The 56,287-nt window shown below is 65.6% G+C and carries 52 protein-coding genes (1 of these 52 only partly in view); 27 read left to right on the top strand and 25 right to left on the bottom strand.

Annotated elements, in window-relative coordinates; translation table 11 throughout:
- The 9 genes from AB7531_RS40865 to AB7531_RS40825 all read left to right on the top strand — a co-directional run.
- Positions 1–433, top strand: partial view of a GNAT family N-acetyltransferase gene (locus AB7531_RS40865; RefSeq protein WP_063979864.1) — the 3' portion only. 32 nt of this gene lie to the left of the window's left edge; 433 of the gene's 465 nt are visible here — the last part of the coding sequence; its start codon lies beyond the left edge, outside the window; its stop codon occupies positions 431–433.
- An 88-nt stretch (positions 434–521) separates the two neighbouring features.
- Positions 522–1,565, top strand: coding sequence for a LacI family DNA-binding transcriptional regulator (locus tag AB7531_RS40860; RefSeq protein ID WP_231143697.1), 1,044 nt, complete (start codon positions 522–524; stop codon positions 1,563–1,565).
- An 82-nt stretch (positions 1,566–1,647) separates the two neighbouring features.
- Positions 1,648–3,105: a xylulokinase gene (xylB, locus tag AB7531_RS40855; RefSeq protein WP_063979863.1), complete on the top strand. Its 1,458-nt coding sequence runs from the start codon at positions 1,648–1,650 to the stop codon at positions 3,103–3,105.
- Positions 3,102–4,424: a xylose isomerase gene (gene xylA / locus AB7531_RS40850; RefSeq protein ID WP_063979862.1), complete on the top strand. Its 1,323-nt coding sequence runs from the start codon at positions 3,102–3,104 to the stop codon at positions 4,422–4,424. The genes xylB and xylA overlap by 4 nt, the downstream gene beginning before the upstream one ends.
- 12 nt (positions 4,425–4,436) lie before the next feature.
- Positions 4,437–5,195, top strand: coding sequence for an ATP-binding cassette domain-containing protein (locus AB7531_RS40845; RefSeq protein WP_014491326.1), 759 nt, complete (start codon positions 4,437–4,439; stop codon positions 5,193–5,195).
- Positions 5,195–6,277 carry an ABC transporter permease gene (locus AB7531_RS40840; protein WP_085399632.1) on the top strand — a complete coding sequence of 361 codons (1,083 nt, stop codon included), beginning with the start codon at positions 5,195–5,197 and terminating at the stop codon, positions 6,275–6,277. Before AB7531_RS40845 ends, AB7531_RS40840 begins: the two co-directional genes overlap by 1 nt.
- Before the next feature lie 94 nt (positions 6,278–6,371).
- Entirely contained in the window at positions 6,372–7,304 is a 933-nt protein-coding gene (locus AB7531_RS40835; RefSeq protein WP_063985925.1) for a sugar-binding protein, read from the top strand.
- Positions 7,305–7,410: 106 nt separating this feature from the next.
- Positions 7,411–8,388, top strand: a complete 978-nt coding sequence (locus AB7531_RS40830) for an aldo/keto reductase (protein WP_063985924.1) — start codon at positions 7,411–7,413, stop codon at positions 8,386–8,388.
- 3 nt (positions 8,389–8,391) lie between these two features.
- The gene (locus tag AB7531_RS40825; RefSeq protein ID WP_063979861.1) at positions 8,392–9,243 is read left to right on the top strand and encodes an amidohydrolase family protein; all 852 of its coding nucleotides are present in this window, start codon (positions 8,392–8,394) and stop codon (positions 9,241–9,243) included.
- A 183-nt stretch (positions 9,244–9,426) separates the two neighbouring features.
- On the opposite strand, the gene AB7531_RS40820 is transcribed toward AB7531_RS40825, so the two are convergent.
- The 4 genes from AB7531_RS40820 to AB7531_RS40805 form a co-directional block, all read right to left on the bottom strand.
- The gene (locus AB7531_RS40820) at positions 9,427–9,792 is read right to left on the bottom strand and encodes a nuclear transport factor 2 family protein (protein ID WP_063979860.1); all 366 of its coding nucleotides are present in this window, start codon (positions 9,790–9,792) and stop codon (positions 9,427–9,429) included.
- Between the two features lie 154 nt (positions 9,793–9,946).
- Positions 9,947–10,297, bottom strand: coding sequence for a RidA family protein (locus AB7531_RS40815; protein ID WP_014491332.1), 351 nt, complete (start codon positions 10,295–10,297; stop codon positions 9,947–9,949).
- Positions 10,298–10,414: 117 nt separating this feature from the next.
- A complete protein-coding gene (locus AB7531_RS40810; RefSeq protein ID WP_094183948.1) occupies positions 10,415–11,332 on the bottom strand; it encodes an alpha/beta hydrolase family esterase in 918 nt (305 codons plus the stop codon).
- Positions 11,333–11,335: 3 nt separating this feature from the next.
- Positions 11,336–12,994: an FAD-binding dehydrogenase gene (locus AB7531_RS40805; protein ID WP_063979858.1), complete on the bottom strand. Its 1,659-nt coding sequence runs from the start codon at positions 12,992–12,994 to the stop codon at positions 11,336–11,338.
- Positions 12,995–13,243: 249 nt separating this feature from the next.
- Between AB7531_RS40805 and AB7531_RS40800 the strand changes: the two genes are divergently transcribed.
- The 5 genes from AB7531_RS40800 to AB7531_RS40780 all read left to right on the top strand — a co-directional run bounded on the left by AB7531_RS40800 (position 13,244) and on the right by AB7531_RS40780 (position 17,652).
- Positions 13,244–13,765 (top strand): hypothetical protein, encoded by a 522-nt coding sequence (locus tag AB7531_RS40800; protein WP_063979857.1) that lies wholly within the window; start codon positions 13,244–13,246, stop codon positions 13,763–13,765.
- Between the two features lie 46 nt (positions 13,766–13,811).
- The gene (locus AB7531_RS40795; protein ID WP_231143696.1) at positions 13,812–14,081 is read left to right on the top strand and encodes a hypothetical protein; all 270 of its coding nucleotides are present in this window, start codon (positions 13,812–13,814) and stop codon (positions 14,079–14,081) included.
- 24 nt (positions 14,082–14,105) lie between these two features.
- The gene (locus tag AB7531_RS40790; protein WP_014491337.1) at positions 14,106–14,696 is read left to right on the top strand and encodes an SCO family protein; all 591 of its coding nucleotides are present in this window, start codon (positions 14,106–14,108) and stop codon (positions 14,694–14,696) included.
- Positions 14,697–14,913: 217 nt separating this feature from the next.
- Positions 14,914–15,849, top strand: a complete 936-nt coding sequence (locus tag AB7531_RS40785) for a transporter substrate-binding domain-containing protein (protein ID WP_063979856.1) — start codon at positions 14,914–14,916, stop codon at positions 15,847–15,849.
- Positions 15,850–16,008: 159 nt separating this feature from the next.
- Positions 16,009–17,652 carry a lysine--tRNA ligase gene (locus AB7531_RS40780; RefSeq protein ID WP_063979855.1) on the top strand — a complete coding sequence of 548 codons (1,644 nt, stop codon included), beginning with the start codon at positions 16,009–16,011 and terminating at the stop codon, positions 17,650–17,652.
- A gap of 62 nt (positions 17,653–17,714) precedes the next feature.
- Here the strand turns inward: AB7531_RS40780 and AB7531_RS40775 are convergent, their stop codons facing one another.
- The gene (locus AB7531_RS40775) at positions 17,715–18,467 is read right to left on the bottom strand and encodes a carbonic anhydrase (RefSeq protein WP_063985922.1); all 753 of its coding nucleotides are present in this window, start codon (positions 18,465–18,467) and stop codon (positions 17,715–17,717) included.
- 125 nt (positions 18,468–18,592) lie between these two features.
- Entirely contained in the window at positions 18,593–19,246 is a 654-nt protein-coding gene (locus AB7531_RS40770; RefSeq protein WP_063979854.1) for a S24 family peptidase, read from the bottom strand.
- A 293-nt stretch (positions 19,247–19,539) separates the two neighbouring features.
- On the opposite strand from AB7531_RS40770, the gene AB7531_RS40765 reads away from it, so the two are divergent.
- Together AB7531_RS40765 and AB7531_RS40760 are read left to right on the top strand one after the other, a co-directional pair.
- Positions 19,540–19,884 (top strand): DUF952 domain-containing protein, encoded by a 345-nt coding sequence (locus AB7531_RS40765; RefSeq protein WP_063979853.1) that lies wholly within the window; start codon positions 19,540–19,542, stop codon positions 19,882–19,884.
- Positions 19,881–20,978, top strand: a complete 1,098-nt coding sequence (locus AB7531_RS40760; protein ID WP_063979852.1) for a quinone-dependent dihydroorotate dehydrogenase — start codon at positions 19,881–19,883, stop codon at positions 20,976–20,978. Before AB7531_RS40765 ends, AB7531_RS40760 begins: the two co-directional genes overlap by 4 nt.
- Positions 20,979–21,077: 99 nt before the next feature.
- On the opposite strand, the gene AB7531_RS40755 is transcribed toward AB7531_RS40760, so the two are convergent.
- The 5 genes from AB7531_RS40755 to AB7531_RS40735 form a co-directional block, all read right to left on the bottom strand.
- Positions 21,078–22,403, bottom strand: a complete 1,326-nt coding sequence (locus AB7531_RS40755; RefSeq protein WP_441280275.1) for an MATE family efflux transporter — start codon at positions 22,401–22,403, stop codon at positions 21,078–21,080.
- 1 nt (position 22,404) lies between these two features.
- On the bottom strand, positions 22,405–23,139 hold the full coding sequence (locus AB7531_RS40750) for an MBL fold metallo-hydrolase (protein WP_063979850.1): 735 nt from the start codon (positions 23,137–23,139) through the stop codon (positions 22,405–22,407).
- 21 nt (positions 23,140–23,160) lie between these two features.
- Complete coding sequence (locus AB7531_RS40745) at positions 23,161–23,466, bottom strand: DUF6460 domain-containing protein (RefSeq protein ID WP_063979849.1); 306 nt, start codon at positions 23,464–23,466, stop codon at positions 23,161–23,163.
- A 73-nt stretch (positions 23,467–23,539) separates the two neighbouring features.
- Positions 23,540–25,444, bottom strand: coding sequence for a cisplatin damage response ATP-dependent DNA ligase (locus AB7531_RS40740; RefSeq protein ID WP_063979848.1), 1,905 nt, complete (start codon positions 25,442–25,444; stop codon positions 23,540–23,542).
- Positions 25,441–26,478 (bottom strand): ligase-associated DNA damage response exonuclease, encoded by a 1,038-nt coding sequence (locus tag AB7531_RS40735; protein ID WP_063979847.1) that lies wholly within the window; start codon positions 26,476–26,478, stop codon positions 25,441–25,443. Before AB7531_RS40735 ends, AB7531_RS40740 begins: the two co-directional genes overlap by 4 nt.
- 200 nt (positions 26,479–26,678) lie before the next feature.
- On the opposite strand from AB7531_RS40735, the gene AB7531_RS40730 reads away from it, so the two are divergent.
- The 5 genes from AB7531_RS40730 to AB7531_RS40710 all read left to right on the top strand — a co-directional run bounded on the left by AB7531_RS40730 (position 26,679) and on the right by AB7531_RS40710 (position 33,324).
- Positions 26,679–27,605, top strand: coding sequence for a class I SAM-dependent DNA methyltransferase (locus AB7531_RS40730; protein WP_063979846.1), 927 nt, complete (start codon positions 26,679–26,681; stop codon positions 27,603–27,605).
- 116 nt (positions 27,606–27,721) lie between these two features.
- Complete coding sequence (locus AB7531_RS40725) at positions 27,722–28,951, top strand: ABC transporter substrate-binding protein (RefSeq protein ID WP_063979845.1); 1,230 nt, start codon at positions 27,722–27,724, stop codon at positions 28,949–28,951.
- A 230-nt stretch (positions 28,952–29,181) separates the two neighbouring features.
- A complete protein-coding gene (locus tag AB7531_RS40720) occupies positions 29,182–31,758 on the top strand; it encodes a ligase-associated DNA damage response DEXH box helicase (RefSeq protein ID WP_063979844.1) in 2,577 nt (858 codons plus the stop codon).
- Positions 31,759–31,874: 116 nt separating this feature from the next.
- Entirely contained in the window at positions 31,875–32,573 is a 699-nt protein-coding gene (gene pdeM, locus AB7531_RS40715; RefSeq protein ID WP_063985921.1) for a ligase-associated DNA damage response endonuclease PdeM, read from the top strand.
- 319 nt (positions 32,574–32,892) lie between these two features.
- A complete protein-coding gene (locus AB7531_RS40710) occupies positions 32,893–33,324 on the top strand; it encodes a hypothetical protein (RefSeq protein WP_014491352.1) in 432 nt (143 codons plus the stop codon).
- Positions 33,325–33,436: 112 nt separating this feature from the next.
- Here AB7531_RS40710 and AB7531_RS40705 read toward each other — a convergent pair whose 3' ends face one another.
- On the bottom strand, positions 33,437–34,219 hold the full coding sequence (locus tag AB7531_RS40705) for a DUF2865 domain-containing protein (protein WP_038959907.1): 783 nt from the start codon (positions 34,217–34,219) through the stop codon (positions 33,437–33,439).
- 232 nt (positions 34,220–34,451) lie between these two features.
- Positions 34,452–35,015 (bottom strand): orotate phosphoribosyltransferase, encoded by a 564-nt coding sequence (gene pyrE / locus AB7531_RS40700; protein WP_014491354.1) that lies wholly within the window; start codon positions 35,013–35,015, stop codon positions 34,452–34,454.
- 171 nt (positions 35,016–35,186) lie between these two features.
- Here pyrE and AB7531_RS40695 point away from each other — a divergent pair, with 171 nt between their 5' ends.
- Positions 35,187–35,813 (top strand): glutathione S-transferase family protein, encoded by a 627-nt coding sequence (locus AB7531_RS40695; protein ID WP_038959906.1) that lies wholly within the window; start codon positions 35,187–35,189, stop codon positions 35,811–35,813.
- A gap of 170 nt (positions 35,814–35,983) precedes the next feature.
- Here AB7531_RS40695 and AB7531_RS40690 read toward each other — a convergent pair whose 3' ends face one another.
- From AB7531_RS40690 to AB7531_RS40680, 3 genes are all read right to left on the bottom strand, one after another.
- Complete coding sequence (locus tag AB7531_RS40690; protein ID WP_063979843.1) at positions 35,984–36,619, bottom strand: LysE family translocator; 636 nt, start codon at positions 36,617–36,619, stop codon at positions 35,984–35,986.
- 257 nt (positions 36,620–36,876) lie between these two features.
- A complete protein-coding gene (gene polA / locus AB7531_RS40685) occupies positions 36,877–39,930 on the bottom strand; it encodes a DNA polymerase I (protein ID WP_231143694.1) in 3,054 nt (1,017 codons plus the stop codon).
- Positions 39,931–40,032: 102 nt separating this feature from the next.
- Positions 40,033–40,878, bottom strand: coding sequence for a LysR family transcriptional regulator (locus AB7531_RS40680; protein ID WP_063979841.1), 846 nt, complete (start codon positions 40,876–40,878; stop codon positions 40,033–40,035).
- Between the two features lie 97 nt (positions 40,879–40,975).
- Here AB7531_RS40680 and AB7531_RS40675 point away from each other — a divergent pair, with 97 nt between their 5' ends.
- Positions 40,976–41,947, top strand: coding sequence for a quinone oxidoreductase family protein (locus AB7531_RS40675; RefSeq protein WP_063979840.1), 972 nt, complete (start codon positions 40,976–40,978; stop codon positions 41,945–41,947).
- A gap of 5 nt (positions 41,948–41,952) precedes the next feature.
- Here AB7531_RS40675 and AB7531_RS40670 read toward each other — a convergent pair whose 3' ends face one another.
- A complete protein-coding gene (locus tag AB7531_RS40670) occupies positions 41,953–43,020 on the bottom strand; it encodes an acyltransferase family protein (RefSeq protein WP_063979839.1) in 1,068 nt (355 codons plus the stop codon).
- A gap of 192 nt (positions 43,021–43,212) precedes the next feature.
- Between AB7531_RS40670 and AB7531_RS40665 the strand changes: the two genes are divergently transcribed.
- The 4 genes from AB7531_RS40665 to AB7531_RS40650 all read left to right on the top strand — a co-directional run bounded on the left by AB7531_RS40665 (position 43,213) and on the right by AB7531_RS40650 (position 49,476).
- Positions 43,213–44,529 (top strand): UDP-glucose dehydrogenase family protein, encoded by a 1,317-nt coding sequence (locus tag AB7531_RS40665; protein ID WP_231143693.1) that lies wholly within the window; start codon positions 43,213–43,215, stop codon positions 44,527–44,529.
- 116 nt (positions 44,530–44,645) lie between these two features.
- On the top strand, positions 44,646–47,123 hold the full coding sequence (gene hrpB, locus AB7531_RS40660; protein ID WP_063979837.1) for an ATP-dependent helicase HrpB: 2,478 nt from the start codon (positions 44,646–44,648) through the stop codon (positions 47,121–47,123).
- A 129-nt stretch (positions 47,124–47,252) separates the two neighbouring features.
- Complete coding sequence (locus AB7531_RS40655; protein ID WP_071909170.1) at positions 47,253–47,765, top strand: TIGR02281 family clan AA aspartic protease; 513 nt, start codon at positions 47,253–47,255, stop codon at positions 47,763–47,765.
- A 211-nt stretch (positions 47,766–47,976) separates the two neighbouring features.
- Positions 47,977–49,476, top strand: coding sequence for a phosphomannomutase/phosphoglucomutase (locus AB7531_RS40650; RefSeq protein ID WP_063979835.1), 1,500 nt, complete (start codon positions 47,977–47,979; stop codon positions 49,474–49,476).
- Positions 49,477–49,653: 177 nt separating this feature from the next.
- Here the strand turns inward: AB7531_RS40650 and AB7531_RS40645 are convergent, their stop codons facing one another.
- From AB7531_RS40645 to AB7531_RS40610, 8 genes are all read right to left on the bottom strand, one after another.
- A complete protein-coding gene (locus tag AB7531_RS40645; RefSeq protein WP_014491365.1) occupies positions 49,654–50,163 on the bottom strand; it encodes an Lrp/AsnC family transcriptional regulator in 510 nt (169 codons plus the stop codon).
- 97 nt (positions 50,164–50,260) lie between these two features.
- Complete coding sequence (locus AB7531_RS40640; RefSeq protein WP_063979834.1) at positions 50,261–51,184, bottom strand: sugar kinase; 924 nt, start codon at positions 51,182–51,184, stop codon at positions 50,261–50,263.
- A gap of 13 nt (positions 51,185–51,197) precedes the next feature.
- A complete protein-coding gene (nudC, locus tag AB7531_RS40635; protein ID WP_063979833.1) occupies positions 51,198–52,142 on the bottom strand; it encodes an NAD(+) diphosphatase in 945 nt (314 codons plus the stop codon).
- A 9-nt stretch (positions 52,143–52,151) separates the two neighbouring features.
- Positions 52,152–52,571 (bottom strand): HIT domain-containing protein, encoded by a 420-nt coding sequence (locus tag AB7531_RS40630; RefSeq protein WP_063979832.1) that lies wholly within the window; start codon positions 52,569–52,571, stop codon positions 52,152–52,154.
- A 253-nt stretch (positions 52,572–52,824) separates the two neighbouring features.
- Positions 52,825–53,952, bottom strand: a complete 1,128-nt coding sequence (locus AB7531_RS40625; RefSeq protein WP_063979831.1) for a muconate cycloisomerase family protein — start codon at positions 53,950–53,952, stop codon at positions 52,825–52,827.
- Positions 53,949–54,704: an SDR family NAD(P)-dependent oxidoreductase gene (locus AB7531_RS40620; RefSeq protein WP_063979830.1), complete on the bottom strand. Its 756-nt coding sequence runs from the start codon at positions 54,702–54,704 to the stop codon at positions 53,949–53,951. Before AB7531_RS40620 ends, AB7531_RS40625 begins: the two co-directional genes overlap by 4 nt.
- Entirely contained in the window at positions 54,704–55,510 is an 807-nt protein-coding gene (locus AB7531_RS40615; protein ID WP_063979829.1) for an amino acid ABC transporter ATP-binding protein, read from the bottom strand. Before AB7531_RS40615 ends, AB7531_RS40620 begins: the two co-directional genes overlap by 1 nt.
- The gene (locus AB7531_RS40610; RefSeq protein ID WP_063979828.1) at positions 55,507–56,169 is read right to left on the bottom strand and encodes an amino acid ABC transporter permease; all 663 of its coding nucleotides are present in this window, start codon (positions 56,167–56,169) and stop codon (positions 55,507–55,509) included. The genes AB7531_RS40615 and AB7531_RS40610 overlap by 4 nt, the downstream gene beginning before the upstream one ends.
- Positions 56,170–56,287: the final 118 nt, after the last annotated feature.

The raw sequence follows: 56,287 nt of genomic DNA, 5'->3' as shown, positions 1-56,287 counted from the left end.
GCGCGTCATTGAGCTGCTCGACCATCATGTCACGGCTGCGCGGGCGCAGACCGCGCCGGGCAGCGCCCATGCGCTCGATCTCGCTGGGCTGCGCGCGAGCGACGTCGCGTTCTGGACCGGCTGGGACGGCGAGACGCTGGTCGCCACCGGCGCGCTGAAGATGCTCTCGGCCGACCATGGCGAGGTGAAGTCGATGCACACGCTGCAAACCACGCGGAGGCGCGGCTTCGGCGGCCGGATGCTCCGCCACATCATCGCTGAGGCCCGCGCGCGTGGCTTGAAGCGGCTCAGCCTCGAGACCGGCTCCTGGGATTATTTCAAGCCCGCGCATGCGCTCTACCAGGCGCACGGTTTTGTGCTCTGCGGCCCGTTCGAGGGCTATGTCGAGGATCCCAACAGCCTGTTCCTGACGCGCGACCTTATGGGCGGCTGAGGCCGCGCGGTGTGACCCGGACCCGAAAACATCGTCGTGCGCCTCAAAATGAGTTGCGTACCTCAAAACACCTCGATAACCTTCAGCCATGGCCGATACTCTCACCGCGACCGCGCTGACGCTGAAGGACATCGCCCGCGAGGCGGGTGTCAGCCTTGCGACGGTCGACCGCGTCCTGCACAACCGCCCGGGCGTGCGGCCCGATACGGTCCGGCGGGTCAAGGCGACGATCGAGCGCAACGCCTTCCAGCCGCACGTCGCCGCCGCCGAGCTCGCCCGCAGCCGTGCCCGCCGCTTTGCCTTCGTGATGCCGGCGGGGCCGAACCCCTTCATGCAGCAGATCGAGGCCTATCTCGGCGAGATGTCGGCCTGGCTCTCGGCCCGCCGTCTCGGCGTCGAGGTGGTCGCCACGGATGTGTTCGACCCGTCCGTGCTCGCGGCCTCGCTGGAGGCGCTGTCCGGCGATTACGACGGCGTCGCCGTGGTGGCGCTGGACCATCCCGGGGTCCGCGCCGCGATCAACGATCTCGTCGACGCCGGGACCAGGGTCGTGACGCTGGTCTCGGACGTCCCGTCCTCGCGTCGCCACCATTATGTAGGCATCGACAACATTGCGGCGGGACGCACCGCCGGCGCGCTGGTCGGTCGGCTGGTCGGCCAACGGTCCGGCAAGGTCGCGATCGTCGCGGGCTCGCAGGGCCTGCGCGACCATTCCGAACGCATCTTCGGCTTCAGCCAGGTGATGGCGTCGGAATTCCCCGATCTCAGCGTGCTGCCGGTGCTGGAAGGGCGCGACGAAGACGGCCGTTCGGAACAGGTTCTGGCGCAGCTGCTCGGCAGGCATGCTGACATTGTCGGCCTTTATAACGTCGGCGCAGGCACGCAAGGCGTCGCCACAGCGTTGAGCGATGCCGGCCGCGGCAAGCAGGTGGTATTCGTCGGACACGACGTCACCGTACTGACGCGCCGGCTTCTGTTGCAGGGCGTGATGGATGCCGCGATCTCGCAGAACCCCGGGCATGAAGCGCGCGCCGCCGTGCGCGTGCTGCTCGCGCTTGCGCGCGGCGAGCCGATCTTGCGCGAACAGGAGAAGATCAGGATCGACATCGTGATGCGGGACAATTTGCCCTAGGGGCGGGTGGATTTCGAAACGGTCCGTTGCGGAAAGGGCGACTCTGAGATCGCGCACCGCATCAGGCGAAAGGGAGGACGGCGTGTATCTCGGTATCGACATCGGCACATCCGGTGTGAAAGCGGTGCTCGTGAGCGAAACCGGCGCGATTGTCGCGACGGCCGCGCGCGAGCTTGCGCTGTCGCATCCCGCGCCGCTGTGGTCCGAGCAGAATCCCGACGCCTGGGTCGATGCGGCGGTTGGCGCCGTCGACGATCTCGCCGCCCGCCATCCGCGCGAGGTCGCGCAGGTGCGCGGCATCGGGCTGTCCGGCCAGATGCATGGCGCGACGCTGCTGGACGAGGACGGACGGCCGCTGCGCCCCGCTATTCTGTGGAACGACGGCCGCTCTCACGCCGAATGCGTCGCGCTCGAGCGGCGCTGCCCGTCGCTGCACACGATCGCCGGCAATCTGGCGATGCCCGGCTTCACCGCGCCAAAGCTGCTCTGGGTCGCGCGGCACGAGCCGCAGATCTTCGAGCGCGTGGCAAAGGTGCTGCTGCCGAAGGCCTATGTGCGTTATCGCCTCACCGGCGAGATGGTCGAGGACATGTCCGACGCCGCGGGCACGCTGTGGCTCGATGTCGGTCTGCGCCGCTGGTCGGCGCTGCTGCTGCATGCCGTCGGGCTCGATCTCCACCACATGCCCCGCCTCGTCGAGGGCAGCGAGGTCAGTGCAGTGCTCGCGCCCGAATTCGCGCGGCGCTGGGGCATGACGAATGAAGTCGTGATTGCCGGCGGTGCCGGCGACAATGCCGCGAGCGCCATCGGGCTCGGCGCGATCGCGCCAAGCGATGCATTCCTGTCGCTCGGCACATCCGGCGTGGTGTTCCGCGTCACCGACCGGTTTGCACCGGCACCGGCTTCGGCCGTGCATGCGTTCTGCCATGCGCTGCCCGGCCTCTGGCATCAGATGGGCGTAATGCTGTCGGCCGCGGCTTCGCTGGCCTGGCTCGCGGGCGTGATGGAGACGCCGGCCGCCGCGCTCCTGGCGCCGCTCGGCGAGCGTGTCGACGGACCGAGCTCCATAAAATTCCTGCCCTATCTCGATGGCGAGCGCACGCCGCACAACGATGCCGCCGCCAGCGGCGCCTTCGTCGGCCTGCGCGGTGCGAGCGGGCGCAGCCAGATCGTGCAGGCCGTGCTGGAAGGCGTCGCCTTCGCCGCGCGCGACAACCTCGCGGCGCTGAGCGCGGCCAGCGGGCCAATCGCGGAGGTCGATCTCGTCGGCGGCGGCTCGCGCTCGCCGCTGTGGGCGCAGATCTGCGCCGATGTGCTCGGCATTCCCGTCCACCGCGTCGAGGAAGGCGAGGTCGGGGCGGCGCTCGGCGCCGCGAGGCTCGGCCGGCTCGCCGCTACCGGCGAAGATCCCGCGGAAGTGTGCAAGCGCCCGCGGCGGCTCGCGAGCTTTGCGCCCCGCGCATCCGTCACTGCGGCCTATGACGACGCCTATCGGCGGTGGCGCGAACTTTATCCTGCGTTGAAGGAGAGCCTTAAGTGAACGCACCAGCAAAATTCTTCGATGCAAGCGCCCCTGTCGCCTTCGGCGGCAAGGATGCGGGAAACACGCCCGCCTTCCGATGGTACGACAAGGACCGGCTCGTGCATGGCCGCAGGCTCGAGGATCATCTGCGCTTTGCGGTCTGCTACTGGCATTCGTTCTGCTGGCCGGGCGGCGATCCCTTCGGCGGCGAGACCTTTCTGCGCCCCTGGCATCAAGGTGCTGATGCGATGGCGCAGGCACGCGCCAAGGCCGATGTCGCCTTCGAGCTGTTCCGCCTGCTGGACGTACCCTTCTTCACCTTCCACGACGTCGATGCGGCGCCGGAAGGCACTTCGCTCAGCGAGTCCGTCGCCAATCTCAACGCGATCGCCGATCTGTTCGAAGCGAAGATGGCCTCCGCAAAAGTCCGCTTGCTCTGGGGCACAGCCAATTTGTTCACGCATCGCCGCTACATGGCGGGTGCCGCGACCAATCCGGACCCCGAAATCTTCACCTATGCCGCCGGCCAGGTCCGCGCCGCGCTGGAGGTGACGCACCGGCTCGGCGGCCAGAACTACGTGCTGTGGGGCGGCCGCGAGGGCTACGAGACGCTGCTCAACACGGATCTCAAGCGCGAGCTCGACCAGCTCGGCCGCTTCATCTCGCTGGTCGTCGAGCACAAGCACAAGATCGGCTTCAAGGGCCCGATCCTGATCGAGCCGAAGCCGAAGGAGCCGACCAAGCATCAATATGATTTCGACGTCGCCACCTGCTACGGCTTCCTGGAACGCTACGACCTGCTGAACGACGTCAAGCTCAACATCGAGCAGAACCACGCCATCCTCGCCGGCCACTCCTTCCATCACGAGGTGGCGCTCGCCGAGGCGCTCGGCATCTTCGGCTCGCTCGACGTCAATCGCGGCGACGATCTGCTCGGCTGGGACACCGACCAGTTCGCGATGAACGTGCCGGAGCTGGCCCTGGTGTTCCACGAGATCCTGAATCGCGGCGGCTTCACCTCGGGCGGGCTCAATTTCGACGCCAAGATCAGGCGGCAGTCGATCGACCCCGACGATCTGATCCATGCCCATGTCGGCTCGATGGATGCCTGCGCGCGCGCGTTCCTCGCCGCCGCCGACATGCTCGATGCCGGCGCCCTCACCGCACCGCTCGCGCAGCGCTACGAGGGATGGGCGGCACCCGAAGGCCGGGCCATTCTCGGCGGCCAGCGCTCGCTCGCCGAACTTGCCGACCGTGCGCTCAGCCCCGGCTTCGACCCGCGGCCGCGCTCGGGACGGCAGGAATATCTGGAATCCCTGGTAAACCGCTACGTCTGAGGAAGGCCGCTGATGACAAAGGCTGAAGCGACACCGGTCCTCGAGCTGACCGGCATCGGCAAGGAGTTCGGCGCAATCCGCGCGCTGCACGGCGTCGACCTGCAGGTCCAGCCCGGCGAGGTCGTCGGCCTGATGGGCGACAACGGCGCGGGCAAGTCCACGCTGGTCAAGATCATCGCCGGCAATTTCCGTCCCAGCCATGGCGAGATCCGCTTTGCCGGCAACGCGGTCCATTTCAACCGGCCCGTCGATGCCCGCGGCGTCGGCATCGAGGTCGTCTACCAGGACCTCGCGCTTGCCGACAATCTGACGGCTGCTGCCAACGTCTTCCTCGGCCGCGAGCTGAAGCGCAGGTTCGGCCCGCTCGCACTGCTCGACCACAAGGCGATGGCGGCGCGTGCGCTGGAGCTGTTCGGCGAATTGCGCTCGGAGACGCGCCCCGACGATCTCGTCAAGCAGATGTCTGGCGGCCAGCGCCAGGCGGTTGCGATCGCGCGGACGCGGCTGTCCAACGCGCGGCTGGTCATGATGGACGAGCCGACCGCCGCGATCTCGGTACGCCAGGTCGAGCAGGTGCTCGGCCTGATCCACCGGCTGAAGGAGCAGGGCGTCGCCGTCATGCTGATCTCGCACCGCATGCCCGACGTGTTCGCGGTGTGCGATCGCGTGATCGTCATGCGCCGCGGTGAGAAACGGGCCGACAAGCCGATCCACCAGACGTCGCCCGAGGAAGTCACCGCCCTGATCACCGGCGCGAAGGAGGCGGCGTGATGGCCATGCCCTTGGAATCTCCGATCAGCTTCACCAATGTCGGCCGGATCAGATGGTGGCAGCGCGGCATCTTCGCCTCCCAGACCGGCTATGTCCTGCTCGCGCTGGCGATGCTGCTGGTGGTGATGCATTTCGCCAGCCCTTATTTCTTCACCGAAGGCAACATGCAGAACGTGGCGAAGAATTTCTCCTTCATCGCCATCGCCACCCTCGGCGTCACCTTCGTGATCATCACCGGCGGCATCGATCTGTCGGTCGGCTCGATGATGTGCTTCTCCGCCATGATCACCTCGATGGTCATGACCGAGCTGTCGGCGCCCGGCTCGCCCGCAGGCTCGCTGTTCGTGCATATGGCCGCTGACGGCAAGACCGTGCTGGCCAACGTGCCGGGTCTGATCCTGCTGATCTCGATCCTCGCGGGCCTCGGCGTCGCGCTGATCGCGGGCCTCGTCAACGGCTTCTGTATCGCCGTGCTCGGCCTGTCGCCCTTCGTCACCACGCTCGGCATGCTCTCGATCGTGCGTGGGCTCGGCTACGTCGTCTCCAACGGCCGCGGCAGTTTTCCGGGTGGGCCGGACGCTGATTACTTCTACGCGCTCACCTCGGGCGATGTGCTCGGCGTGCCCGTGCCCTTCATCTATCTCGTGGTCCTCGCGCTGGCGATGGCCGTGGTCCTGCACCACAGTTCGTTCGGCCGCCACGTGTTCGCGCTCGGGGGCAACGAGAAGGCCGCCGAGCTCACGGGCATACCGGTCGTGCGGGTGAAGATCGAGGTCTATGTGATCTGCGCGCTTGCCGCAGGGCTGCAAGGCATCATCATCTCCGGCTGGCTCGGATCGGCGCCCGCCAACATGGCGACGTCCTACGAGCTCAACGTGATCGCGGCGGCCGTCATCGGCGGTGCCAACCTCGCCGGCGGCATCGGCGGTCCGTTGGGGGCCATCGTCGGCTGCGTGTTGCTGGAAGTGATCCGCAACGGCCTCGTGCTGGCACAGGTCAGCTCCTACTGGCAGCAGACGCTGGTCGGCGTGATCATCATCCTGGCTGTGCTGGTCGACCGCATCCGCTCGCGGATGATCTGAAATGACGTCGTTCCGGGAGGGCAACGAAAATGTCGCCTGTCCGCTCCCCGGACGATCTTAAGAGGACGGGCGCCAGATAAGGGTGGAGGAAACAATGAGGAAACTTCTTCTTGCCGGCATCGCGGTCGCGATGATGGCGACGCCGGCGTTTGCCGCGAACTACCGTTTCGTGATCGTGCCCAAGGCGATGAACAATCCGTTCTTCGACTTCGCGCGCGACGGCTGCCTGAAGCGTGCCAAGGAGCTTGGCAACATCGAGTGCATCTACAAGGGGCCGGTGGAGCATGAGCCGGCGACGCAGGCGCAGATCATCCAGGACTTCGTCACCCAGAAGGTCGACGGCCTCGCCATCTCGGTCGCCGACGTTGCGGCCATGACCAAGTCGATCGAGGCGGCGACCGCGGCCGGCATCCCCGTCATCACCTTCGATGCCGATGCGCCTGGCTCCAAGCGGATCGCCTATATCGGCACCAACAACAAGGAGTTCGGCGTCGCGCTCGGCAAGGAGCTCTTGAAGCTGCGGCCCGATGGCGGCAAATACGCGATGGTCTCGGGCGGTCCGGGCGCCAAGAATCTCGCCGAGCGCGTCGACGGCGTCCGCGAGGCGCTGAAGGGCTCGAAATGGACCGAGGTCGCGGGCTCGCCGACCTTCTGCAACGACGATCCGGCGCTGGCGGTCCAGCAGATGACGGACATGCGCACCGCCACGCCCGACCTCGCCTCGATCGTTCCCATCGGCGGCTGGCCGATGTTCGCCCCCGAAGGCTTCAAGGCCTTCGCCTCCAGGAACAAGAAGGACATCGACTCCGGCAAGTTCACGCTGGTCGTCGCCGATACGCTGAAGATGCAGCTCGAACTGCTGCGCGACGGTTACGCCAATGCGCTGGTCGGCCAGCGTCCGTTCGAGATGGGCGAGAAGGCGATGGATACGCTGCTCGCCATCAAGAAGGGCGAGAAGGTACCCGAGATCGTCTATACCGGCCTCGATCTCGTGACCAAGGACAACGTTGCGCAGATGTTGAAGTAGGAGCGTCGCCAGCCCCGTGCTCCTGCGAACCTCTCCCGCTTGCGGTTTCCGCAAGCGGGAGAGATGATTGGACGGTTGGAAGGAAGACTTTTGGAAGGCAATGGGAATGAAACGGTCGCGGCTCGGCTCCCTCGACGTCACCTCAATCGGTCTCGGTTCGGCCCCGCTCGGCGGATTGTTCACCGCCGTCAGCGATACCGATGCGTTCGCCACGATCGAGCGCGCCTGGTCGGCCGGCATCCGCTTCTACGATACCGCGCCGCTCTACGGCTTTGGCCTCGCCGAACGGCGGCTCGGCGCTTTCCTGCGGCAGCAGCCGCGCGACTCCTACGTCATCTCGACCAAGGTCGGTCGTCTGCTGCGCGCGCCGGATGGCGCGGCCGCCGAGGACGCGCACTACAAGGGTACGTCGCGCGAGCGGCCGGTGTTCGACTTCTCCCATGACGGCGTGATGCGTTCGGTGGAGGAGAGCCTGACGCGCCTTGGGCTCGATCGCATCGATGTCCTGCTCGTGCATGATCCCGACGATCACTATGACGATGCCGTGGCCGGCGCCTTCCGCGCACTCCAGCGCCTGCGCGCCGACGGCACGGTCAAGGCGATCGGTGCCGGCATGAACCAGTCGGAAATGTTGGTCCGTTTTGCCCAGGCCGTTCCGGTCGACTGCTTCCTGCTCGCCGGCCGCTACACGCTGCTCGACCAGGGCGCGCTGGATGCGCTATTTCCGGTCTGCCGCGAGAAGAACATCGGCATCCTGCTCGGCGGCATCTACAACAGCGGCATTCTGGCCAATCCGCATCCTGGCGCGAAGTTCAACTATCAGGACGCCGACGCGGCGCTGATCGCGCGTGCGCTCGAGCTCGACGAGCTCTGCCGCAAGCACGGGACCGAGCTGAAGGCCGCCGCGCTTCAGTTCTGCATGGCCCATCCGGCGGTCACAATTGCCGTGCTGGGCGCGCGCAACGCCGCGGAAGTGTCCGACAACATCGCGATGTCGGAGAAGGCGGTGCCACAAGCCTTCTGGCAGGAGCTGCGTGCGCGCAAGCTCGTCGACGCACGCGCGCCGTTGCCGGGCGGAGCGTGAGGCATGATCGTCGACGGCCATCAGCATTTCTGGGATCCTTCGCGCGCCGACTATCCCTGGATGGACGCGCCGGAATTGGCCTCGATCCGCCGCGCCTTCGGCCCCGCCGATCTCGCGCCGCTGTTGAAAGCAAACGGCATCGACGCGAGCATCGTGGTGCAGTGCCGCTCCGCGCTGGAGGAGACTGAGGAATTCTTGCGGATCGCGCATGCGACGCCCTCGGTGATTGGCGTCGTCGGCTGGGCCGATCTGACGGACGGTGCGCTTGGCGACACGCTCGATCGGCTGCGCGCTTCGCCCGGCGGCGACAAGCTGGTCGGCATTCGTCACCAGGTGCATGACGAGGCCGATCCGGACTGGCTGCTGCGCGAGGACGTTCAACGCGGCCTCACCGCAACGTTCGCCCGCGATCTCGCCTACGATTTCCTGGTCCGCACCCGCGAACTGCCCGCCGCGATCGCAACTGCACAGGCCTTTCCGCAAGCGCGTTTCGTGCTCGACCACGCCGCAAAACCGCCGATCGCCGATGGCGGAAGCGCCGAATGGGCCGATCGCATCGCGGCTCTCGCGGCCTGCGGCAATGTCTGGTGCAAGATTTCGGGCCTCGCGACGGAAGCGGTGTGGAGTGACTGGGATGCCGAGCGGCTGTTTCCGTTCGTCGAACATGCCGCAACATGTTTTGGCGAGGATCGCCTGATCTTCGGCTCGGACTGGCCGGTGTGTCTGCTTGCCGGGAGTTATGGCGAGATCAAGGGGGCGCTGGAAGCGTGCCTGGCGAAGCTTGGGCCGAATGTTCGAGAGAAGGCATTTGGTGTGAATGCGAAGCGAGCCTATCGGCTGGCAACTGCAAGCTAAGGGCCGGGCTCTTGCTTACCCTCCCCTGGAGGGGGAGGGTCGATCGCGCGTAGCGCGAGCGGGGTGGGGTGATCTCTCCGCTCGGGCACCGCATCGGTGGAGAGACTGTCACCCCACCCCGTCTCACATTTCGCTGCGCTCAATGTGAGCCGACCCTCCCCCTCCAGGGGAGGGTAAGAGGCGTCACGCGCCCGCGGGCACCTGGTCCAGAAATCCCGTGATGCTCCTGATGCGGCCGTCCTTCAGCACGGCGAAGTCGGTGCCCTTGATCGGGCTGTCGACACCGTCGGGACCGAGGCCCCACGAAAAGCGGACATGCTCGCCGTAGCCGTTGGGCTCGCCGATCAGCGTGAACTTGAAGTCGGGGAAACGCTGCTGCACGCCCGCGATCAGCGCGTCGATGCCGTCCCGGCCGTCGCCCTTCATCAGGGGATCGACATAGCTCGCATCCGCCGTCCAGTTTTCGCTGAGCAGTTCGCGACGGCGGCCTGCGGTGCGCTCGTTCCAGAGCTCGATGTAGCGGCGGGCGATGGTGACGGGGTCGGTCATGGTGTTCTCCTTCGATGGCGCCGTGTTCGGCTGTCTCGACTATCGAAGGTTCGCACGCGCAGATCGATTACCTCGGAGGTCATGCGCACGCAGAAAAGAAGCGCGATGATGCTCTCATCGCGCTTCGGACGTTCGCAACAATTTCAGCGCGAATTTACTTCGCCGCGGTGACCATGATCTCGACGGTGTACTGAGCCGCCGCGAGCTTGGCTTCGACGGTCGCGCGAGCCGGGGTGTTGCCGGGCGAGACCCAGGCGTCCCACACCGCGTTCATCTCGGCAAAGGTCTTCATGTCGGTGATGTAGATCGTGGCCGAGAGCAGCTTCGACTTGTCGGTGCCGGCCTTGGCGAGATGGCTGTCGATGGTCGCCAGGATGTCCTGGGTCTGCTTCGTGACGCTTTCACCGGCGGCCTTGTTGGCGACGACGCCGGCGAGATAGACGGTGTTGCCGTGCACGACGACCTGGCTCATGCGCGGGCCGGTTTCGAAACGCTGAATGCTCATTGGGGGATCTCCTGGTGGGAATGGCGGCCCTGTCTAACCCAGCGCCCCCAGCTCTGCCACCCCAGGCACGCATGCGTTGCCGGGTACGCATGCGTGGCCCGCTGATGCATGCGCCGTTCACGGAAACTGACTGAAGAACGACCAGATCGTCTCGGCACCGTCGATGTCGCGGTTCTGTGGCCCGAGCAGGCTGGTTGCAACCTTCGGGAAGCGGGCATCCGGAGCGAAGCCGGGCATGCGGTGGCCGCCATGGTTGATGCGATAGAGCACGACGTCGTGCCCTTTGGGACAGCGTGAGGAGATCCGTGTGACCGTGGACTGGTCCGCGGGCGCCTTCTCGGGCAAATCGGTCACCTCGGCATCGTCGGTCTCGCAGCCATTGAGCTTGCGCCAGAAAGCCAGCGTCTCTTCGGTGGACCAGAACCCGTCTGCGGCATAATAGCTCGATCCCCGTCCTCCCTCGTAGGGGACCAGCGGGTCGGCGGTGCCGTTGATGAGCAGCATCGGCAGTGGCCGCGACGGATGGCAGGTGACTGCGGCCTCATCCGTGAGATTCATGATCACGCTCGCGCCCGCCGCAAACAGATCGGCGCGCGCGCAAACCAGCGTCATCGCCATGGCGCCGCCATTGGAGATGCCGGCGACATAGACACGCTTCGGGTCCGCCGTGCCGTTCGTCACCAGCGTCTCGACCAGCTTTGCGATGAAGGCGACGTCGTCGGTGCCCTCGGGCGGGCCACGCAGCGCCGGTCCAGCCTTCGTCCGCGCATCGGCCCAGGCATGGTTGAGCCCGTCGGGAAAGACCACGGCAAAACCTTCGCGCTTCGCGACCTGCGGCCACGCTGTTCGCGCGACCATGTCGGCGCCGCGCTGGGTCTTGCCGTGCAGCACGACCACGAGCGGCACCAGCCGCTTCGCCGGCAGTTGCGCGGTGTAGGATCGCTTCACGCCGTTGACGTCGATCGTATCGGCGGATGCGGCCGAGGCTGCGGCCAATGCCGCAAGAAGCGCCCCGATCTGCATCCACCTCCGCATGATCTAGCCCACGGCCTTCGCCGCGGCGCGGCCGGCATTGCGGCCCGAGAACAGGCAGCCGCCGAGGAAGGTGCCTTCCAGCGAACGATAACCGTGCACGCCGCCGCCGCCGAAGCCTGCGGCTTCGCCGACCGCATAGAGGCCGGGAATGACGCTGCCCTCGCTGCCGAACACGCGCGAGTCGAGATCGGTCTCGAAACCGCCCAACGTCTTGCGGGTGAGGATGTTGAGCTTGACCGCGATCAGCGGCCCCTGCGCGGGATCGAGGATGCGGTGCGGAGAGGCGGTGCGGATCAGCTTGTCGCCGATATAGCGCCGCGCATTGTGGATGTTCATCACCTGCGCATCCTTGACGTAGGGATTGGCGATCTCGCGGTCGCGCGCCTCGATCTGCATCCTGACATGCTCGAGCTTGAGGAGGTCGCTGCCGGCGAGCTTGTTCATGGCCGCGACAAGATCCTCGATCTTGTCGCGTACGATGAAGTCGACACCATGGCTTTTGAATGCCTCCACCGGCGCCGGCGCGCCCTTGTTGGTGGCGCGGCGCAGGGTCATCCGCCAGCTCTTGCCTGTCAGATCGGGATTCTGCTCCGAGCCCGACAGCGCAAATTCCTTCTTGATGATGCTCTGGGTCAGGATGAACCAGGAATAATCATAGCCGGTGGACATGATGTACTGGAGCTGGCCGAGCGTGTCGGAGCCGGGAAACAACGGCGCCGGCAGCCGCGTGCCTGTTGCGTCGAACCACATCGAGGACGGGCCGGGCAGGATGCGGATGCCGTGGCGCGGCCAGATCGGATTCCAGTTCTGGATGCCTTCGACATAATGCCACATGCGGTCGCGGTTGATCAGCCGCGCGCCCGATTTCTCGGTGATGCCGATCATGCGGCCGTCGACATGCTCCGGCACGCCGGAGATCATGAACTTCGGCGGCTCGCCGAGCCGCTTCGGCCAGTTCTGCCGCACCAGCTCGTGATTGCCGCCGATGCCGCCGGACGCCACGATCACGGCCTGCGCCTTCAGCGCGAACTCGCCGACCACGTTGCGCGACGAGCTCTTGCCACGCTCGACATTGTCAGGGGCAAGCACGGCGCCGCTGATGCCGTCCACCGTGCCGTTGGTGATGGAGAGCGCATCGACGCGATGGCGGAACCTGAAGGTCAGCCGGCCGCTCTTCATGGCCTCGCGCGCGCGGCGCTCGAACGGCTCGACGATGCCGGGGCCGGTTCCCCAGGTGACGTGGAAGCGCGGCACCGAATTGCCGTGGCCCATCGCGTCATAGCCGCCGCGCTCGGCCCAGCCGACCACCGGGAAGATGCGATGCCCCATCGCGCGCAGCCAGTCGCGTTTCTCGCCCGCGGCAAACGCCACATAGGCCTCGGCCCATTGGCGCGGCCAGAAATCCTCGTCGCGGTCGAAGCCGGCGGTGCCGAGCCAGTCCTGCATTGCGAGATCGAAGGAGTCCTTGATGCCGAGCCGGCGCTGCTCGGGAGAGTTGACCAGGAACAGGCCGCCGAACGACCAGAACGCCTGGCCGCCGAGCGACTGCTCGCCTTCCTGGTCGACCACGATCACCCGCTTGCCGGCGTCGGCGATCTCGGTTGCGGCCACCAGTCCCGATAGTCCCGCGCCGACGACGATGACGTCTGTCTCTTCCGCCATAGGTTCCCCCCTGTAGTTGTCCGGATTGAAGCCAGCCGTTGCAACTGAGATCAAGGGCTTGGCGCGTAAGACATCGTTAACTTGTTCCGGTTTGGGACCGAGTCGGGCCTGGTGCAGCGCGGGCGCAACACTGGATTTGAATTTGTTTTGAGCCAGCCGGCGCGCCTAGACAAAACCACGGTTACGACGGACGCTAGCAACGCATCACCACCTGACACGCAGATTCGAATTCGACTGGGGCGGGGGACAATGAAGTTTCTGACGGGGTTGCTCGCGGCGGTTCTCCTCATCGCGAGCATGGGGGCTTCTCACGCAGTGGTTCGGATTGCGGATGACCGCGGTGGCCGGATCGGAACCTACGTCGACAGATACCAGGACCTGCGCCAGTCAGGCGACACCGTCATCATCGACGGTCTCTGTGCCTCGGCCTGCACCATCGTCCTCGGCGCCATTCCGCGCGACCGCATCTGTGTGACCTCGCACGCGACCCTCGGCTTCCACGCCGCCTGGGATTTTGGCGCCAACGGCCGTGCGGTGACCAACTCCGAAGCGACCCAGATGCTCTATGCGATGTATCCCTCGCAGGTGAAGCGCTGGATCAACCAGCGCGGCGGCCTCACCCCGCACATGCTGTTCCTGAGGGGCAAGCAGCTCCAGGCCATGTACAAGCCCTGCTACCTCGACGCGCAGGCCTCGACCAACCGCCCCCTGCGCCGGGCTCTCCCGCAGGCGGAAGAGCTGGAGTCCGCTCGGGGCCAGCTGCTTCGCTGACGTCATCGGCGCGATCTGATTCCGGGAAGTATTCCTTGGAGCACCCGTGGCGCTTGCCCGGGCCCAGGCCAACGCCTATTTGAATGGCAAGGGAACGGGGGCCTTCGCCCCGATCGTTGTTATGGCTCAACCACTGCACCCGGCCCAACCGCTACAGGACAATTCGCCCACTGCCGGCCGGCTGCCGTTCGTGCTGCTGTTGGCTGGCGCGGGGATCGGTGGTCTGGTCATGCTCGGTGCGCTGGCGCTCTGGTTCCACTACGGCAGCCAGGTGTTCTTCGAAATGATCAGGACCGGCTTTGCCGCCTGCTTCTGACCTGCGACAGGAAGTTTTCCGCTCATGAGCTCCACCGCCCGTCCGCTGGTGATCGCGACCGCCTTCGCTGCAAGCCTCGTCGTCGGACTGTTGATCGTGTTCTGGGCGATGGGCGGGGTCAGCAAAGTGGCGCAGCCGGCCGCGATCGGCGGCCCGTTCCAGCTCACCGACCAGCACGGCAAGGCCGTCACCGACAAGAACCTGAAGGGCAAGCCGACCCTGATCTTCTTCGGCTACACCCATTGCCCCGACGTCTGCCCGACCTCGTTGTTCGAGATCTCGGAAGTGCTGCGCGCGATGGGCAAGGATGCCGACAAGGTCAATGCCGTCTTCATCTCGGTCGATCCCGAGCGCGATACGCCGGCGACGATGAAGGACTATCTGTCGAGCTTCGACCCGCACCTCGAAGGGCTCAGCGGCGACCCCGCCGAGACCGCCAAGGTGATCACCTCCTACCGGGTCTATGCCAAGAAGGTCCCGACCAAGGACGGCGACTACACCATGGACCACACCGCGCTGATCTACCTGATGGACCGCGACGGGCGGTTCGTATCGCCGTTCAACATGAAGCGGACGCCGGAAGAGGCCGCGGCCGATTTGAAGCGGTATCTCTGAGGACCCTGTTTGGGTGCAGTCCTTTCCACATCGTCATGGCCGGGCTTGTCCCGGCCATCCACGTTCTTGGGCGGGCGAGAAAGTCCGTGGATGGCCGGGACGGGCCCGGGCATGACGGCTGAGAGACCTTTACCCATCCCGCAATCGGCGCTCGCGTTCCCGGCGGGATGGTCTATAACGCCTTCCGATCCCAACGAAATTCGTTCATTTCCCGCCGATGGCCCCGTCGCGACAGGCAAAATCGTCCAAAACCGTGCGCCGCGTCCTGACCGGGCTGGTCGCCTGCGCATGTCTGCTCGCAGGCCTGCCCTCCGCAAAGGCCCAGGCCCCGGCCAAGCAGCCTCCGGCGGCACCCCAGGCCACGCCGCAGGTCGCGCCTCAGGCTGCCCCGCAGGCCGTGCCCGGCTTCTGGGACCCGCGGCGGCGGCCGGAGCGGCCCGACCTGTCGCGCCTGACCGTGATCCGCTTCCTGACCGAGACCGACTATCCGCCGTTCAACTACACCGGCGCCGACGGCAATCCGGCCGGCTTCAACGTCGATCTCGCCCGCGCGCTGTGCGAGGAGATCAAGGTCACCTGCACGGTGCAGATGCGCCGCTTCGAGACCCTGGTCGACGCGCTCTCCTCCAACCGGGGCGATGCCATCATCGCCTCGATGGCGGTGAGTCCGCAGCTCCGCGTCCGCGTCGATTTCACCGATCCCTATTACCGCGTGCCGGCGCGCTTCGCCTCGCGCAAGGATGCGGTGATGCCGGAGATCCGGCCCGAATACCTCGAGGGCAAGAAAGTCGGCGTCATCGCCGGCTCCGCGCACGAAGCCTATCTCAAGGCGATGTTCACCGACGCCGAGCTGCACCCCTATCCCAACGACGACGCGATGCGCGCCGCCTTGCGCAAGGGCGAGGTCGACTTCATCTTCGGCGACGCCATCTCGCTGGCGTTCTGGATCAACGGCACGGATTCCGGCGATTGCTGCGCCTTCTCCGGCGGCCCCTTCGTCGAGAGCCGCTTCTTCGGCGAGGGCATCGGCATCGCCGTCCGCAAGGGCAACGACGTGCTGCGCCAGGCCCTGAACTGGGCCCTGTTCCGCGTCTGGGAGAAAGGCCGCTACACCGATCTGTGGCTGCGGTATTTTTCGGTGAGCCCGTTTTAGTGCCGTAGGGTGGGCAAAGGCGCGCTAGCGCCGTGCCCACCGTCTTTGGCAGTGGTGGGCACGCTTCGCTTTGCCCACCCTACGATTCCACGATAAAGGCGCTGCTACTTTTGCATTCTGCCCGGAAATCGCTATTTTCCGCGGCCCGGAGGCCCCTGAATGTCTGTCATCGATCTTGCCGCGAACCCGAGCGATCTGCGTGCGCTCGCCGAACAATCCAACGCCTGGCCGTTCGAGCAGGCGAAGGCCATTGTTGCGCGGCTGAAGAAAAGCCCGAAGGACGAGGTGCTGTTCGAGACCGGCTACGGCCCGTCCGGCCTGCCGCATATCGGCACGTTCGGTGAGGTCGCGCGGACCTCGATGGTGCGCCATGCTTTCCGTGTGCTCACCGAGGACAAGATCAAGACGCGCCTGCTGGCGTTCTCCGACGACATGGACGGGTTTCGGAAAGTGCCCGACAACGTCCCCAACAAGGAGATGCTGGCCGCGCATCTCGGCAAGCCGCTGACGCGGGTGCCGGATCCGTTCTCCAACGAGTACCCGTCGTTCGGGCACCACAACAACGCGCGCCTGCGCGCCTTTCTCGATCATTTCGGCTTCGACTACGAGTTCGCGAGCTCGACCGACTACTATACGTCCGGCCGCTTCGACGCGACGTTGCTGAAGATGTTAGCTGCCTACGACAAGGTGATGGCGATCATCCTGCCAACGCTCGGCCCCGATCGCCGCGCCACCTATTCGCCGTTCCTGCCGATCAGCAAGACCACCGGTGTCGTGTTGCAAGTGCCGATGATCCGCCGCGACGTCGCGGCCGGCACGGTGACCTATGTCGATCCCGATACCAACCAGGAAGTCGAGACGCCGGTGACGGGCGGCAACGTCAAGTGCCAGTGGAAGGCCGACTGGGCGATGCGCTGGGTCGCGCTCGGCGTCGACTACGAGATGGCCGGCAAGGATCTGATCGACTCCGTGAAGCTGTCAGGCGCGATCGCCAGGGCGCTCGGCGCCACGCCGCCCGAAGGCTTCAACTACGAGCTTTTCCTCGACGACAAGGGCCAGAAGATCTCGAAGTCGAAGGGCAACGGCCTCACCATCGACGAATGGCTGCGCTACGCCTCGCCGGAATCGCTGTCGCTGTTCATGTATCGCGAGCCGAAGGCGGCCAAGCGGCTGTATTTCGATGTCATCCCGCGCAATGTCGACGACTACCAGCAGTTCATCGATGGCTTTGCCAAGCAGGATGGCAAGCAGCAGCTCGGCAATCCGGTCTGGCACATCCACAACGGCCATCCGCCGAAGGGCGACATGCCCGTCACGTTCCAGCTCCTCTTGACGCTGGTGTCGTCGTCGAATGCGGAGAATGCCGAGACGCTGTGGGGCTTCATCGGTCGCTATCGTCCCGGCGTCAGCCCGCAGACGCATCCGAAGCTCGATGCGATGGTCGGCTATGCCATCAACTATTATCGTGACTTCGTGGCGCCGACGAAGCAGTTCCGCGAGCCGACCGAGGTTGAGCGCGCCGCGTTGCAGGATCTGCGCGATGCGCTGTCGCAGCTTCCGCAGGAATCCTCGGCCGAGGACATCCAGAACGTCGTCTACGAGATCGGCCGCCGCGAGCCGTTCCTCGACCAGGTCAAGAAGGGCAAGGACGGCCGTCCGGGCGTGACGCTCGACTGGTTCAACATGCTCTACCAGGTGCTGCTCGGCCAGGAGAAGGGCCCGCGCTTCGGCTCCTTCGTCGCGGTCTACGGCGTGCAGAACGCGGTGAACATGATCGACGGTGCGCTGGCGCGAAGCGCGTAGTAGATGCCGTACGTAGCCCGGATGTCGCCACGCTCATCCGGGCTACAGATTTGAAGCGCGCCTCAGATCGAGCGCAGCACGAAGCGCCGGTTGTCCTTCTGCACCGGGCGCGCGTTCATCGGATAGAGCTTTGCGAACGCAGCGACGTCGGTGGCTGACACCTGGATCGGGTCGGTCAGCAGCAGCCATTCGACGACCTCCGAACAGGGTGGGGTCGTCAGCGAGCCGGAGTAGCGGAAGTAGCTCAGCCTGTGCGGCAGCATGGCGTGGGGATCGATCGCTGCATCGGCCTTCACCGCGGGGCCTTCCGCCGCCGGCATGGTCTTGACGATCTTGCCGAAGGCCGTGTTCGGCTTGCCTTCCGCCATCAGCACGCCGACCACGGCGAGCCCGCCGGCATCGTTGCGATGCACGAAGTGCGCTTCCATCGGAAAGTTCTTGCCGCCGATCATGTGCTCGCTCGGCCGGTGGAAGTGCACCTGGAGCAGCTTGTATTTGACGTCGCCGAGCGTGAGCGTGCTGCCTTCGGCGAAGTTGAGCTGGATCGTGTGCCCGTTGTTGACGATGGTGTCGGCGCTCTTGCCCCAGTTCAGCTTCAGAACAGGCAATTGCGACTTGATCGTCCCCTCGATGTCGATCGGCGATTGTTGCAGGCCGACCGCGCAGGCCTTGTTGGCCGCGTCGAGATCGCCCCATTTGGCCGGGCCGCCGGCGCCCTCGTAGCTCCAATGCGTGCCTTCGGCGGCAAAGGCCGGCTTGCACAGCGGACAAAGCGCGAGACCCGCCAGGGCCTTCAATGCGTGACGGCGATTCATCATATCCCCCTGCGATGAATTTGATCGGCAAAATCGGCCGCAACCTATGCGAGAGGGGTGGTGAGTCGCAAGGTCGCCGGGGCGAGAAGCGGCGCGGCCGGCGTCATGGTCCAGTCACGACGCAATCACTGGCTCGCCCACACGATTCGCGCGATCCAGCCGACGTCGCTCGGCGCCATCGTGTGCTCCGCCTGCGATGCATCGAGCGGCTGCAATTCCAGTGCCTTTGCCGTGCGGCGCTTCAGCGTCGCGACCGTCACCTCGCCCGCCTTGGTCTTCACCACCACGCGATCGCCTCTGCGGATCGGCGCGCGGGGAGAGATCAGGATGACGTCGCCGTCGCGATAGGCCGGGGCAAGCGCATCGCCGGAAATCTCCAGCGCAAAGGCGCGACTGTCCTCGGCGGTGGGAAACGCAAGTTCGGTCCAGCCCTTGCCGGATGGAAAGCCGGATTCGTCGAAAGCTCCGCTCGCGCCGGCTAGTGCGAGGCCGAGCAGCGGCACCGAGCGGCCGTCGCTGGCGTCGTCACCGGTCAACCCGGCAAAGGTGTCCATCGAGGAGCCGGCCGCCGCCAGCGCTTTCGCGATCGATTCGGTGGATGGCCAGCGCTCGCGCCCGTCGGGGGTGACACGCTTGGACTTGTTGAAGGTGGTGGGATCGAGCCCGGCCCGCTTGGCGAGGCCGGACGGCGACAGGCCGGCACGCTCCGCCAGCCGATCCAGCGCTCCCCAGATCTGGTCGTGAGTCAGTATCCTCTGCGCTTTGGCCTGTCTGACCATGGAAGGTCCAGCCCGTCGCAACTCAGGAAAACTGTCCTCAAATCAACCGGTTTTCCGTTTTTCGCGCAAGGGGTGGCGGGAGAAGCATTTTCAAGCGAAGCGGATACCGGTTCGCGTCAAGAAAACGCGTCAAAACAAGAATTTAAAGCCCCGTTCCGATTTCATCGGAACGGAAATGGCTCTAAGCCTTGAGTTCGGAGGGGGCGGCCATTACGGTCGCGCCCGGGTTTTGAGGACCCGCACGAGACGAAAAAACCCAAAAGACTCAAAGAGCAAACAGGGCTGCGTGAGCGGTGGTCAAGATCTACAAAATCTGTCCGGCCTCGGCCTGGCGCGAGGCGGAACGGCAGGGTGTCTACCGGGGCAGCGCGGACGATTCGCGCGACGGTTTCATCCATTTCTCGACCGCGCCCCAGGTTCCCGAGACCTTGCGCAAGCACTATTTCGGGCAGCGCGCGCTGTTCCTGGTCGAGGTCGACGGCGACGCGCTCGGCAGCGCATTGCGCTGGGAGCGCTCGCGCAATGAGGAGCTGTTTCCGCACCTCTATGGCGAGCTCGATCTCGGCGCGGTGCTGTCGGTGATGAATCTCAACATGCGCTCCGATGGCGGCCACGACGTTCCGGAGCTTAACCCGTGATCCGCGCCTTCGACGCCTTTTCGCTGCCGGTGCTGCGCTGGCTCGATCCGGAGGATGCGCATCGCCTCGCGATCCAGGGCCTGCGCTTCCTGCCGCCGGTCAAGCCGCGGCCTGACGATCCCAAGCTCGCCGTGCGTGCCTTCGGGCTCAACTTCCCCAATCCGATCGGCATGGCCGCGGGCTTCGACAAGAGCGCCGAGGTGCCGGATGCGTTGCTGCGGCTCGGCTTCGGCTTCGTCGAGATCGGTTCGGTGACGCCGAAGCCGCAAAGCGGCAATCCGCGGCCGCGGCTATTTCGTCTGGAGCGCGACGAGGCCGTGATCAACCGCATGGGCTTCAACAATGACGGCGCGGAAGTCGCGCTGCGCAGGCTCGCGGCGCGCGCGCAGCACGGCGGCATCGTCGGGGTCAATGTCGGTGCCAACAAGGATTCGCCGGATCGCGTTGGCGATTACGTCAAGCTGATCGAGACTTTTGCGCCGGTCGCGAGCTATTTCACCGTCAACGTCTCCTCGCCGAACACGCCGGGTCTGCGCAATTTGCAGGAAGGTGCGCTGCTGGACGATCTCCTCGCCAGGGTGATCGACGCGCGCGAGCGGGTGCGCCAGAAGGCCGGCGACACGCCGGTGCTGCTCAAGATCGCGCCTGATTTGAGCCTCGCCCAGCTCGACGACGTCGTGCAGGTGGCGCGCTCGCGCCGGGTCGACGGCATGATCGTGGCGAACACGACGATCGCGCGGCCGAGCACGCTGCGCGAGGAAATGCGCGCCAAGGAGCAGGGTGGTCTGTCCGGCCGGCCGCTGTTCCGCCTGTCGACGCGCATGGTCGCGGAGACCTATGTGCGCGTCGAGGGCGCGTTCCCCTTGATCGGCGTCGGCGGCGTGGATTCCGGCGGCGCCGCGCTGACGAAGATCCGCGCCGGCGCGAGCCTGATCCAGCTCTATTCGTCGCTGGTCTACAAGGGCCTCGGCCTCGTCGACGAGATCAAACGCGATCTCACCTCGACGCTGCTGCGGACAGGGCGGGATTCGCTGTCCGAAATCGTCGGCGCCGACGCGGCGACACTCACGGCGGAAGACTGGCCGGGGATGTAGCCACCGTCCAGTAGCCCGGATGGAGCGCAGCGCAATCCGGGAATCTTTCCGCGAGCACGAAGACCCCGGATTTCGCTGCGCTCCATCCGGGCTACGAATCTACGATTTCGGAAACGTCACCCGATACAGCGCCGGATAGCGCGCGCCCTGCAACCCGCCGCGGGCGACGTAGAAGGCGATCAGCGCGCTCCACAGCCCGGCATTGCCGAACGATTGCAGCGCCCACCAGGCCCCGAGAAAGATCGTGAACGATAACAGCATCAGATTGCGCATCTCGCGTGCCCAGGTCGCGCCGACATAGATGCCGTCGAAGCCGAACGCGAACACGCCGGGGATCGGCGCAAGCACGATGAACGGCAGGAATTCGCGCGCGGCGCGGCGGACGTCCTCGCTCGCTGTCATGACATTGATCAGGTTCGGCCCGAACAGCGCGAACAGCACCGCGACGACCAGCGCGAAGCCGAGGCCCCACAGCAGCACCAGCCGTGTCGAGTCCGCAAAGCCCCTGGCATCGCGCGCGCCAAAAGTGCGGCCGCAGAGCTGCTGGGCTGCGTTCGCAAGACCGTCGAGGAAGAACGCGCTGACCAGCAGGAAATTGTTCAGCACGGAATTCGCCGCCAGCGTGACGTCGCCGGCGCGTGCGCCCTTGGCGGTGAAGAACAGGAACACGGCGATCAGCGCCGCGGTGCGGATCATGATGTCGGAGTTCACCGCCAGCAGCCGCATCAGTTTTGCCCGGTCGAGCAGCGTGGCAAGGGGCACCGCAAAGCCGCCATCCGCATAGCGCCGGCAGACGATCACGCCGAGCACGAAGCCAATCGTCTCCGAGATCAGTGCGGCGATCGCCGCGCCCGCGATGCCGGTGTCGTAGACCAGCACCAGCAAGATCGTCGCCGCCATGTTGATGAGGTTGATGACGACCTGCAGCAGCAGCGCCGGATTGGCGCGCGCCTGCCCCACCAGCCAGCCGAGAATGACGTAGTTGGCGAAGGCGAACGGCGACGACCAGATCCGGATCATGAAATAGGTCTTTGCCGCGCGCGTGACGCCTTCGCTGCCGCCCATCAGGTCGAACAGCCCGGCGGCCAGCGGCAGTTGCAGCACGATCAGCGCGGCGCCGATCAGGCCCGCGACGATGAAGCCGCGCACCAGGATCACGGTCTCCTCGCGCGTCTCGCCCGCGCCCAGCGCCTGCGCCGTGAAGGCGAGCGTGGTCATGCGCAGGAAGCCGAACAGCCAGAACAGGCAGTCGAAGATGACGGAGGCCATCGCGACGCCGCCAAGCAGCGCGGCATCGTCGAGCCGCCCAATCGCGGTGGTCGAGACCACGCCGATCAGCGGCGTGGTGAGGTTCGCGACCATCGCGGGACCGGCAATGGCGAACACCTGGCGGGAGCCGATCCTGGGATGAACGGGCGCGTGCATGTCAGAACACGAGCACCATGCCGTCTTCGGCGGCGAGATGCGGTACGTCGTCCAGGCGCGACAGCATGTCGTCGCTCATATGGGTGAGGACCAGGCGTTTCGCGCCGATTGCTGGCAGATGCTGTTCCAAGGTCTTCAGGCTGAGATGGTTCTTGACCACCTTCTCGTACATATAGGCTTCAGCAATGAAAAGGTCCGCGCCATGCGCCAGCGGAATGAGTGTCTCCGTCCATTCGGTGTCGGCGCTGTAGGCGAGCGTACGGCCTTCAACCTCGACGCGGTAGGCCAGATGCGGCCCGCCGGATTCGCCGTGCACCACCGGGTAGGGCGTTACATTCACTCCGCCGAAGGATTGGCTTTGCCCAGGCGCGAGTTCGATGACGTTCAGCTCGAAGCGCTGCTTGGTCTTCGAGGAGTGCTCGAACAGCGCCTCCATCACTTGGGCGAGCCGCGTCTCGAGGCCTTGCGGGCCCGCGATCGTCAGCGGCCGGGTCCGCCGCGAGAATTGCGCATCGAGCAGGACAAACGGCAGCCCGGCAAAATGGTCGCCGTGGAAATGCGTGATGAGAATGAGGTCGATCTCGTTGCGGTCGATCTCGAGTCGCTTCAACGCCGGCAGGGCCGACGCGCCGCAATCGATCAGGAAGTTGGCCGCGCGCCCCGAGACGTGGAAGCAGGTGTTGAGCCTGCCGCCCGAGCCGAAGGCGTCGCCGCAGCCGACAAAGCGTAACTGCATCGGCTGCGGGCTCCCAAATCCTTACCTGTTGCGCGGCGCGCCGAATACGCGCGAGAGCAGCCAGATCGGAACCACGATGACGGCGCCGAGCAGGAAGTAGCGCCACAGCCAGTTCACCGCGTCGAAGCCGAGATCCCAGAGGCGCTGGAACAGCAAGCGGATGCTGTAGATGATATTCCAGGGATCGAAGCCGATCGCGGCGAGCACGACGCCGACCAGGATCGAGAGCAGGACCAGGCGAAACGCGACCGCCAGCGGCGAGCCGCCGAGAAAGCGGTTCAGCCCATCGCTGCGGCCGGCCGGCAAATCTCTGACGTCTTGGACCATCTCAAAACTCCTCGCGGGGATTCGACCCCATTATAGGTCACGGCGGGGCACATGGGGAACCCGCATTCCCTCGTCAATGGCTGTCGGCGGACGCTGCAACCTTAATTGTTGGTAGGGATTCGTCAGCCTTCAGCATCTTTTCCAGCGTTTCCAGCCGGTCGGCCTCGCGCGGCGGCTTGTCCCAGCGCAGCCGGCTGATGCGGGGGAAGCGCATGGCGACGCCGGATTTGTGCCGCGGGGAACGCTGCAGCCCCTCGAACGCCACCTCCAGCACGAGCCCCTTGTCGCGCTCGTGCACGACGTGGCGCACGGGGCCGAATTTCTCGGTGGTGTTGCGGCGGACGAAACGGTCGATCTGCAAGAGCTCCTCGTCGGTGAAGCCGAAATAGGCTTTTCCGACCGGCACCAGCTCCTCGCCGGCTTCGCCTTCGGTCCAGACGCCGAAGGTGTAATCGGAGTAATAGGACGAGCGCTTGCCGTGGCCGCGCTGCGCATACATCAGCACGGCATCGATGATGTGCGGGTCGCGCTTCCACTTCCACCACTGGCCTTTTGGCCGCCCCGGCAGGTAAGGCGCATCGCGCCGCTTCAGCATGACGCCTTCGACGGCATCAGCATCCGCACCCGCGCCGGCACTCGCGGGATCGGCGCGCGCCGCGGTCAGCGCCTGCCAGCTTGCGAAAGGCACGGTCGGCGACAGGTCAATGCGGGGATCGTCGAGCTTGCCGATGAACGTCTCCAGCCGTTCGCGCCGCTCCGCGAAAGGCAGCTCGCGCAGATCGTTCGCGTCGTCGCCGAGCAGATCATAGGCGCGCAAATGGATCGGAAATTCCTTGATCAGCTTCGGCGAAACGACCTTGCGGTTGAGGCGCTGTTGCAGAACATTGAAACTCTGCACGCGGCCTTCGCGCAGGATCAGAAGCTCACCGTCGATTGCGCCCGCGAGCCGCAGCGACGGCACGAGATCCGGAAAGCTCCCCGTGATGTCCTCGCCGGTGCGCGAATAGAGCCGCGCCGTGATCTGCCCGCGCTCATCGCGGCCCGCCACCGCCTGCACGCGGATGCCGTCCCATTTCCATTCGGCGATGTAGTCGGCGGGATCAAGCGCGGCGAAATCCGTGTCCTCGATCGCGTGCGCGAGCATCACCGGCCGGAACGGCGCGGGATCGCGATTGACCGGCTTTTCGCCGCGGCCTTCGAGCCAGGCGAACAGGTCGAGATAGGGAGGGCTGAGCCCCGGCCAGATCAGCTCGACCTCATGCGGGTCCTTGTCGCCAAGCGCTGCGGCTGCAGTCTTGGCGAGGCGCGCGGAAATGCCGATGCGCAGCGCGCCGGTGACGAGCTTCAGCAGCGCCCAGCGGCCGGTCTCGTCAAGCTCGTCGAGCCAGCGTTCGAGCTGCTTTGGCAGCTCGGTCTTGCCGAGCGTGCGCAGCGTGGTGACGACCTCGGTGAGGGTTGGGGGCGGCGGGTTGTTGTGGTTGCTTGGATGTGTGGACTCATGAGCATCCCGCCCGCGGTACCCCTCTCCCTGCCCCTCCCCCGCAAGGGGGGAGGGAACGGAGAGAGTGGTGCCTCCATCACTCGCTGAATCACTGTCGGTCGTGATGCTCACCGGCCGCCGCGCGCTCCGCTGCGCTCCCTCCCCCCTTGCGGGGGAGGGAGGGGGAGAGGGGTGGCCCGGAAAAGATTCGTCATGACCGGGCACCCGCCGCGGCCACATCAGCGCCACCGTCTCCGAGAGATCGCCAACGTAATCGTAAGACAACCCGAACAGCACCTCATCCGTGCGCGCCGCGATCAGATCGCGGATCAGCGCGGGCTTGGCATGCTTGAAGCTCAGCGCGCCGGTCAGCGCGGCCAGGGCGTAGCCGCGGTCGGGATCGCCGACCTCGCGGAAATAGCCGGTGATCAGCCGCAGCTTGTTGTTGCGGCCGGGCTCGTAGGCGAGGCGATCCAGCAGTTCGGCGAAGCGGTTCATGCTTCGGCCTCATCTTGAAGCGGTGTCTCGCTCTCCTCCTCGTCGCCATAGCCGACGAGATCGAGCGGTTGCGCGCGAAGACCTTGCGACTTGCACCAATGCACCAGTGCGTCTTCCTGGCCGTGCGTCACCCAGATCTCGCTGGCGCCGGTCGCCGCGATGGTCGCGGTGAGGCCATCCCAATCGGCATGGTCGGAGATCACCAGCGGCAGCTCGATGCCGCGCTGCCGTGCGCGGGCACGCACCCGCATCCACCCCGAGGCAAAGGCGGTGACGGGGTCGGGAAAGCGCCGCGTCCAGAGGTCCGAGGTGGCCGACGGCGGCGCCAGCGTGATGGTGCCGGCGAGCGCCGCCTTCTTGACGCCCAGCACCGGCTTGAGCTCGCCGAGATCGATCCCGCGGCTCTGATAGTACTCGGTGATCTTCTCCATCGCGCCATGCAGGTAGATCGGTGCGTCATAGCCGGCCTGTCGCAACAGCGCGATCACGCGCTGCGCCTTGCCGAGCGAATAGGCGCCGACGAGATGCGCGCGCTCGGGAAACAATGCAACGGAGGCCAGCAGCTTCCTCACCTCGCCGGCGGCATCGCCATGGCGAAACACCGGCAGGCCGAAGGTGGCTTCAGTGATGAAGACGTCGCAGGGCACGAGCTCGAACGGCGTGCAGGTCGGGTCGGGCGCATCCTTGTAGTCGCCGGAGGCGACGATGCAGGTGTCCTTGCAGGTCACGGCGATCTGCGCCGAGCCCAGCACGTGACCGGCCGGGTGAAACCTCACGCGCACGTCGCCGAGCCGGATCTCCTCGCCATAGCGGATCGCTTGCGTCGAGCCGGCAAAGTTCTCGCCATAGCGCAGCCGCATCATGTCCAGCGTTTCCTGCGTCGCCAGCACCGCGCCATGGCCGGCGCGGGCATGGTCGGAATGGCCGTGGGTGATCACGGCCCGCTCGACCGGGCGGACAGGGTCGATGTGGAAGGTGCCGGGCTTGCAGCACAGGCCGTCAGCAGTTGGCAGCAGGATGTCTTGCGGACGCATATGCGTCATATAGGGAGCGGCCACCCCAAATGAACCCGTGATGCGCGGGCTTGCCGTCTCCGCTAGGCTTCGCCGGCCCGGCGGTGTAAAAGCCCGCCGAAGCCAATTGGCGGAGGCGGGACCCGCGCCTCCATCCTTTTAAACAGTTCCCTTTTTGATGGATTGCCGGGTCGAGCCCGGCGATGACGAGCCGAGTTCCTATGCCCCTGCGCCTGTTCCAGTCCTCCGGCGATCTCATGGCCGACCGCCGTTTCGAATTCGCGCGCGACCTCCAGCTCAAGGGCGATCTGCCCGCTGCCGCCGACCTCATCGAGCAGGCGATCGAGCTCGCGCCCAATTTTACGTCCGCGTGGTTCACGCTCGGTGAAATCCGCAGCCAGCTCGGGGAGCGTGACAAGGCCATCGCAGCATTTCGCAAAGCACGCGAGTCCGATCCCGAGGATCAGCACGGCGCCCATTTGCATCTGATACGGCTCGGCGACGAGCAATTGTCCGAGATGCCCAAGGCCTACGTGCAGGCGCTGTTCGACCAGTACGCGCCGCGCTTCGAGCACACGCTGATCAACGATCTCGACTATCGCGCACCGTCGCTGATCTTCAAGGCGGTGGTGGCCGCGCGCGTCGTCGCGAAGAAGCCGGCCTTGTTCAAGCGCACCATCGATCTCGGCTGCGGCACCGGGCTCGCGGCCGCCGCCTTCGCCAAACAGGTCGATCATTTCATCGGCATCGATCTGTCGCCCGGCATGATCAAGGAGGCGCGCGCCACCGAACTCTATGCCGAACTCGAAGTCGCCGACATGATCGAAGGCCTGCGCGGCAAGGCCGATGCGAGCGCGAACCTCGTCGTCGCCGCAGACGCCTTCGTCTATCTCTCCGATCTCGCGCCAGTGCTCATCGAGGCGAAGCGCGTGCTCATATCCGGCGGCGTGCTCGCCTTCACGCTGGAGACGCATGACGGCAGCGGCATCGTGCTCGGCGAAGGCCTGCGCTATGCCCATTCGGCGGAATATGTGCGTGGTGCGATGGCGAAGGCCGGGCTCAAGCTGCTGACATTGGAGCCGGCATCGCCACGCATCGAGAACAACGAGCCGGTGCGCGGCCTCGTCGTCGTCGCCGAGAAAACTTGAGTTTAGGCGCTAAAAGCCCCGCGATTTAAGCGTCATTGCGTCGCTGAGCTGCGACTTCCCACTTGCGACCCGCGCTGCGATGCCAGCACAATGCGGGCGCTAGGGAGAAACAAAAAATGACGAAGAATCCAACGCGGCGCGATTTCAGCGCCGGCGCGCTCGCCACCATCGCCCCATCCACCTTGCCTGCGCCGTATGTCTGGGCCGCGGAGAAGAAATACGATGCGGGCGCCAGCGACACCGAGATCAAGATCGGCCAGACCGTGCCGCATTCCGGGCCCGGCTCGCTGTACGGCGTGCTCGGCCGCATCGGCGAAGCCTATTTCCAGATGCTGAACGAGAAGGGCGGCATCAACGGCCGCAAGGTCAAGTTCCTCACCATGGACGACGCCTACAGCGCGCCGAAATGCGTCGAGGCGACGCGGCGCCTGGTCGAGCAGGAAGAGGTGCTGGCGCTCTATGGCTCGCTCGGCACCGCGCCGCAGACCTCCGTGCACAAATACCTGAATTCGAAAGGCGTGCCGCAACTGCTGCTCAACACCGGCGCGTCCAAGTGGAACAATCCAAAAGAGTTCAAATGGACGATGGCGGGCCTGCCGCTCTATCCGACCGAAGCGCGCATCCTGGCGCGGCACGTCCTCAGCGTGAAGCCGAATGCCAAGGTCGGCATTCTCTACCAGAACGACGATTTCGGCCGTGACTTCCTCGGTCCGTTCAAGAAGGTGCTGGCGGATGCCGGGGGCACCGCGCAGGTGATCATGGAGCAGACCTACGATCTGACCGATCCGACCGTCGATTCCCAGCTCATCAATCTCTCGAAATCGGGCGCCGACGTCTTCTACAACATTTCCACCGGCAAGGCGTCGTCGCAGTCGATCCGCAAAGTGGCCGAGCTCGGCTGGAAGCCGCTGCAATTGTTGTCAGCCGGTTCGACCGGTCGTTCGATCCTCAACGCAGCAGGCCTCGAGAACGCCACCGGCATCGTCGCCATCCGCTACAACAAGGAGGTCGGCCTGCCCAAATGGGAGAAGGACCCCGACGTGATGGCGTTCGAGGAGCTGCGCAAGAAGTACACGCCGGCGATCGATCAAGACAACACCATCGCGTTTGCCGGCTACGGCCAGGCCGTCACCATGGGCGAGATCCTGCGCCGCTGCGGCGACGATCTCACCCGCGCCAACGTGCTGAAGCAGGCGTCCACGCTCGCAGGCTTCCACTCGCCCTATTTCCTCGACGGCGTCACCTACAGCTACACGCCCGAGGACTACACGCCGATGAAGACGCTCTTCATCTCCACCTTCAGCGGCAAGGACTGGGACATCTCCGACAAGCCGATGTCGGAGTAGGCCGCGCTTTCTTCCTTCTCCCCTTGTGGGAGAAGGTGGCGCGAAGCGCCGGATGAGGGGTCTTCTCCACGTACTCGAAGGAGAATGACGCGCGGAGAGATACCCCTCACCCGTCTCGCCGCTGTCGCGGCGAGCCACCCTCTCCCGCAAGGGGAGAGGGAAAAGGGGCGCCCCGCTATTCACATCTCCACCCCTCGACGAACCCACCCCCACGGCTTACCTGTGATGCCGTGCCGCCCCGCATCCTCAAAATTCCGGCCGAGCCGGCCACGCTGCTGCCCGACCGCTTCCAGGCGTGGTTCGCGGCCCGCGGCTGGTCGCCGCGTGAGCATCAGCTCGCGCTGCTGGACAAGGCGCGCGAGGATCGTTCCGCACTGCTGGTCGCGCCCACCGGCGCGGGCAAGACGCTGGCGGGATTTCTGCCGACGCTGGTGGAGCTCTCGACGCAGCCGGTCGAGCGGGACGGAAGGACGAAGCAAAGCCTCGTCTCCACCGGCCGCGATGTTCGCCGCAGCGATGGCCTGCACACGCTCTACATCTCGCCGCTGAAAGCGCTCGCCGTCGATATTGCCCGCAATCTCGAGCGGCCGATTGCGGAGATGGGGCTGCCTGTCAAGGTCGAGACCCGCACCGGCGACACGCCGGTGTCGCGGCGGCAGCGCCAGCGGCGCTATCCGCCCGATATCCTGCTGACGACGCCTGAGCAGGTCGCGCTGTTGCTCTCCTCCGACGACGCGCCGTTCCTGTTCTCCTCCTTGAAGCGCATCGTGCTCGACGAGCTCCACGCGCTGGTGACGTCCAAGCGCGGCGATCTGCTTTCGCTGGGTCTGGCACGGCTCTGGCGGCTGGCGCCGCAGCTGCGCGCGATCGGCCTGTCGGCGACCGTGGCCGAGCCGGACCAGCTTGCGCGCTTCCTGGTGCCGCAGCCCGGCGGGAAGGAGGCGGCCGCCGACATTGTCGTCGCCGGCGGTGCCGCGCCGCCGCTGGTCGAGATGCTGGATACGCGCGAGCGCCTGCCCTGGGCAGGCCACAGCGCGCGCCACGCGCTTCCTGAAATCTACGAGCTGATCAAGGCCAACAAGACCACGCTCGTCTTCGTCAACACCCGCAGCCAGGCCGAGATGCTGTTCCAGAATCTCTGGAGCATGAACGACGACAACCTCGCGATCGCGCTGCATCACGGCTCGCTCGACGTCGCCCAGCGCCGCAAGGTCGAGGACGCGATGTCGGCGGGCAGACTGCGCGGCGTGGTCTGCACCTCCTCGCTCGACCTCGGCGTCGACTGGGGCGATGTCGATCTCGTCGTCAATATCGGCGCGCCAAAAGGCTCTTCGCGTCTGATGCAGCGGATCGGCCGCGCCAATCACCGCCTTGATGAAGCCTCGCGCGCGGTGCTGGTGCCGGCCAACCGGTTCGAGGTGCTGGAGTGCCGCGCCGCGATCGATGCGATCGCCGAGAATGCGCAGGATACGTCACCCTTGCGCACCGGCGCACTCGACGTGCTGGCCCAGCACGTGCTCGGCTGCGCCTGCGGCGAGCCGTTTCTGAGCGATGATCTCTACGGCGAGGTGCTCACGGCCGCGCCTTACTCAGATCTCGCCCGGCAGGATTTCGACGACGTCGTCGATTTCGTCGCCTCCGGCGGCTACGCGCTGAAGACCTATGAGCGCTTCGCCCGCATCAGGCAGGACAAGCAGGGCCGCTGGCGCGTTGCCAATCCAAAGGTGCGGCAGAGCTATCGTCTCAATGTCGGCACCATCGTCGAGGAGCCGATGCTGAAGGTGCGGCTCGTTCGTGGGCGCTCCACCGGCAGCGGCTCGACCGGCGCCATAGCGCGCGGCGGCCGCGTGCTCGGCGAAATCGAGGAATATTTTATCGAGGGCCTGACCGCCGGCGACACGTTTGTGTTCGGCGGCGAAGTCGTGCGCTATGAGGCGTTGGCCGAGGATCAGGTCTATGTCTCCCGCGCCAACGACAAAGACCCGAAAGTGCCGTCCTATATGGGCGGCAAATTTCCGCTCTCGACCTATCTTGCCGAGCGCGTGCGGCGCCTGCTCGATGATCGCCGTGCATGGAATGGTTTGCCTGAACAGGTGCGCGACTGGCTGTCGTTGCAGAAAGACGTCTCACGTGTGCCCGGCGTGCGCGAACTGCTGGTCGAGACCTTTCCACGCGGCAACAAGCATTATCTCATTTGCTATCCCTTCGAGGGCCGGCTCGCGCACCAGACGCTGGGCATGCTGCTGACGCGGCGGCTGGAGCGGATGCGCGCCCGGCCGCTCGGCTTCGTCGCCAATGAATATGCGGTGGCGATCTGGGGGCTTGGCGATGCCTCCTTCATGATCCGCAACGGCCAGCTCGACCTCGACGCGCTGTTCAACCCGGACATGCTCGGGGACGATCTCGAAGCCTGGCTCGCGGAATCCGCGCTGATGAAGCGCACCTTCCGCAATTGCGCGCTGATCTCCGGCCTGATCGAGCGGCGCTTCACCAGCGAGGACAAGAGCCGCCGCCAGGTGCTGTTCTCGACCGATCTCGTCTACGACGTCCTGCGCAAGCACCAGGCCGATCACGTGTTGCTGCGCGCCGCCCGTGCTGATGCCGCTACCGGCCTGCTCGACCTGCGCCGTCTCGGCGCCATGCTTGCCCGCATCCAGGGCCGCATCACGCATCGGGAACTCGATCACGTTTCGCCGCTCGCCGTCCCCGTGATGCTGGAAATCGGCCGCGAGTCAGTCTATGGCGAAGCTGGCGACGAGCTCCTGGCGGAGGCCGCCGACGAGCTGGTCAAAGAGGCGATGTCGTAGAGAATTTTACCAGTGGTGCGCGCAACTCCATCCACATCGTCATGCCCGGGCTTGACCCGGGCATCCACGTCTTTGCTTCCGCGGCAAGAACGTGGATGGCCGGGACGAGCCCGGCCATGACGGAGCAAGTGGCGCTATCGATCTCATCGACACGCACTTTGGATGTGGCTGGCATCGCGCTCCACGCCGATCTCTCCGGCGCGCTGTTCTGGGAAGAGCAGCGCCTGCTCGTCGTCTCCGATCTGCATCTGGAAAAAGGGTCGAGCTTCGCCACGCGCGGTGTGCTGCTGCCGCCTTACGATACGTTGGCAACGCTGAGCCGTCTCGCTGCCGTCATCTCCCGCCATAATCCCCGAACGGTCATCGCGCTCGGCGACAGTTTTCACGACCGAACCGCGCATGAGCGGTTGTCGTCCGACGATCGCGATGCTGTCGCCGCGCTCCAGACCGGCCGCGACTGGATCTGGATCTCGGGCAATCACGATCCCATGCTGCCGCGCGATCTCGGCGGGACCATCGCCGACGAAGTCGCGATCGGCCCGATCACCTTCCGTCATGAGCCAACAGGTGTGCGCGGCGAGATCGCCGGCCATCTGCATCCGAAGGCGCGCGTCTCCGCACGCGGCCGCTCGATGGAACGCCGCTGCTTCGCCAGCGATGGGATGCGCGCCGTGATGCCCGCCTTCGGCGCCTATGCCGGCGGTCTCAGCATCCGCGATGCCGCGTTCGCAAGGATCTTTCCCAGCAATGGCTTTGTCGCCCATCTGCTCGGTGACCGCCGCGTCCACGCCATTGCGGCCTCGCGCTGTTGTTGAGATCCCGGCCTCGTGCCAACCGGATCCATCGGGCCCGGCAACGGAAAATAGGACAGGACTACGTCCAGTACTTATCCGGAATCGCCTAAGTTCATAGGTACCTCTAACTTGCCAATTGCCGGGGCTGGATTTCATCCCGAACACGATTGCAACCGGCAAAGGGGTCGCTGCGAGGCGACCCCTTTCGATTCCGCCGGTCGGACTTTGTCCCCTGTTCCGGAACAAATTAAGAACACTTTGGCAAGTCTTTGATATATCATTGTGATTCGGTGCGTTGCCGACACAATATCTAGCGTCCGTCAGACTTTGCGAGGACTACATGTCCACCATCGCCTTCGATCAATTTGCCCTCACCCGGATCGCCGATTTCGCGCGCTCGCTGTCGCGGCTGCATCAGGCCGCGCGGCGCTACGCGGTCGATGACGACCAGTTCGACCGCGAGTTCAACGCGGTGTGCCAGTCGATCTGGGGCTACACCATCGACGACGTCAGCGACGATCTGTTCTCGACCGAGGATCATCTGTTCCTCGACACGCTGGACGAAGCGCATGCGCGCATCTTCGCAGCCGAGCAGGGTTACGATCTCATCGGCGAGGCGGGCATGCTCACCGACTGGTGGGGCTTCTGCTGGATGATCCTGGCCGAGAAGCGCGGCCTGCTGACTCAGGAAAACCGCGCCGCCGCGCGCGCGGCGATCGAGGAAAAATATCTGGCGGCGCCGAACGTGATCGGGGTGATCATCGGAAGGTGACGCAGCACTCTCCGTCACTGCGAGCGTAGCGAAGCAATCCATAATCTGTTCGCGGTGACAGACTGGATTGCTTCGCTGCGCTCGCAATGACGACTTTTGATTCAGTTCGGGCTTAGTCCAGCCCCGCCCGCTTCGCCGGCTTCTGTGCTGGGGTCTTCGGCACCGTCACGTCAGGCAGCGCCTCGCGCACGATCTCGACTGAGGCCGGCGCATCTGCTGCGACCGTCTCCGCGCGCACCGGTGCCACCTTCATCTCGCCGAGCCGCGCGCGGACCTGCGCGGTGAGGCCGGGGTAGGAGGCAACCGGCGTGAAGTCCGCAGCCTGGTCATTGCCGACGCGGATGCCGGTATAGGCGACGAGGCCGTCGCTGGTCGCGATCACGTCGCCGGCTTTCAGCGAGGAATCCAGCGCGAGATCGACCGGGGCGAGGCCGACCGGCTCACGGCCGTTGCAGGTGCAGTCGGCACGTAGCGCCTTGCGATAGGCGAACGCGTTTTCGCTGTCGGCGTAGCGCTCGCCGGTCTGCGAAGCGGCGCCGTCGATCGAAGAGCCGAAATAGACCTTTGTCGTGGTGGCAGGACAGAACGCCTGACACATCTGAGCGGGCGAGGCGAGGCCGCGCATCAGCGGAAAATATTTGCCGTCGCAGGTGCGCACGCAGAAGGCCGGGCCGGAGCCGCCGGCCGCCGCCGCGCGTGTCGGGGGCACATATTGCGGGTTTGCGGGATTCTGCTGGCTGGCGAAGGGATCGGCAAAGGAGTTCGACTGCTGCGGAACCTCACGCTGCGGCCGGGGCCGCTGCATTCCGCCGAAGAAGAAGTCGAACAGGCCTTCGGCCGAAGCCGGGGCTGGAACCGCAAGCAGCGGGGCCGCCAGGCTGGCGGCCACAAGCATCGCGCGACGCGCATGGGACAAGGCTGTACGCAATGCTCACTCCGACGCTACTGAACCGGCCGGAACCTTCCGAGGTCTCGGCACATGATTCACCATAGTGCTGGATGGTAAATGAGCAGTTGAGCGGAGGCGATTTCAAGTCGAGGCCGTGACCTCTTCAAGGCCGGGCACAGCTTCCGGCGGATGGTTGCTTCCGGGCAACGCCCGGGCATGGACGGACTGTCTCGCGGCCTTAAGCCTTCAGGAACTCCGACGCCTTGTACAGCGAGCGGAACGGCAGGCCGGCCGCACCAAACGTGTCGGTGGCGCCTTCCTCGCGGTCGACCATGGTCAGCACCAGCACCACCTCGGCGCCTGTCTCGCGTACGGATTCCACCGCCTTCATCGCCGAGCCGCCGGTGGTGGTGACGTCCTCGACGATCACGACGCGCTTGCCTTCGAGCGTCTCGCCCTTGGGCAGACCTTCGATCGCGAGCTTCGCACCGTGCTCCTTCGGCTTCTTGCGCACGAAGAACGCCGCGATTGGATGGCCCTTGATCCAGGAGATCTGCGCCAGCGCGCCGGCCAGCGGCACCGCGCCCATCTCAAGCCCGCCGATGAAGTCGAGCTGGTCGTCCTTCAGCGCCTCATAGGTCAGCTCGGCGAGCAGCGTCGCGCCCTCGGGGTCGAGCATGGTCGGCTTGAGGTTGAAGTAGAAATCGCTCTTGCGGCCCGACGCGAGCGTGACGTCACCGCGGCCGAAGGAGCGCCGGCGGATGATTTCGAACAGGCGGGCGCGGGAGGCAGATTTCGACACGGCGGTCCCTCGGGGCTTTTTGGAGGTGGCGGAATTTATCCGCGACGGCCGCGACATTCCAGAGGGGACCGGTCGAGTCAACAGGGATCGGCCATCCCGGTCCGTCAGTTGTGGGGGTGCAACCTTCTGGAGTAGTTGGATGCCAGATATCTCGGGGAAGGAAATGCCTGAATGACCATCGAGCTGCACACCTGGAACACGCCGAACGGCCGCAAGATCTCGGTCGCATTGGAGGAAATGGGGCTGCCTTACAAGGTGGTCCCGGTGAACATCACCAAGGGCGAGCAGATGGCGCCGGGATTCCTGAAGCTCAGCCCCAACAACAAGATCCCCGCGATCGTCGACCCCGAGGGGCCGGACGGCAAGCCCGTCAGCATCTTCGAGTCCGGTGCGATCCTGCTCTATCTCGGCGAAAAGACCGGCAAATTCTTGCCGAAATCGCTCGCCGGGCGCATCCCCGTCTATGAATGGCTGATGTGGCAGATGGGCGGCTTCGGCCCGATGCCCGGCCAGGTGCACCATTTCATCGCGCTCGAGAACGAGCAGGATCGCGCCTATGGCCTGAAGCGCTACATGGCGGAGACGCGCCGGCTCTACGGCGTGCTGGACCGCCGGTTAGAGGCCCACGACTTCGTCGCCGGCGACCTCTCGGTTGCCGATTTTGCCATCCTGGGCTGGGCCTGGCGCCACCCTCGCCACAAGGTTGAGTTGGCCGATTTTCCCAACGTCAAGCGCTGGTATGAGGCGCTGATGGCGCGTCCCGCGGTGAAGCGGGGCATGGACGCGAAGCTGGATTGAGCGGCCTTTTTCCCTCCCCCCTTGTGGGGGAGGGTGGCTCGCCGCGCAGCGGCGAGACGGGTGAGGGGTCTGTCTCCGCGAGTCCAGCTGTCTTCGAATGCGCGGAGAAAGACCCCTCATCCGGCGCTTCGCGCCACCTTCTCCCACAAGGAGAGAAGGAAGAAAAATAATCACACCTTCTTCGCTTCCACTGCCATCCGCACCGCAAGCCCGGCCAGCACCGTGCCCATCAGCCAGCGCTGCACCAGCATCCAGCTCGGCCGGCTCGCCAGGAACAGTGCGATCGACCCTGCGGCAAGCGCGATCATCGCGTTGACGCTGACGCTGATCGCGATCTGGATCGCCCCCAACACCACCGACTGCGTCAGAACGCTGCCGGCGGTGGGATCGATGAACTGCGGCAGCAGTGCCAGATACAGCATCGCGATCTTCGGATTGAGCAGATTGGTGACAAAACCCATCGCGAACAATTTGCGCGGGTTGTCGATCGCAAGCTGCTTCACCTGGAACGGCGAACGTCCGCCCGGCTTCACCGCCTGCCAGGCCAGCCACAGCAGATAGCCCGCGCCGGCGAAGCGCAGCGCGTCATAGGCAAAGGGAATGGCGAGCAAGAGCGCGGTGATGCCGAACGCCGCGCACAGCATGTAGAACACGAAGCCGAGTGCCACCCCGCCGAGCGAGACGATGCCCGCCGCCGGTCCCTGCGTGATCGAGCGCGAGATCAAATAGATCATGTTCGGCCCCGGCGTGAGCACGAGACCAAGGCAGACGAGGGCGAAGCCGAGCAGGGCGGAGGTGTGGGGCATGGGTGAACCGGTGTGGGGACGGCACGATTCTAATATGCGCCGCGCGGCGGAGCCATCGCGCAATTGCACGGAGGACAATTCCACTCGCCGGCGCGATCGGTGCGCTCCCTCGCCCCGTTCTTACGGGGAGAGGGTTGGGGTGAGGGGCTCTCTCCCCACGTGCGATCGTCGAGAGACCTGTACCCCCTCACCCGGAATCCGCGCTTCGCGCGAATTCCGACCTCTCCCCGCAAGCGGGGCGAGGTTAAGAGGTAGCCTCAATGCGCCTCGTCCCAATTCTTCGCCGCGCGCGCATCGACATGCAGCGGCACCGACAGGTTCACGGCCGGGAACGGTGCGTCCTGCATCACGTGCTGCACCACCGGCAGCGTCGCCTCGACTTCCGCGTCGGGCACCTCGAAGATCAGTTCGTCGTGCACCTGGAGCAGCATCTGTGCCGTCAGCTTCTTCTGGACCAGGGCGTCCTCCATCCGCGTCATGGCGCGGCGGATGATGTCAGCGGCGGTGCCCTGGAGCCGCGCGTTGATCGCGGCACGCTCGTTGAACGCGCGCACCGAGGCATTCGAAGCCTTGATGTCGGGATAATACATCTTCCGGCCGAACAGCGTGGTGACATAGCCTTTGCTCCGGCAGAAGTCGCGCGTCTCGTCCATGTAGGCGCGGATGCCGGGGAAGCGCTCGAAATACTTCTTGATGTAGGCGGAGGCTTCCTCGCGCGCGATGCCGAGCTGGTTGGCGAGGCCGAATGCCGAGATGCCGTAAATGATGCCGAAATTGATCGCCTTGGCGCGGCGCCGGATTTCGCTCGGCATGCCCTCGATCGGCACGCCGAACATTTCGGAGGCCGTCATCGCGTGAATGTCGAGCCCGTCCTTGAACGCCTGCTTGAGGACGGGAATGTCGGCGATCTCGGCGAGCAGCCGCAGCTCGATCTGCGAATAGTCGGCGGAGACGAGCTTGTGCCCGGGTGTCGCGATGAAGGCGCGGCGGATCTTTCGGCCGTCCTCGGTGCGCACCGGGATGTTCTGCAGATTCGGCTCGTTCGACGACAGCCGGCCCGTCGTGGTCGCGGCCAGCGCGTAGGTGGTGTGGACGCGATGGGTCTGCGGGTTGACGTAGGTCGGCAGCGCGTCGGTATAGGTCGATTTCAGTTTCGAAACCTGGCGCCACTCCAGGATCTTCTTCGGGAAGTCGTGGCCCTGCTCGGCAAGTTCGTCGAGCACCTGCGCGGTCGTCGACCATGCGCCTGTCTTGGTCTTGGTGCCGCCGGACAATCCCATCTTGCCGAACAGGATGTCGCCGATCTGCTTGGGGCTGCCGACATTGACGGGCTCGCCCGCGATCTCCTGGATCTCGGCTTCGACGCGCGCCGCGGTCTGGGCGAAGTCGCCTGATAGCCGCGACAAGACCTGGCGGTCGATCGAGATGCCGCGCCGCTCCATGCGCGCGAGCACCGACACCAGCGGCCGCTCCAGCGTCTCGTAGACCGCGGTCATGTGCTCGGCGACGAGGCGCGGCTTCAGCACGCGCCACACGCGCAAGGCCATGTCGGCGCCTTCCGCCGACAGCGGCGCGGCCTTGTCGATCGGCACCTGGTCGAAGGTGATCTTGCCCTTGCCGCTGCCGAGCAGCTCGCTCTCCTTCAGCATGGCGTGGCCGAACCAGCGCTCCGCGAGCGCTTCGATCGCGTGCGAGCCGCGGCCGGCATCGAGCACATAGGAGATCAGCTGCGCATCGTCGGCGTTGCGCAGCGTGATGCCGTGCTGCGCTAGCATCACGGCGGTGAACTTGACGTCGAAGCCGATCTTGAGAATGCCCGCCGATTCCAGCACCGGCCGCAGCGCTTCGATCGCGTCCGCATGCTTGACCTGGTCCGGCGCGAGACCCGCGTCGAACAGGCCGGCGCCGCCACCGGACTGCTTGTGCGCGAGCGGCACGTAGCAGGCCTCGTTCGGCGCCAGCGCCAGCGCGATGCCGCACAGATCGGCCTGCATCGGATCGATGGAGTTGGCTCTCGTCTCGATCGCGACATGACCGGCGTCGTGGATGCGCGCGACGAAGGCGTCGAGCTCCTTGAGCGTCTTGATCGCCTGGTATTTGCTGCGGTCGACCGGCAGCTTGCGCAGCGCCTCTTCGCGCGCGGCGGCCAGTGAAATCGGCGCGCCCTTGAGACCGGCCGACTTGTCGCCCTTGTCGCCGCCTGTTGCGGTCGCGGCTGGAGCGGCGAACAGATCGCCGGAGGTCTCTGACGTCTTTGCCTTGGCGGCGTCGCCGCCAGCCCCTGCGCCGCTCCTGTTCGACGCATCGGCATCGACATTGGCGGGATCGATCTGCGAATAGTCGGCGACGCGACGCGTCAGCGTGGTGAATTCCATCGCCTTCAGGAAGGCGATCAGCTTGCGCGCGTCGGGCTCGTGCACCGCGAGGTCGTCCAGCGGCACCTCGAGTTCGACCTTGTCGTCGAGCAGCACCAGCTTGCGCGAAATCCGCGCCTTCTCGGCATTCTCGATCAGCGCCTCGCGCCGCTTCGGCTGTTTGATCTCGGTGGCGCGGAACAGAAGCTGTTCGAGGTCGCCATATTCGACGATCAGCTGCGCGGCGGTCTTGATGCCGATGCCGGGTACACCGGGCACGTTGTCGGTGGAATCGCCGGCCAGCGCCTGCACTTCGACCACTTTCTCGGGCGGCACGCCGAATTTCTCGATCACCTCGGGAATGCCGATACGGCGATCCTTCATGGTGTCGTACATCATGATCTTGTCGTTCACGAGCTGCATCAGATCCTTGTCGGAGGACACGATGGTCGTGTGGGCGCCGCGGTCGCTGGCCTGTCGCGCATAGGTCGCAATGAGATCGTCGGCCTCGAAGCCGCCCTGTTCCAGGCAAGGCAAATCGAAGGCGCGCACGGCTTCGCGGATCAGCGCGAATTGCGGGATCAGATCATCGGGCGCGGGCGGCCGGTGCGCCTTGTACTCGGGATAGATCTTGTTGCGGAAGGTGACTTCCGACTTGTCGAACACGATCGCCAGATGCGTCGGGCGGTTGTCCGCGGGCATGTCGCGCAACAGCTTCCACAGCATGTTGCAGAAGCCGAGCACGGCGTTGACCTGCAAGCCGTCGGACTTGCGGTTCAGTGGCGGCAGCGCGTGATAGGCGCGGAAGATGTAGCCGGAACCGTCGACCAGGAAGATGTGGTCGCCCTTGCCGGCCACCTTCGCCGCGACCGGTTTGGCAGCAGGCTTGTCAGCAGCGGGCTTGGTGTCGGCTTTGGCGGCGGTCTTCGGGGATGTCGTTGGGGAGCTTTTGGGCATGGCCGCAATGTATGAATTTTTGCGGCAAAAGACAGCCTCCACCGGCCTGATTTTGCAGGCGCGCACAGGCAAATCCTGGCAGCGCCGCGCTTTGCGGTGCAGTTATCGCAGGCAGCCTTCGAGGAAGCCTGCGACAGCGCGCACCGCCGGCGCGCGGCGCAAGTCGTTATGGACGATGAGCCAGACCTCGCGACTGACAGGCTTGCGGTCGGTGTTGCAACGTTCGAGCTGTCGATCGCGGTCGCCTAGAAACCGCGGCAACGCCGCAAGCCCAACGCCGGCCCGGGCCGCAGCGGCCTGATTTTCGAGGTCATTGGTCCGCAGCACGATCTGGCGGGTGCCCGCGATATCCGTCAGCCATTGCTGCTGCGGAGTGTCATCCATGCTGGCATCATAAGCGATAAAGGCGAACGCATAAGGTGGCGTCTCCTTCAGATAGGACGGCGCGCCGTAAAGGCCAAACTCGAAATGGCCGATCTTGCGGGCTATCAGCCCGGCCTGTGTCGGACGAGAGAGGCGAAGCGCCAGATCGGCCTCGCGGCGGCTGAGCGAAGCCGTTCGCTTCTCACCGATCAGCTTGATGAGGATGCCTGGATACTGCTCGCGCAACTGCATCAGCTTTGGAGCAATCAGGATATTGGCGAGCGAGGGCGGCGCGCTGATCGAGATCTCCCCGTCGAGTTCCGGCTTCGCTGCCCGTGCCGCGCGCTCCACCGCGAAGGCGATCTCCTCCATCTGCGCGCCAATCGCCGCAATCCGCTTGCCGTCCTCGGTGAGAACGTAACTGCGTGGTCGGCGATCGACGAGCTTGAGCGAAATGGATGCTTCCAGCGCGGCGACGCGGCGGGCTACCGTCACATGGTCGACGCCGAGACCCCTTGCCGCCGCCGACAGGCTTCCCTCGCGCGCCAGAGCCAGGAAATGATGCAGGTCGGACCAATCGAGCATTGTGCAAAATATCACAAGACAACTTCAACTTTGAGCAGTTTCGCAGAATTTGGATTGATCCCATAGTCTCTTTTATTGGCAACGAAAGGGACGAGTCATGGCCGAGATCATCAGGTTGAAGGCACCAGGAAGCGTGGAGCAGCTCGAACTGGCAACGGTCGCTCTGGGACCGCCGGCGCGGGGCGAGGTCCGGCTCCGGCAGACCGCAATCGGCGTCAACTTCATCGACATCTATCAGCGTATGGGCCTCTACGCGCTTCCAGCCGAAGCCGTTCCCGGCGTCGAGGCGATCGGAGTTGTTGCGGCGCTCGGCGAGGATGTAACGGGTCTCAAGGTCGGCGACCGCGTCGCCTACGCGGGAGCGCCGGTCGGCGCCTATGCATCCGAACGAAACCTGCCGGCCTGCCGTTGCGTGAAGCTGCCTGAGACGGTAGCCGACGAAGCGGTGGCTGCAGCGTTCCTCAAGGGGATCACGGCGCACATGCTGCTCGATCGTGTCTTTCCTGTCGGTCGTGGCACAACGATTCTCGTCCACAGCGCCGCCGGCGGGCTCGGTCAGTTGCTGACCCGCTGGGCCAGTGCACTAGGTGCCGTGGTGATCGGGACGGTGGGATCGCAGACCAAAGCCGAAATCGCCCGAGGCGCTGGTGCGCATCACACCATCGTTGGGCGGGATGCCGATTTCGCTGCCGCAGTCGCGGATATCACCGGTGGGCGTGGGGTCGACGTCGCCTATGACGGCATCGGCGGAACGACCTTGCAAAGGACGCTTGGCTGCGTGAGGCCATTCGGTGTGGTGGCGAGCATCGGTCAGTCCGGCGGTCCGATTGCGCCGATCGATGTCAACGACCTCGGGCCACGTCGCAGCCTGATGTTGGCGCGTCCAAGCGTCATGGCCTATGTCAACGATGCCGCGGAATACCGGCGTGCGGCCGAGCGCGTGCTCGCTGCGCTGGCGGATGGCGTCCTGCGGTCGACCGGCATTGCCTACGGCCTCCGTGATGCTGCGCGGGCGCAGGCCGACCTCGAGGCCGGGCGCACCGCCGGGGCTCTCTATTTGGTGCCCTGATCGACCTATTCCGCGGCCTGCAACCGCACGCCCGACTTCTTCGGCGCGATCCAGAATGTCTCTGGCCGTTCGAACAGGAAGTCGGCGTGCAGCCGCAGGGCGGTCTGCCAGATCGCGAGCGACCCGAGCACGCCAACGATGGTGACGATCAGCGATACCGTGCCGATGTCGGGAATGACGCCGGTGCGCAGCAGTAGCGTTCGTGTCGCCGCCATCGGCAGGAAGAAGGCGAGGTAGATCACGATGGAATGCTCGCCGCAGGAGCGGAAGAAGTTCAGCCATTGTGCGCGGGCGAGCAGCGTGCCCATCGTGATGATAGCGCAGGCGCCGGCGAAGCCGAGCACGAGCGAGACGATCTTCCATTCGCTGGCGCCAAGCGCGACGAGGCCCGCATTGATCAGCGCCCAGGTCGCAAGCGCCGCCAGCGCAAGTGCGGGATGCTTGCGCGCGCGATCGGACAGCGCGAACACGTAAGGCGCGAACAGATATCCCGAATAGAAATAGACGAAGCGCGCGCAGAATTCGTCGATCGCGGTCCAGCCGGTCGAGATGCGCGCCGTCTCCAGCGCGGCAGCGATGAGCCAGATCGCCAGCGGCGGGACTCGCCGTGTCAGTTTTGTGACGACGAAGAAGATCGGCAGCAGGTAGATGAACCAGAGCGTGCCGAACGGTTCGACGAAGGATTCCAGATACAGCAGGCCGGCCTCGCGCCAGCTCGTCTCCGCCGCGAATGCCGGTGCCTTGAAGCCGAACTGGATTGTCACCCAGACGACATAGAAATAGGCGAAATGCACCACCTTGCGGTCGAGATAGGTTCGCCAGTCCCGATCGATCACCAATGGCAGGAACAGGCCCGAAATCAGGAAGAAGTCCGGCATCCGGAACGGCTTTGCGAAGGCCACGGCGACATGCATGAAACCGGTCTGGCCGGCCGCGATCTCCACCCCCAGCACCGAGTGCATCATCACGACCATGACGATGCAGACGCCCTTGGCATAGTCGATCCAGTCGACACGCGCGGCCGGGGGGGCTTTGGAAAGCCCGCTCGCGGCGATTGTGCCTGATAGTGCCATGGTGTCCCGTTTCGAGGCGCGGTCCGCCCGGCTCTGTGCGGACGTGGCGCAGTGTGAAGCCTTGCGGTTTAAGGTTTCTTTACCGGTACAATTCGCGTGCCGGTTTTTGCATCCGGGCTGTTCTCTCCCCTCAGGAAAATGCTAAACCGCTCGAGTTGGGGTTTCGTTAACCAAGCTGGAACAGGGTTTTTCATGCGAATCGCGATGATCGGAACGGGCTATGTGGGACTGGTGTCCGGCGCCTGCTTTGCGGATTTCGGTCACGACGTCACCTGCGTCGACAAGGACGAGAAGAAGATCGCGGCGCTTCATCGCGGCGAGATTCCGATCTACGAGCCCGGCCTCGACGAGCTGGTCGCGACCAACGTGAAGGCCAAGCGGCTCGACTTCACCGCCGATTTGTCGAAGCCGGTCGCGGACGCCGATGCCGTCTTCATCGCGGTCGGCACGCCCTCGCGCCGCGGCGACGGTCACGCCGATCTGTCCTATGTCTACGCCGCCGCGCGCGAGATCGCGCAGTCGCTGTCGGGCTTCACCGTCGTCGTGACCAAGTCGACCGTCCCGGTCGGCACCGGCGACGAGGTCGAGCGCATCATCCGCGAGACCAACCCTGCGGCCGACGTCGTCGTCGCCTCCAACCCCGAATTCCTGCGCGAGGGCGCGGCGATCCGCGACTTCAAGTATCCCGACCGCGTCGTCGTCGGCACCTCCGACGAGCGCGGCCGCAAGGTGATGGGCGACGTCTATCGCCCGCTGTCGCTGAACCAGGCCCCGCTGATGTTCACGGCGCGCCGCACCGCCGAGATGATCAAATACGCCGCGAACGCGTTCCTCGCGACCAAGATCACCTTCATCAACGAGATCGCCGATCTCTCGGAAAAGGTCGGCGCCGACGTGCAGGAGGTCGCGCGCGGCATCGGCCTCGACAACCGCATCGGCACCAAGTTCCTGCATGCGGGTCCGGGCTTCGGCGGCTCCTGCTTCCCGAAGGACACCAAGGCGCTGATCAAGATCGCGCAGGACTATGACGTGAACTTGCGCATCGTCGAAGCCGTGCTGGCCGTCAATGAGAACCGCAAGCGCGCGATGGCGCGCAAGGTCAGCCAGGCGCTCGGCGGTAGCTTGCGCGGCAAGACCATCGCCGTGCTCGGCCTCACCTTCAAGCCCGACACCGACGACATGCGCGATGCGCCGTCGATCCCGCTCGTCACCGGCCTGATCGACATGGGCGCGACGGTCAAGGCCTTCGATCCCGTCGGCATGGAACAGGCCAAGGGTGAGTTGCCGAACATCACCTATTGCGAGGACGCCTATTCGTGCGCGCAAGGCGCCGATGCGCTCGTTATCGTCACCGAGTGGGTGCAGTTCCGCGCGCTCGATCTCGGCCGGCTGAAGGCGACCATGACGCAGCCCGTCGTCGTCGACCTCCGCAACGTCTACCGGCCCGAAGACATGGAAGCCGCCGGCTTCACCTACGAGAGCATCGGGCGTCCGCCGGTGCAGGGCTGAGGGACCACTGCCGCAACGATTTCGTCATGGCCGGGCTTGTCCCGGCCATCCACGTCTGTTTCTAGTCGAAGACGTGGATGCCCGGCACAAGGCCGGGCATGACGAATGGATAGGCCTTGCCCCGCAGCTTCGACACGCCCCTCCCGATCGACGCCGTGCTCGACGACCTCTCGCGCACGCTGGAGGCGCATAATTCGGCTGTGCTGGTGGCGCCGCCCGGCGCAGGCAAGACCACGCGGGTGCCGCTGGCGCTGCTGGATGCCCCTTGGGCCGCGGGCAAGAAGATCATCGTGCTGGAGCCGCGGCGTATCGCTGCGCGGGCGAGCGCCGAGCGCATGGCCAAGTCGCTTGGCGAGCGGGCCGGCGAAACCGTCGGATACCGCGTCCGCTTCGGCTCGAAGATCTCGCGCGCGACGCGCATCGAGGTGGTGACCGAGGGGATCTTCACCCGCCAGATCCTCGACGATCCCGAGCTCTCCGGCATCGCGGCCGTCCTGTTCGACGAATTCCACGAGCGCTCGCTCGATGCCGACATGGGCCTCGCGCTGGCGCGCGACGCGCAAACCGGCCTGCGCGAGGATCTGCGCATCCTCGTGATGTCGGCAACGCTCGACGGCGCGCGCGTGGCAAGGCTGCTCGGGGAAGCGCCCGTTGTCGAGAGCGAAGGCCGCGCCTTTCCGGTCGAGACGCGTTATCTCGGCCGCAAGGCGGATGCGCCGGTGGAGCGGCAGATGGCGGATGCGATTGCGTCCGCGCTGCGCGCCGACGGCGGCTCGGTACTGGCGTTCCTGCCCGGCGCCGCCGAAATCCGCCGCACCCAGAATTTCCTCAGCGAACGCGTCCAGGATGCCAGCATCGAGATCGTGCCGCTGTTCGGCGCGCTCGACGCTGCCGTGCAGGACCGCGCGATCGCGCCCGCGCCGAAAGGCACGCGCAAGGTGGTGCTGGCGACCTCGATCGCGGAGACCTCGCTCACCATCGAGGGCGTGCGCATCGTGGTCGATTCTGGTCTCGCCCGCGTGCCGCGCTACGAGCCCGACATTGGGCTGACGCGGCTCGAGACCGTGCGCGCTGCGCGTGCGGCGGTGGATCAGCGCCGCGGCCGCGCCGGCCGCACCGAACCGGGCGTCTGCTACCGGCTCTGGGACGAGCCGCAGACGGCCTCGCTCGCGCCGTACACCCAGCCGGAGATCCTCAGCGCCGACCTCTCCTCGCTGGTGCTCGACCTCGCGCAATGGGGCGTCGCCGATCCTTCGGCGCTGTCATTCCTCGATCCGCCGCCGCTGCCCGCCTGGAAAGAGGCGAAAAGCCTTCTCTCCGAGCTCAATGCGCTCGATGGCGACGGCCGCATCACCGCCGAAGGCAAAAGCCTGCGCGCGCTGGCGCTGCCGCCGCGGCTGGCGCGCATGATCGTGGATTCGCATCGCGTGGGCAGCGGCGAAGCCGCCGCCGAGATCGCGGCCATCGTCACCGAGCGCGGGCTCGGCGGCGACAGCGTCGATCTCGAGTACCGGCGCGATCAGTTCCGCCGCGATCGCTCGCCGCGCGCCGCGAGCGCGCGCGATCTCGCGCGGCGCTGGGCTTCGCAGGTGGCGGCGTCGGAGAAGGCCGTAACCGGACAGGATGATCTCTCGACCGGCCTGATGCTCGCCTACGCCTTCCCGGACCGCGTCGCGCGCAATCGCGGCAATGGCACCTTCGTGCTCGCCAATGGTCGCGGCGCCGCGGTGGAGCAGACCTCGTCGCTCGCCCGCGCACCCTACATCGCGATCGGCGAGATGACGGGCACGGCGGCGAGCGGCCGCGTTCTGCTGGCGGCGCCGATCGGCGAGGACGACATCGAGCGGCATTTTGCCGAGCATATCGAGACCGTCGACGAGATCTCCTTCGACCGCGGCGCGATGGCGCTGCGCGCGCGGCGCAAGCGCGCGCTGCATGCGATCACGCTGTCTGAGGCGACACTCGCGGTGTCGCCTTCGGAGGAGACCGCGCGGATCTTCGCAGATGGGCTGATTGCCGCAGGTCTCGACCGGTTGCCCTGGTCGAAGGCCGCAAAGCAGTGGCGCGACCGCGTGATGTTTCTGCGCAAGGCCGAGGGCGACAGCTGGCCCGATTTGTCCGACGACGGACTGATCGCGCGGCGCGACGACTGGCTGGTGCCGGCGCTCTACGACAAGATCGCACTGAAAGACATCTCGGCCGGCGATCTCTCCGACGCGCTGATGGCGCTGTTGCCCTGGGAGATGCGCGCAAGGCTCGATCGCGAGGCGCCGACGCATTTCGAGGCGCCGACCGGCAGCGTGCTTGCGATCGACTATGAGGCCGAGCAGGGGCCGACCATTGCGGTGCGGCTGCAGGAATTGTTCGGGCTCAACACCCATCCGTCGATCGCCGCCGGCAAGGTGCCGCTGGTGCTGGAATTACTGTCGCCGGCGCAGCGCCCGGTGCAGGTGACGCGCGACCTCCCCGGTTTCTGGCGCGGCAGCTACGCCGCGGTGCGCTCCGACCTGCGTGGCCGCTACCCGCGCCATCCCTGGCCGGAGGATCCGGCGAGTGCGCTGCCGACCCGGCGGGTCAAGCCGCGCGGGACGTGAGAAGCCACGAAGGCGTATTAACCCTCCGCTCATCCTTTTCGTCAAAATAGCGGCGCTCTGACCGCAGCGTCGCTCGCGGCCAGACGTGTCGCGTGGTGAAATCGAGCTTTCCGGCTCGGAAGTGGTGTGATGCGTAACATAATGATCCTCGCGGCCATCATGATCGGCCTCGGCACGTTCATGGCGCAGATGGCGGACAGGATGAGTTCTGCCTCCGCGACGTCAGCGCCGCGCACGACGATTGCGGTTGCTGCGACGGCGCCGGCCGGTGGGCGCAGCCTCGCCATCTCCCGCGATGGCCGTGGCCATTTTCAGGCCGAAGGCCGCATCGACGGCCAGCGGATCGGCTTCATGATCGACACCGGCGCCTCCGTGGTCGCGCTGAACGAGAGCTCGGCCGCCCGCTTTGGCCTGCGTCCCTCGCGCGGCGAGTACAACGCCACCGTCTCGACCGCCAACGGCACCATTAAGGCCGCGCGCACGCGCATCGCCATGCTCGAGGTCGGCGGCCTCGTCGTGCGCGACGTCGACGCCATGGTGCTGCCGGACGAGGCTCTGTCGGAGAACCTGCTCGGCCTCTCCTTCCTGTCCCGCCTCAAGCGCTTCGAATACGCCAACGGCCAGATGGTGCTGGAGCAGTAAGCCGCCTCAAAAGGCTCTCGCCGCGCCGACGAACGGTCGTTCGCACGGATTTTTTTCAGGACGGCATTGGCGGAAGTCTCGCGCCGGGCCGCGTTTTCCCGTTACCAAACTGCCGCAATTATAAGCCATAAGCTGCCATTCCCGCCTTCCGCTGCGGCCCGGCATTCGCTAAGGCTGCATCAATTCCCGCCATTTTCACGAGACCGTCTCAATGTTCCCCAAGCCGAAATCCGTCTTGTTGCCCAACACCTATGCCTTCGAATCCGAGCCGATGGTGAAGGCCACGGGTTTTCGCGAATACGACGCGCGCTGGTTGTTCCAGAAGGAAATCAACCTGATGGGGATCCAGGCGCTCGGCATGGGGCTGGGCGCGCTGATTGCGGAGCTCGGCGTCAAGCAGGAGATCGTCACCGGCCATGATTTCCGCGGCTATTCGGCCTCGATCAAATATGCGCTGATTTCCGGCCTGATGGCTGCGGGCTGCAAGGTGCACGACATCGGGCTCGCGGTGACGCCGATGGCCTATTTCGCGCAGTTCGATCTCGACGTGCCCTGCTGCGCCATGGTCACGGCCTCGCACAACGACAATGGCTGGACCGGCGTGAAGATGGGCGCCAACCGCCCGTTGACCTTCGGCCCCGACGAGATGACGCGGCTGAAGGAGATCGTGCTCAACGCCGAATTCAAGAACGAGGCCGGCGGCTCCTACCAGTTCCACGAGAATTATCCGGCGCGCTACATCGCCGATCTCACCGGCCGTCCGAAGCTGACCCGCAAGCTCAAGGTCGTCGCCGCCTGCGGCAACGGCACGGCCGGCGCGTTCGCGCCGCAGGTGCTGGAGGCGATCGGCTGCGAGGTGATCCCGCTCGACACCGAGCTCGACCACACCTTTCCGAAATACAATCCGAACCCGGAAGACATGGAAATGCTGCACGCGATCCGCGACGCGGTGCTGCATCACAAGGCCGATGTCGGTCTCGGCTTCGACGGTGACGGCGATCGCTGCGGTGTCGTCGACAACACCGGCGAGGAAATCTTCGCCGACAAGGTCGGCGTGATGCTGGCCCGCGACATGTCGGCGATCCACAAGGACGCACATTTCATCGTCGATGTGAAGTCGACCGGCCTGTTCGTCACCGATCCCGTGCTGCAGAAGCAGGGCGCGAAGGTCGCCTATTGGAAGACCGGCCATTCCTACATGAAGCGCCGCACCCACGAGACGGGTGCGCTCGCGGGCTTCGAGAAGTCCGGCCACTTCTTCTTCAACAAGCCGTATGGACGCGGCTATGACGACGGCCTGGTGTCGGCGCTCGCGATCTGCGACATGCTCGACCGCGCGCCGGGCAAGTCGATGGCCGATCTGAAGAACGCGCTGCCGAAAACCTGGTCGTCGCCGACCATGTCACCGCATTGCGCCGACGAGACCAAGTACGGCGTCATCGACCAGGTGGTGAAGCATTTTGAAGGCTTGCAGGCCAAGGGCGCCAAGATCGGCGGCCAGGCGATCCGCGATCTCGTCACCGTCAACGGCGTACGCGTCACGGTCGAGGACGGCAGCTGGGGCTTGGTGCGCGCGTCCTCCAACAAGCCCGAGCTCGTCGTCGTGGTCGAGAGCCCGGTCTCCGAGCAGCGCATGCACGACATGTTCGAGATGGTGAACAGCGTGCTCCGCACGCATCCCGAAGTCGGCGCGTACAATCAGACGATTTGAGGGGCATCAGGGAGCACAACCCGCGCAGCAAATCTCCGCTGTCATGCCCCGGCTTGACCGGGGCATCCAGTACGCCGCAGCTTCTCCGTATCCAATCGCCGCCTCTGGAATACTGGATCGCCCGGTCAAGGCCGGGCGATGACAGCTTCCTTGTGGTGAGACCTGAGAACTAAGCCTCTAAGCCGCCACCACCGCCGGGATCGGCAGCGCGGTGACCGACTTGATCTTCTCCATCGCGAAGCGCGAGGTGACGTTCTTCAGCGGCACGGCGCTGATCAGCTTCTTGTAGAACACGTCATAGGCCTGCATGTCGGCGACCACGACGCGCAGCATGTAGTCGACGTCGCCGGCCATGCGGTAAAATTCCATCACCTCGGGCATGGCACTCACGGCCTCGGCGAACTTCTTCAGCCAGGCGTCCGAATGGTCGGCGCTCTCGACTGACACGAACACGGAGATGCCGAGCCCGATCTTGTTCTGGTCGACCAGGGCGACCCGCTTCAGGATCACGCCGTCGGCCTCGAGGCGCTGGATGCGCTTCCAGCAGGGGGTCGAGGACAGCCCGACGCGGTCGCCGATCTCGGCGACGGAGAGGGAGGCATCCTCCTGGAGCACCATCAGAATCTTGCGGTCGATGGCATCGAGGCGGCGGCTGGTCTCGGGGAGTTGCACGGCGAGGTCAGTCATTTGAAGAACTTTGTTCCATTTCAGGGGCTGATTTCCCTGATATAGAGAAAATCTTTCCACGGCAAGCCCATAATCTCGGCTCCGTGGTGGAACCGCTCTAGAGTCGGCCTCGCAAAAGCTCTTCAACTTCAACGCGTTGTGGGGCGGCCATGCCGCCACCGTGGCGGGTGCATTTCAGCGCTGCGGCGGCCGCGGCGAATCGCAGCGCCTCCCGCACCTCCTCGCCCTCGGCGAGGCGAAGCGTGAAGGCGCCATGGAAGACGTCGCCGGCCCCGAGCGTATCGACCGCCTGAACCGGGAAGGCCGGTGTCCCCTCCAGCTCGCCCGCCTCGTCCAGCCAGATCGTGCCACGCGGGCCGCGCGTGGCGGCGAGGAAGGCCGGCGTCAGCCCTGCCAGGCGCTTCAATGCCTCGCCGTCATCGGCGACACCGGCCGTCTCCTGCACCTGGTCGCTGGCGAACAGCAGGTGCGAGGCGGCCGTGAGCAGGCCGTCCTGCAACGACATCGCGCGATCGACGCCGACGATGACGGGAATGCCGCGTCGTCGCGCCTCGGCGCAGAGATCGATACAAAGGGCGCCGCAGCGGCTCTCGACGAGGACCGCCCGGCAATCGGCGAGCAGTGCGTCACCGTCTGGCAGCTTCACGCCCCACAGAGCGGGATCGCGATAGATCGTCAGCGTCCGCTCGCCCGAGGGCTCGATCAGGATCGCGGAGACCGGCGTGGTCAGGCCGGGCATGCGCACGACGTGCGTCGTGTCGATGCCTTCACTGGCCATCTGTTCGAGAATGAAGCCGCTCGACGCTTCCCGTGCATCACCCATCGGTCCTGCGAAGGAGACCCGGCCACCGAGCCGCGCGATGGCGATCGCAGCATTGAGCGCGTTGCCGCCGCAGATCTCGGCGAGATGCGTGGCGTTGGCCTTGCTGCCGCGCGCGGGCACGGCCTCGACGCGAAAGGTGAGGTCGCGCACGGGAATGCCGATGCAAAGGGTGTGTGGCGCGGTCCGTGATGTGGCCACCGGCGGCCCCAGCTTACGCGCCGGTCTTGTCGTGCACCCAGCGGCCGAGCAGGTGGTGGGCGATCGCGAACGGATGCGGGCCGGCGAGCCCGTCCGGATGCGTCCGCGTCAGCATCAGCGCGGCCTCCTCGCGGGTGAACCAGCGCGCGTCCTCTAGCTCGGAATGATCGACGACGACGTCCTCGTTGAGCGCCCGCGCGCTGCAGCCGATCATCAGCGACGATGGATAGGGCCAAGGCTGCGTCATGTAATACTGCACGTCGGTGCAGCGGATTCCGGATTCTTCGAGGATTTCCCGGCGTACCGCGTCCTCGATGGTCTCGGCGACCTCGACGAAGCCGGCGAGGCAGGAATACATGCCCGGCGGAAACTGCTTCTGGCGGCCGAGCAGGCACTTCTCGCCCGAGGCGACCAGCATGATCACGACGGGATCGGTGCGCGGAAAATGCTCGGCCTTGCAAGCAGGGCACTCGCGCTTCCAGCCGCCTTCCTTCATCGCGCTCCGCGTGCCGCAATTGGCGCAATAGCCATGGCGCTGGTGCCAGCTCACCATCGACTTCGCCATCGCGATCGCCGAGAGCTCGTCGGGCGGAATCGCGCCCTGCATCGCCATGCCGCGCAGCTCGGTGACGGTGTAGTCCTCGCGGCCGATCAGCTTCTCGGCCGCCGCCTGCGACATCCCCATGCCGAACACCGCGGCGCCGTCGCGCAACCCTAAGAAGATCGTGCCGGGGTTGGCGCCGCATTTCAGCGCCTCGTCTACTCCCAGCAGCGCGCGCGCCTTGTCGCCCTCGCGCTTCACCAGCAGCGAGTCGCGGTAGACGACATAGGCGCGTGACGATGGCTTCTGCTCCATCGCGAACAGCTTCTCGTCGTCGCGGCGCAGATGCGCGGCGCGATCGAGGATGTTGGTGACGAAAGCCGGCTGTCCCAGCGGAAACGAGTCGAATGCTGACATTTCTTGTTCTCAACCCAACCAGATCTTGCGGCGAAGCGCGCTGATGAAAGTCTGCACCTCGGTGGCGTCATGCGCCAAGGGCTTCATCACGCCCCAGACCGGCCGCGGCCATGCAGCGTCGCTGGTCCGGCGTGCGATGATGTGGACATGAAGCTGCGGCACGAGGTTGCCGAGCGCGGCGACATTGAGCTTGTCGCATTTGGTGATCTCTTTCAGCGCGCGCGAGACGCGGGAGATCTCCGTCATGAGTTGCGCCTGCTCCACCTCGTCGAGATCGATGATCTCGACCGCATCGGGCCGCCGCGGCACCAGCAGCAGCCAGGGATAATGCGCGTCCTTGATGACCAGGACCTTCGACAGCGGCAGGTCGCCGATGTCGATGGTGTCCTCTTTCAGGCGGGAGTGCAGCGACCAGGCGGGATCAGACATATGCGTTTCCGGATAGCCCGATGGGGCGGGCGTGTTTGGCCGGACCATACGATAGGGAGTCCCTGAGGGGAAGGTTAGGGGCCGCGGGGGCGGCATGCTCCGCTGTCGTCCCGGGGCGCGCAAAGCGCGAGCCCGGGACCCATAACCACAGGGAGAAGTTTGGCGAAGATGCGTGGTGACCAGCTCGCGCGACAACCACTTCCTGTGGCTATGGATTCCGGGCTCGCGCTGCGCGCGCCCCGGAATGGCGGAATTACGCCTCCGCAAGCACCCGCGCATTGGCGCGGACGGAGGCCTCGCTGACGCGGATGCCGAGGCCCGGGCCGTCGGGCACCACGACATGGCCGGCTCGGTTGGCAACGCGCTCTTCCAGCACGTCCTCGGTCAGCACGTGATGCGGCATGTAGAATTCGCAGCCGAGCGAGATGCCCGGCGTTGCCGCGATCAGCTGCGTCCCGGCGGCAAGCCCGATGCCGCCCTCCCACAGCGTGCCGCCATAGCCGGGCAGGCCGGCGATGTCGGCGATCGCCATGATCGCCTGCGCCTCGAACAGGCCGCCGGCTTTCATCAGCTTGATCGAGACGGCATCGGCCGCCTCGCGGCGCACCACCTCCATCATGTCGCGGCGGTCGAAGCAGCTTTCGTCGGCGAGAACGGGTGTTTCCAGCGCCGCGGTGAGCTGCGCCATCACGTCGAGATATTTGCGCGGCACCGGCTGTTCGATGAAGGTCGGCGCAAACTCTTCGACATCGCGCAAAATCTTGATCGCGCCGAACGGCGCCAGCGCCTGGTTGTAATCGACGCGCAGGTCGACCTTGTCGCCGAATTCCTTGCGGATCGCTTCGAGATGATCGAGGTCCTCGCGATGCGGTTTTACGCCGGTCTTGACCTTGTAGATGACGTTGCCGTCCGGAACCATTTTTCGCATGCGTTCGAGATCGGCGGCGAAATCGGGATCGGCGATGGAGAAGGAGAGGGGAATCGTGTCGCGCACGCGGCCGCCGAGCAGGTCGGCGACCGATAATCCTGACGACTTGCCGACGATGTCGAGCAGCGCCATCTCGATTCCGACCTTGGCCTCGGCATGACCGACCAGCGTACGGTCGAGCTCGGCCATCAGCGCGCGAATGCGGCGCACGGGTTTGCCGAGCACGATCGGCCGCAGATAGATGTCGAGCGCGGAGAAGGCCGCTTCCGGCGTTCCCGTGAACACTTCCCACGGTGCCGCCTCGCCCCAGCCGATCACGCCGTCGCTCGCGGTGAGCTCGATCAGCACGCGCTTCACCGTGCCCTTGACGTTGCCGACGCCTTGGAGGCGCGCCATCTTGATCGGGCTCTCGATCAGGAACAGCCTGATGCGTTCGATGGTTGCTTCGGTCATGTCAGGCCTCCATTGACGTGCCAGACCTGGCCGGTGACGTAGGACGCCTTCGGTGATGCCAGGAAGACGATGATCTCGGCCACTTCTTCCGGCCGCCCGCGACGGCGCATCGGGATCAGTGCCTCGGTGGTGGCGATCTGCTCGGGCGAGAGCCGGCTCTCGCTCGGCTTGTCCTTGATGATGAGGCCGGGTGACACCGCATTGACGGTGATGCCGTCTTTGGCGAGCTCGATCGCGGTGAGACGCACCAGCGCTTCGAGCGCGGAGCGGCTTGCCGCCGTTGCGGCAAACGGTGCGAATTCCGGCCGGATCGCATGCGCGACGAAAGAGGACACCGCCACGATCCGCGCATCGCGCCCGTCACGCAGCAGCGGCAGCGCGGCGTCGACCAGCCGCGTGAACGCCAGCGCCGATTCGTCCATCGCCTGCCGGAACTGATCCGCCGGCGTGCCGATCGCGCTGCCGCGACGGGCATGACCGCCGACCAGGATCAATCCATCGAGCCGTCCGAAAGCGCGTTGCGCGGCGGCGGCGGCGTCGGTGACGACTGCTTCCTCGGCGAGATCGCCGAGGCATTTTGCCACCGCGGCGCCTTTCGCTTCGGCTTCGGCCGCGGTGGCATCGAGACCTTCCACGTTCGAGCGGGTGTGGAGCAGAAGCGCGGTGCCGGGGGCCGCGAGCAGTTTTGCGGTGGCGCGGCCGATGCCGCTGGCGGCACCGGTGACGAGATAGGTGCGATCGATATCAGGCATCACGGTGCTACGTTGGCCGGCGGCAACGCGCCGGTGCGGTGGAAATGGCTGAGGAAGGCGCGCGTCGCGGCTTGCTGCGGATTGTCGATCACCTGCCGCGCCGGACCTTCCTCGACCACGACGCCGTCGCGCATGAAGATGAGGCGGTCGGCGACTTCGCGGGCGAAGGCGATCTCATGGGTGACGATCACCATGGTCATGCCTTCCGAGGCCAGCCGCTGCATGACGGCGAGCACCTCGCCGACGAGCTCGGGATCGAGCGCCGAGGTGGCCTCGTCGAACAGCATCACGTCCGGCTCCATCGCGAGCGCACGCGCGATCGCGACGCGCTGCTTTTGCCCGCCGGACAGCGTCGCCGGATATTGGTCGGCCTTCTCCGCGAGGCCCACCTTGGCAAGTTGCGCCCGCGCGAGCTTCTCGGCGTCCGCCTTGGCCATGCGGCGCACCGTGACCGGTCCCTCCATGACGTTCTGAAGCGTCGTCATGTGCGGGAACAGGTTAAAATGCTGGAACACCATGCCGGTGGTGGTGCGGAATTTTGCGAGTGTCTTCACGTCCGGAAGCCTCGCGCCTTCGCCGAATTGGAAGCTTGTGTCGCCGACGCGGACGCTGCCGCCGTCGGGTACGACCAGCAGATTGATGCAGCGGAGCAGTGTCGACTTGCCGGAGCCGGATGGGCCGATCAGCGCCACCACGCCCCCCTTGACCACGTCGAGGCTGATGTTCTTCAAAACCTCGTTGCTGCCAAAGCTCTTGCGCAGGCTGCGGATCTCGATCTTCGAAGCGTTCTTGGATGGCTCGCTCATTCGCTGACCGCCAGTCGCTTCTCGCCGCGGCGGACGATGATGGTCAGGGGAATCAGGATCGCCGCATAGGCGACCGCGACCGCGGTGTAGGTCTCCAGCGGCCGGTAGCTGTCATGGGCGGCGACCTGGCTCTGGTAGACGAGGTCGGGCACGGCGAGCACCGAAACCAGCGAGGTGTTCTTGAACTGGATGATCGACTGGTTCATCAGCGCCGGGATCATGCGCTTGATCGCCTGCGGCAGCACGATGCGCCGCATGCTCTGGCCCGGTGTCATGCCGAGCGCGGCGCCGGCTTCGGACTGGCCCTTGTCGATCGAGATGATGCCGCCGCGGATGATCTCGGAATAGAACGAGCCGCCATAGAGCGAGAGCGCGAGCGCCGAGGCCGTGATCGGCGTCATCTCGACGCCGGCCAGGATCGGCAGCGCGTAATAGAACCAGATCAGCTGCACCAGGATCGGCGTGCAGCGGAACGCCTCGATGAAGGTGAGGGCGATCAGACGCACCGCCTTGAAGCGCGACAGGCTGCCGAACGCGCCGAACAGGCCGAAGACGAGACCGAGCACGACGATGACCACGGTGAAGCCGACGGTGACGCCGAGCCCGTTGAGAAAGAGCCAGCGATAGCTCCAGAGGATGCCGAAGTCCCACTGATACATGCGTGTTCTTACTCGTACCCGATGTCGCCCAGAAATTCGTCGTCATGCCCGGGCGTAGCCGTCCGAAGGACGGCGTCGCTTCCGCTTGCCTATGTCCCGGGCATCCACGTTCTTGGTG

The organism is Bradyrhizobium sp. 63_E2_N1_3 (genome assembly GCF_052076005.1).
GTDB lineage: Bacteria > Pseudomonadota > Alphaproteobacteria > Rhizobiales > Xanthobacteraceae > Bradyrhizobium > Bradyrhizobium barranii.
Note: the sequence above shows the minus strand (reverse complement) of the source record. Positions and strands in the feature narration are given on the sequence as shown.

Excerpts from the sequence above, each read along its gene's own strand:
- AB7531_RS40790 (WP_014491337.1), top strand. The coding sequence starts at position 14,106 with ATGAGCTCCACCGCCCGTCCGCTGGTGATCGCGACCGCCTTCGCTGCA.
- AB7531_RS40800 (WP_063979857.1), top strand. The coding sequence starts at position 13,244 with ATGAAGTTTCTGACGGGGTTGCTCGCGGCGGTTCTCCTCATCGCGAGC.
- AB7531_RS40845 (WP_014491326.1), top strand. The coding sequence starts at position 4,437 with ATGACAAAGGCTGAAGCGACACCGGTCCTCGAGCTGACCGGCATCGGC.
- AB7531_RS40645 (WP_014491365.1), bottom strand. The coding sequence starts at position 50,163 with ATGACTGACCTCGCCGTGCAACTCCCCGAGACCAGCCGCCGCCTCGAT.
- AB7531_RS40780 (WP_063979855.1), top strand. The coding sequence starts at position 16,009 with ATGTCTGTCATCGATCTTGCCGCGAACCCGAGCGATCTGCGTGCGCTC.
- AB7531_RS40730 (WP_063979846.1), top strand. The coding sequence starts at position 26,679 with ATGCCCCTGCGCCTGTTCCAGTCCTCCGGCGATCTCATGGCCGACCGC.
- AB7531_RS40840 (WP_085399632.1), top strand. The coding sequence starts at position 5,195 with ATGGCCATGCCCTTGGAATCTCCGATCAGCTTCACCAATGTCGGCCGG.
- AB7531_RS40650 (WP_063979835.1), top strand. The coding sequence starts at position 47,977 with ATGTTCCCCAAGCCGAAATCCGTCTTGTTGCCCAACACCTATGCCTTC.
- AB7531_RS40680 (WP_063979841.1), bottom strand. The coding sequence starts at position 40,878 with ATGCTCGATTGGTCCGACCTGCATCATTTCCTGGCTCTGGCGCGCGAG.
- AB7531_RS40805 (WP_063979858.1), bottom strand. The coding sequence starts at position 12,994 with ATGGCGGAAGAGACAGACGTCATCGTCGTCGGCGCGGGACTATCGGGA.
- AB7531_RS40825 (WP_063979861.1), top strand. The coding sequence starts at position 8,392 with ATGATCGTCGACGGCCATCAGCATTTCTGGGATCCTTCGCGCGCCGAC.
- AB7531_RS40770 (WP_063979854.1), bottom strand. The coding sequence starts at position 19,246 with ATGGTCAGACAGGCCAAAGCGCAGAGGATACTGACTCACGACCAGATC.
- AB7531_RS40735 (WP_063979847.1), bottom strand. The coding sequence starts at position 26,478 with ATGCGTCCGCAAGACATCCTGCTGCCAACTGCTGACGGCCTGTGCTGC.
- AB7531_RS40745 (WP_063979849.1), bottom strand. The coding sequence starts at position 23,466 with ATGGTCCAAGACGTCAGAGATTTGCCGGCCGGCCGCAGCGATGGGCTG.
- AB7531_RS40860 (WP_231143697.1), top strand. The coding sequence starts at position 522 with ATGGCCGATACTCTCACCGCGACCGCGCTGACGCTGAAGGACATCGCC.
- pdeM (WP_063985921.1), top strand. The coding sequence starts at position 31,875 with ATGACGGAGCAAGTGGCGCTATCGATCTCATCGACACGCACTTTGGAT.
- AB7531_RS40755 (WP_441280275.1), bottom strand. The coding sequence starts at position 22,403 with ATGCACGCGCCCGTTCATCCCAGGATCGGCTCCCGCCAGGTGTTCGCC.
- AB7531_RS40810 (WP_094183948.1), bottom strand. The coding sequence starts at position 11,332 with ATGCGGAGGTGGATGCAGATCGGGGCGCTTCTTGCGGCATTGGCCGCA.
- AB7531_RS40630 (WP_063979832.1), bottom strand. The coding sequence starts at position 52,571 with ATGTCTGATCCCGCCTGGTCGCTGCACTCCCGCCTGAAAGAGGACACC.
- AB7531_RS40695 (WP_038959906.1), top strand. The coding sequence starts at position 35,187 with ATGACCATCGAGCTGCACACCTGGAACACGCCGAACGGCCGCAAGATC.
- AB7531_RS40610 (WP_063979828.1), bottom strand. The coding sequence starts at position 56,169 with ATGTATCAGTGGGACTTCGGCATCCTCTGGAGCTATCGCTGGCTCTTT.
- AB7531_RS40670 (WP_063979839.1), bottom strand. The coding sequence starts at position 43,020 with ATGGCACTATCAGGCACAATCGCCGCGAGCGGGCTTTCCAAAGCCCCC.
- AB7531_RS40775 (WP_063985922.1), bottom strand. The coding sequence starts at position 18,467 with ATGAATCGCCGTCACGCATTGAAGGCCCTGGCGGGTCTCGCGCTTTGT.
- AB7531_RS40690 (WP_063979843.1), bottom strand. The coding sequence starts at position 36,619 with ATGCCCCACACCTCCGCCCTGCTCGGCTTCGCCCTCGTCTGCCTTGGT.
- AB7531_RS40815 (WP_014491332.1), bottom strand. The coding sequence starts at position 10,297 with ATGAGCATTCAGCGTTTCGAAACCGGCCCGCGCATGAGCCAGGTCGTC.
- AB7531_RS40705 (WP_038959907.1), bottom strand. The coding sequence starts at position 34,219 with ATGCTTGTGGCCGCCAGCCTGGCGGCCCCGCTGCTTGCGGTTCCAGCC.
- AB7531_RS40740 (WP_063979848.1), bottom strand. The coding sequence starts at position 25,444 with ATGAACCGCTTCGCCGAACTGCTGGATCGCCTCGCCTACGAGCCCGGC.
- polA (WP_231143694.1), bottom strand. The coding sequence starts at position 39,930 with ATGCCCAAAAGCTCCCCAACGACATCCCCGAAGACCGCCGCCAAAGCC.
- AB7531_RS40750 (WP_063979850.1), bottom strand. The coding sequence starts at position 23,139 with ATGCAGTTACGCTTTGTCGGCTGCGGCGACGCCTTCGGCTCGGGCGGC.
- AB7531_RS40835 (WP_063985925.1), top strand. The coding sequence starts at position 6,372 with ATGAGGAAACTTCTTCTTGCCGGCATCGCGGTCGCGATGATGGCGACG.
- AB7531_RS40665 (WP_231143693.1), top strand. The coding sequence starts at position 43,213 with ATGCGAATCGCGATGATCGGAACGGGCTATGTGGGACTGGTGTCCGGC.
- AB7531_RS40655 (WP_071909170.1), top strand. The coding sequence starts at position 47,253 with ATGCGTAACATAATGATCCTCGCGGCCATCATGATCGGCCTCGGCACG.
- AB7531_RS40710 (WP_014491352.1), top strand. The coding sequence starts at position 32,893 with ATGTCCACCATCGCCTTCGATCAATTTGCCCTCACCCGGATCGCCGAT.
- AB7531_RS40625 (WP_063979831.1), bottom strand. The coding sequence starts at position 53,952 with ATGACCGAAGCAACCATCGAACGCATCAGGCTGTTCCTGATCGAGAGC.
- AB7531_RS40820 (WP_063979860.1), bottom strand. The coding sequence starts at position 9,792 with ATGACCGACCCCGTCACCATCGCCCGCCGCTACATCGAGCTCTGGAAC.
- AB7531_RS40675 (WP_063979840.1), top strand. The coding sequence starts at position 40,976 with ATGGCCGAGATCATCAGGTTGAAGGCACCAGGAAGCGTGGAGCAGCTC.
- AB7531_RS40830 (WP_063985924.1), top strand. The coding sequence starts at position 7,411 with ATGAAACGGTCGCGGCTCGGCTCCCTCGACGTCACCTCAATCGGTCTC.
- AB7531_RS40785 (WP_063979856.1), top strand. The coding sequence starts at position 14,914 with ATGGCCCCGTCGCGACAGGCAAAATCGTCCAAAACCGTGCGCCGCGTC.
- nudC (WP_063979833.1), bottom strand. The coding sequence starts at position 52,142 with ATGTCAGCATTCGACTCGTTTCCGCTGGGACAGCCGGCTTTCGTCACC.
- AB7531_RS40615 (WP_063979829.1), bottom strand. The coding sequence starts at position 55,510 with ATGAGCGAGCCATCCAAGAACGCTTCGAAGATCGAGATCCGCAGCCTG.
- AB7531_RS40725 (WP_063979845.1), top strand. The coding sequence starts at position 27,722 with ATGACGAAGAATCCAACGCGGCGCGATTTCAGCGCCGGCGCGCTCGCC.
- AB7531_RS40620 (WP_063979830.1), bottom strand. The coding sequence starts at position 54,704 with ATGCCTGATATCGATCGCACCTATCTCGTCACCGGTGCCGCCAGCGGC.